The sequence below is a fragment of the Methylobacterium sp. FF17 genome, from assembly GCF_025813715.1.
Classification (GTDB): Bacteria; Pseudomonadota; Alphaproteobacteria; order Rhizobiales; family Beijerinckiaceae; genus Methylobacterium; species Methylobacterium flocculans.
Window position 1 is genome coordinate 3,497,087 of sequence record NZ_CP107532.1, and the last position, 56,302, is coordinate 3,553,388.

The 56,302-nt window shown below is 69.2% G+C and carries 55 protein-coding genes and 2 tRNA genes (2 of these 57 cut by a window edge); 29 read left to right on the plus strand and 28 right to left on the minus strand.

Annotated elements, in window-relative coordinates:
• On the plus strand, positions 1–1,288 hold the 3' portion of the coding sequence (locus OF380_RS16495; RefSeq protein WP_404810468.1) for a hypothetical protein. Its footprint begins 2,045 nt before the window's first position; 1,288 of the gene's 3,333 nt are visible here — the last part of the coding sequence; its start codon lies off the left edge, out of view; the stop codon is at positions 1,286–1,288.
• Positions 1,289–1,494: 206 nt separating this feature from the next.
• Positions 1,495–1,662, plus strand: coding sequence for a DUF3606 domain-containing protein (locus OF380_RS16500; protein ID WP_264045820.1), 168 nt, complete (start codon positions 1,495–1,497; stop codon positions 1,660–1,662).
• A gap of 101 nt (positions 1,663–1,763) precedes the next feature.
• Here the strand turns inward: OF380_RS16500 and fliP are convergent, their stop codons facing one another.
• Together fliP and OF380_RS16510 are read right to left on the minus strand one after the other, a co-directional pair.
• On the minus strand, positions 1,764–2,528 hold the full coding sequence (gene fliP / locus OF380_RS16505; protein ID WP_264045822.1) for a flagellar type III secretion system pore protein FliP: 765 nt from the start codon (positions 2,526–2,528) through the stop codon (positions 1,764–1,766).
• A gap of 110 nt (positions 2,529–2,638) precedes the next feature.
• On the minus strand, positions 2,639–4,132 hold the full coding sequence (locus OF380_RS16510) for a hypothetical protein (RefSeq protein ID WP_264045824.1): 1,494 nt from the start codon (positions 4,130–4,132) through the stop codon (positions 2,639–2,641).
• A gap of 230 nt (positions 4,133–4,362) precedes the next feature.
• On the opposite strand from OF380_RS16510, the gene OF380_RS16515 reads away from it, so the two are divergent.
• From OF380_RS16515 to recA, 10 genes are all read left to right on the plus strand, one after another.
• Positions 4,363–4,857 carry a nucleoside deaminase gene (locus OF380_RS16515; protein WP_264045826.1) on the plus strand — a complete coding sequence of 165 codons (495 nt, stop codon included), beginning with the start codon at positions 4,363–4,365 and terminating at the stop codon, positions 4,855–4,857.
• A complete protein-coding gene (locus OF380_RS16520) occupies positions 4,854–5,069 on the plus strand; it encodes a molecular chaperone-like protein (protein WP_264045828.1) in 216 nt (71 codons plus the stop codon). The genes OF380_RS16515 and OF380_RS16520 overlap by 4 nt, the downstream gene beginning before the upstream one ends.
• Positions 5,070–5,189: 120 nt before the next feature.
• Positions 5,190–5,612 (plus strand): flagellar basal body rod protein FlgB, encoded by a 423-nt coding sequence (gene flgB / locus OF380_RS16525; protein WP_264045830.1) that lies wholly within the window; start codon positions 5,190–5,192, stop codon positions 5,610–5,612.
• Positions 5,613–5,647: 35 nt separating this feature from the next.
• Complete coding sequence (flgC, locus tag OF380_RS16530; RefSeq protein ID WP_264045832.1) at positions 5,648–6,058, plus strand: flagellar basal body rod protein FlgC; 411 nt, start codon at positions 5,648–5,650, stop codon at positions 6,056–6,058.
• Between the two features lie 34 nt (positions 6,059–6,092).
• The gene (fliE, locus tag OF380_RS16535) at positions 6,093–6,407 is read left to right on the plus strand and encodes a flagellar hook-basal body complex protein FliE (protein WP_264045834.1); all 315 of its coding nucleotides are present in this window, start codon (positions 6,093–6,095) and stop codon (positions 6,405–6,407) included.
• Positions 6,408–6,498: 91 nt separating this feature from the next.
• Complete coding sequence (gene fliQ, locus OF380_RS16540) at positions 6,499–6,765, plus strand: flagellar biosynthesis protein FliQ (RefSeq protein WP_264045836.1); 267 nt, start codon at positions 6,499–6,501, stop codon at positions 6,763–6,765.
• A 19-nt stretch (positions 6,766–6,784) separates the two neighbouring features.
• The gene (gene fliR / locus OF380_RS16545) at positions 6,785–7,549 is read left to right on the plus strand and encodes a flagellar biosynthetic protein FliR (RefSeq protein ID WP_264045838.1); all 765 of its coding nucleotides are present in this window, start codon (positions 6,785–6,787) and stop codon (positions 7,547–7,549) included.
• Positions 7,550–7,572: 23 nt separating this feature from the next.
• Positions 7,573–8,640, plus strand: a complete 1,068-nt coding sequence (flhB, locus tag OF380_RS16550) for a flagellar biosynthesis protein FlhB (protein ID WP_264045840.1) — start codon at positions 7,573–7,575, stop codon at positions 8,638–8,640.
• 112 nt (positions 8,641–8,752) lie between these two features.
• The gene (gene cckA, locus OF380_RS16555) at positions 8,753–11,437 is read left to right on the plus strand and encodes a cell cycle histidine kinase CckA (RefSeq protein WP_264045842.1); all 2,685 of its coding nucleotides are present in this window, start codon (positions 8,753–8,755) and stop codon (positions 11,435–11,437) included.
• A gap of 142 nt (positions 11,438–11,579) precedes the next feature.
• A complete protein-coding gene (recA, locus tag OF380_RS16560; protein WP_264045844.1) occupies positions 11,580–12,671 on the plus strand; it encodes a recombinase RecA in 1,092 nt (363 codons plus the stop codon).
• 106 nt (positions 12,672–12,777) lie between these two features.
• Here recA and OF380_RS16565 read toward each other — a convergent pair whose 3' ends face one another.
• Together OF380_RS16565 and OF380_RS16570 are read right to left on the minus strand one after the other, a co-directional pair.
• On the minus strand, positions 12,778–13,095 hold the full coding sequence (locus OF380_RS16565; RefSeq protein WP_264045845.1) for a c-type cytochrome: 318 nt from the start codon (positions 13,093–13,095) through the stop codon (positions 12,778–12,780).
• A 46-nt stretch (positions 13,096–13,141) separates the two neighbouring features.
• Complete coding sequence (locus tag OF380_RS16570) at positions 13,142–14,431, minus strand: PQQ-dependent sugar dehydrogenase (protein WP_264045847.1); 1,290 nt, start codon at positions 14,429–14,431, stop codon at positions 13,142–13,144.
• A gap of 361 nt (positions 14,432–14,792) precedes the next feature.
• Between OF380_RS16570 and alaS the strand changes: the two genes are divergently transcribed.
• Entirely contained in the window at positions 14,793–17,456 is a 2,664-nt protein-coding gene (gene alaS / locus OF380_RS16575; RefSeq protein WP_264045849.1) for an alanine--tRNA ligase, read from the plus strand.
• Positions 17,457–17,523: 67 nt separating this feature from the next.
• Here alaS and OF380_RS16580 read toward each other — a convergent pair whose 3' ends face one another.
• From OF380_RS16580 to OF380_RS16600, 5 genes are all read right to left on the minus strand, one after another.
• Positions 17,524–17,928 carry a DUF2147 domain-containing protein gene (locus tag OF380_RS16580; protein WP_264051354.1) on the minus strand — a complete coding sequence of 135 codons (405 nt, stop codon included), beginning with the start codon at positions 17,926–17,928 and terminating at the stop codon, positions 17,524–17,526.
• A 117-nt stretch (positions 17,929–18,045) separates the two neighbouring features.
• Complete coding sequence (locus tag OF380_RS16585; protein ID WP_264045850.1) at positions 18,046–18,615, minus strand: hypothetical protein; 570 nt, start codon at positions 18,613–18,615, stop codon at positions 18,046–18,048.
• Between the two features lie 142 nt (positions 18,616–18,757).
• A tRNA-Ala gene (locus OF380_RS16590) sits at positions 18,758–18,833 on the minus strand.
• Between the two features lie 269 nt (positions 18,834–19,102).
• Positions 19,103–19,178, minus strand: a tRNA-Ala gene (locus tag OF380_RS16595).
• A 166-nt stretch (positions 19,179–19,344) separates the two neighbouring features.
• The gene (locus tag OF380_RS16600) at positions 19,345–19,701 is read right to left on the minus strand and encodes an FYDLN acid domain-containing protein (protein WP_264051355.1); all 357 of its coding nucleotides are present in this window, start codon (positions 19,699–19,701) and stop codon (positions 19,345–19,347) included.
• 284 nt (positions 19,702–19,985) lie between these two features.
• On the opposite strand from OF380_RS16600, the gene aroA reads away from it, so the two are divergent.
• Together aroA and cmk are read left to right on the plus strand one after the other, a co-directional pair.
• The gene (aroA, locus tag OF380_RS16605) at positions 19,986–21,335 is read left to right on the plus strand and encodes a 3-phosphoshikimate 1-carboxyvinyltransferase (RefSeq protein ID WP_264045852.1); all 1,350 of its coding nucleotides are present in this window, start codon (positions 19,986–19,988) and stop codon (positions 21,333–21,335) included.
• Positions 21,336–21,340: 5 nt separating this feature from the next.
• Positions 21,341–21,973, plus strand: a complete 633-nt coding sequence (gene cmk / locus OF380_RS16610; RefSeq protein WP_264051356.1) for a (d)CMP kinase — start codon at positions 21,341–21,343, stop codon at positions 21,971–21,973.
• A gap of 67 nt (positions 21,974–22,040) precedes the next feature.
• Here cmk and gltA read toward each other — a convergent pair whose 3' ends face one another.
• Both gltA and gltX read right to left on the minus strand, forming a co-directional pair.
• Positions 22,041–23,330, minus strand: a complete 1,290-nt coding sequence (gene gltA, locus OF380_RS16615) for a citrate synthase (protein ID WP_264045854.1) — start codon at positions 23,328–23,330, stop codon at positions 22,041–22,043.
• A 243-nt stretch (positions 23,331–23,573) separates the two neighbouring features.
• Positions 23,574–24,998 (minus strand): glutamate--tRNA ligase, encoded by a 1,425-nt coding sequence (gene gltX / locus OF380_RS16620; RefSeq protein WP_264045856.1) that lies wholly within the window; start codon positions 24,996–24,998, stop codon positions 23,574–23,576.
• Between the two features lie 144 nt (positions 24,999–25,142).
• On the opposite strand from gltX, the gene OF380_RS16625 reads away from it, so the two are divergent.
• Positions 25,143–27,401, plus strand: coding sequence for a ComEC/Rec2 family competence protein (locus OF380_RS16625; protein WP_264045858.1), 2,259 nt, complete (start codon positions 25,143–25,145; stop codon positions 27,399–27,401).
• Here the strand turns inward: OF380_RS16625 and lexA are convergent.
• The 13 genes from lexA to OF380_RS16690 form a co-directional block, all read right to left on the minus strand.
• Complete coding sequence (lexA, locus tag OF380_RS16630) at positions 27,395–28,147, minus strand: transcriptional repressor LexA (protein WP_264045859.1); 753 nt, start codon at positions 28,145–28,147, stop codon at positions 27,395–27,397. The two genes, OF380_RS16625 and lexA, sit on opposite strands and share 7 nt — an antisense overlap.
• A 653-nt stretch (positions 28,148–28,800) precedes the next feature.
• Entirely contained in the window at positions 28,801–29,370 is a 570-nt protein-coding gene (locus tag OF380_RS16635) for a hypothetical protein (RefSeq protein ID WP_264045861.1), read from the minus strand.
• Between the two features lie 69 nt (positions 29,371–29,439).
• Positions 29,440–29,679 carry a hypothetical protein gene (locus OF380_RS16640; RefSeq protein WP_264045863.1) on the minus strand — a complete coding sequence of 80 codons (240 nt, stop codon included), beginning with the start codon at positions 29,677–29,679 and terminating at the stop codon, positions 29,440–29,442.
• 38 nt (positions 29,680–29,717) lie between these two features.
• Positions 29,718–30,761: a formate dehydrogenase subunit gamma gene (locus OF380_RS16645; RefSeq protein WP_264045865.1), complete on the minus strand. Its 1,044-nt coding sequence runs from the start codon at positions 30,759–30,761 to the stop codon at positions 29,718–29,720.
• Positions 30,762–30,835: 74 nt separating this feature from the next.
• Positions 30,836–31,432 carry a formate dehydrogenase FDH3 subunit beta gene (gene fdh3B, locus OF380_RS16650; protein WP_056092144.1) on the minus strand — a complete coding sequence of 199 codons (597 nt, stop codon included), beginning with the start codon at positions 31,430–31,432 and terminating at the stop codon, positions 30,836–30,838.
• Between the two features lie 16 nt (positions 31,433–31,448).
• Positions 31,449–34,391: a formate dehydrogenase subunit alpha gene (locus OF380_RS16655; RefSeq protein ID WP_264045870.1), complete on the minus strand. Its 2,943-nt coding sequence runs from the start codon at positions 34,389–34,391 to the stop codon at positions 31,449–31,451.
• Between the two features lie 7 nt (positions 34,392–34,398).
• Positions 34,399–34,644: a formate dehydrogenase gene (locus OF380_RS16660; RefSeq protein WP_264045872.1), complete on the minus strand. Its 246-nt coding sequence runs from the start codon at positions 34,642–34,644 to the stop codon at positions 34,399–34,401.
• Between the two features lie 70 nt (positions 34,645–34,714).
• Positions 34,715–35,299 carry a TorD/DmsD family molecular chaperone gene (locus tag OF380_RS16665; protein WP_264051357.1) on the minus strand — a complete coding sequence of 195 codons (585 nt, stop codon included), beginning with the start codon at positions 35,297–35,299 and terminating at the stop codon, positions 34,715–34,717.
• Between the two features lie 187 nt (positions 35,300–35,486).
• Positions 35,487–36,149 carry a DUF3306 domain-containing protein gene (locus tag OF380_RS16670; RefSeq protein ID WP_264045874.1) on the minus strand — a complete coding sequence of 221 codons (663 nt, stop codon included), beginning with the start codon at positions 36,147–36,149 and terminating at the stop codon, positions 35,487–35,489.
• A complete protein-coding gene (locus OF380_RS16675; protein WP_264045876.1) occupies positions 36,146–36,646 on the minus strand; it encodes a DUF3305 domain-containing protein in 501 nt (166 codons plus the stop codon). Before OF380_RS16675 ends, OF380_RS16670 begins: the two co-directional genes overlap by 4 nt.
• 50 nt (positions 36,647–36,696) lie before the next feature.
• Complete coding sequence (locus tag OF380_RS16680) at positions 36,697–37,707, minus strand: DUF6352 family protein (RefSeq protein WP_264045877.1); 1,011 nt, start codon at positions 37,705–37,707, stop codon at positions 36,697–36,699.
• Between the two features lie 36 nt (positions 37,708–37,743).
• Positions 37,744–38,313, minus strand: coding sequence for a DUF6505 family protein (locus OF380_RS16685; protein WP_264045879.1), 570 nt, complete (start codon positions 38,311–38,313; stop codon positions 37,744–37,746).
• Positions 38,310–39,065 carry a biotin/lipoate--protein ligase family protein gene (locus tag OF380_RS16690; protein ID WP_264045881.1) on the minus strand — a complete coding sequence of 252 codons (756 nt, stop codon included), beginning with the start codon at positions 39,063–39,065 and terminating at the stop codon, positions 38,310–38,312. Before OF380_RS16690 ends, OF380_RS16685 begins: the two co-directional genes overlap by 4 nt.
• A gap of 292 nt (positions 39,066–39,357) precedes the next feature.
• On the opposite strand from OF380_RS16690, the gene OF380_RS16695 reads away from it, so the two are divergent.
• Together OF380_RS16695 and OF380_RS16700 are read left to right on the plus strand one after the other, a co-directional pair.
• Positions 39,358–41,355 carry a 4Fe-4S binding protein gene (locus OF380_RS16695; protein ID WP_264045882.1) on the plus strand — a complete coding sequence of 666 codons (1,998 nt, stop codon included), beginning with the start codon at positions 39,358–39,360 and terminating at the stop codon, positions 41,353–41,355.
• Positions 41,356–41,388: 33 nt separating this feature from the next.
• Positions 41,389–41,868, plus strand: coding sequence for a GNAT family N-acetyltransferase (locus OF380_RS16700; RefSeq protein ID WP_264045884.1), 480 nt, complete (start codon positions 41,389–41,391; stop codon positions 41,866–41,868).
• An 8-nt stretch (positions 41,869–41,876) separates the two neighbouring features.
• Here OF380_RS16700 and OF380_RS16705 read toward each other — a convergent pair whose 3' ends face one another.
• Positions 41,877–43,175 (minus strand): c-type cytochrome, encoded by a 1,299-nt coding sequence (locus OF380_RS16705; protein WP_264045886.1) that lies wholly within the window; start codon positions 43,173–43,175, stop codon positions 41,877–41,879.
• Between the two features lie 221 nt (positions 43,176–43,396).
• On the opposite strand from OF380_RS16705, the gene OF380_RS16710 reads away from it, so the two are divergent.
• From OF380_RS16710 to OF380_RS16725, 4 genes are read left to right on the plus strand one after another with little or no spacing between them, the layout of a single operon-like run.
• A complete protein-coding gene (locus OF380_RS16710; protein WP_264045888.1) occupies positions 43,397–44,485 on the plus strand; it encodes a molybdopterin-binding protein in 1,089 nt (362 codons plus the stop codon).
• Complete coding sequence (locus tag OF380_RS16715; protein WP_264045890.1) at positions 44,482–46,449, plus strand: molybdopterin biosynthesis protein; 1,968 nt, start codon at positions 44,482–44,484, stop codon at positions 46,447–46,449. The genes OF380_RS16710 and OF380_RS16715 overlap by 4 nt, the downstream gene beginning before the upstream one ends.
• On the plus strand, positions 46,446–46,991 hold the full coding sequence (gene mobB, locus OF380_RS16720; RefSeq protein WP_264045892.1) for a molybdopterin-guanine dinucleotide biosynthesis protein B: 546 nt from the start codon (positions 46,446–46,448) through the stop codon (positions 46,989–46,991). Before OF380_RS16715 ends, mobB begins: the two co-directional genes overlap by 4 nt.
• Complete coding sequence (locus OF380_RS16725; RefSeq protein WP_264045895.1) at positions 46,979–48,232, plus strand: molybdopterin molybdotransferase MoeA; 1,254 nt, start codon at positions 46,979–46,981, stop codon at positions 48,230–48,232. Before mobB ends, OF380_RS16725 begins: the two co-directional genes overlap by 13 nt.
• Here the strand turns inward: OF380_RS16725 and OF380_RS16730 are convergent.
• A complete protein-coding gene (locus OF380_RS16730) occupies positions 48,208–49,230 on the minus strand; it encodes a substrate-binding domain-containing protein (RefSeq protein ID WP_264045896.1) in 1,023 nt (340 codons plus the stop codon). The genes OF380_RS16725 and OF380_RS16730 overlap by 25 nt on opposite strands.
• 73 nt (positions 49,231–49,303) lie before the next feature.
• Between OF380_RS16730 and OF380_RS16735 the strand changes: the two genes are divergently transcribed.
• From OF380_RS16735 to OF380_RS16745, 3 genes are read left to right on the plus strand one after another with little or no spacing between them, the layout of a single operon-like run.
• Complete coding sequence (locus tag OF380_RS16735; RefSeq protein WP_264051359.1) at positions 49,304–49,999, plus strand: ABC transporter permease; 696 nt, start codon at positions 49,304–49,306, stop codon at positions 49,997–49,999.
• The gene (locus OF380_RS16740; RefSeq protein ID WP_264051360.1) at positions 49,996–50,721 is read left to right on the plus strand and encodes an ATP-binding cassette domain-containing protein; all 726 of its coding nucleotides are present in this window, start codon (positions 49,996–49,998) and stop codon (positions 50,719–50,721) included. The genes OF380_RS16735 and OF380_RS16740 overlap by 4 nt, the downstream gene beginning before the upstream one ends.
• Positions 50,694–51,533 (plus strand): extracellular solute-binding protein, encoded by an 840-nt coding sequence (locus OF380_RS16745; protein ID WP_264045898.1) that lies wholly within the window; start codon positions 50,694–50,696, stop codon positions 51,531–51,533. The genes OF380_RS16740 and OF380_RS16745 overlap by 28 nt, the downstream gene beginning before the upstream one ends.
• Before the next feature lie 10 nt (positions 51,534–51,543).
• Here OF380_RS16745 and OF380_RS16750 read toward each other — a convergent pair whose 3' ends face one another.
• Positions 51,544–51,795, minus strand: a complete 252-nt coding sequence (locus OF380_RS16750; protein WP_264045900.1) for a hypothetical protein — start codon at positions 51,793–51,795, stop codon at positions 51,544–51,546.
• A gap of 67 nt (positions 51,796–51,862) precedes the next feature.
• Positions 51,863–52,507 (minus strand): PRC-barrel domain-containing protein, encoded by a 645-nt coding sequence (locus OF380_RS16755; protein WP_264045902.1) that lies wholly within the window; start codon positions 52,505–52,507, stop codon positions 51,863–51,865.
• A gap of 150 nt (positions 52,508–52,657) precedes the next feature.
• Here OF380_RS16755 and OF380_RS16760 point away from each other — a divergent pair, with 150 nt between their 5' ends.
• From OF380_RS16760 to OF380_RS16775, 4 genes are all read left to right on the plus strand, one after another.
• Positions 52,658–54,046 carry a Wadjet anti-phage system protein JetA family protein gene (locus OF380_RS16760; RefSeq protein WP_264045904.1) on the plus strand — a complete coding sequence of 463 codons (1,389 nt, stop codon included), beginning with the start codon at positions 52,658–52,660 and terminating at the stop codon, positions 54,044–54,046.
• Between the two features lie 181 nt (positions 54,047–54,227).
• On the plus strand, positions 54,228–54,512 hold the full coding sequence (locus tag OF380_RS16765) for a hypothetical protein (protein ID WP_264045907.1): 285 nt from the start codon (positions 54,228–54,230) through the stop codon (positions 54,510–54,512).
• Positions 54,513–54,604: 92 nt separating this feature from the next.
• Positions 54,605–55,240 (plus strand): DUF4194 domain-containing protein, encoded by a 636-nt coding sequence (locus tag OF380_RS16770; RefSeq protein ID WP_264045909.1) that lies wholly within the window; start codon positions 54,605–54,607, stop codon positions 55,238–55,240.
• A gap of 117 nt (positions 55,241–55,357) precedes the next feature.
• Positions 55,358–56,302, plus strand: partial view of an SbcC/MukB-like Walker B domain-containing protein gene (locus OF380_RS16775; protein WP_264045911.1) — the 5' end (the start) only. Its footprint extends 2,514 nt past the window's final position; 945 of the gene's 3,459 nt are visible here — the first part of the coding sequence; its start codon is at positions 55,358–55,360; its stop codon lies beyond the right edge, outside the window.

The following is a 56,302-nucleotide window of genomic DNA, read 5'->3' on the forward strand; positions in this document are numbered from 1 at the left end:
CGGCGACTGGGATGCCGCCAACCGGCAGATCACCGCCGCCGCGCGGGTGGCCGACGGGCCGACCCAGGAGCGCCTTGCCCTGCTGCGTGCCCGGATCGACGAGGTCACGGGACAGACCGTCGCCGCGCTCGATGCCTATGAGCGCCTGAGCGAGGCACGCGAGGCCGCCGTCGCCGCATCGGCCCGGTTGCGGGCCACGATGCTCGGGCATGCCGCGGGCAAGATCCCCGTGGCGGAGGCCATCGAGCGGCTGGAGGTTCTGGCCCTGTCCTGGCACGGCGGGGACATCGAGCCGCGCACCATCGCGAATATCGCCAAGCTCTACGTGGAGGCCGGGCGCTGGCGTCAAGCCTTCCTCACCGCCCGGCGCACGGACGCCCTGGGGACCGATACCCCCCTCGTGCGCGAGGTCCACGACATGGCCCAGGCGCTGTTCGACGACCTCTACCTCGGCGAACGCGGCATCAAGCTCCCGGGGGTCGAGGCCCTGGCCCTGTACTTCGATTTCAAGGATTTCTCTCCGATCGGCCGGCGCGGCGACGAGATCGTGCGGCGCCTCGCCGACCGCCTCGTGGAACTCGACCTCCTCGACGCCGCCGGCGAGCTCCTGCAGCATCAGGTCGACCATCGGCTCCAGGGCCCGAGCCGCGCCAGCGTCGCGGCCCGCCTCGCCGCGATCCGGCTCATGGACGAGAAGCCGCTGCTGGCTTTGCAGAGCCTCGACGCCACCTACCTGCCGGAACTGCCCGAAGACCTGCGGCGCGCCCGTGCCCTCCTGCGAGCGCGTGCGCTCTCCGACCTGTCGCGCACCGACCTCGCCCTCGAAACCATCGAAGGCGAGGCCGGCGCCGATGCCGCGCGCCTGAGGGCGGACATCCTCTGGACCGGGCGGCGCTGGCGCGAGGCGGGCGAGGCTCACGAAGCCCTGGTCGGCGATGCCTGGCGCCGCCGGGTCCCCCTGGACGACGCCGCCCGCACCGACATCCTGCGCACGGCCATCGCCTACGGTCTGGCGGGCGAGGTCCTGGGCCTCGAACGCCTGCGGGCGAAGTTTGCCGGCCCGATGGCCGAGAGCGTGGATGCACGGACCTTTGCGCTCCTCACCCAAGCCAATGCCGTGCGCTCCCCGGGCTTTCGCGAGATCGCCCAGAGGGCCACCAGCGCCGAGACCCTGCAGGCCTTCCTGGCCGAATACCGCCGACGCTACCCCGAGACCGCGGTCCCGGCGCCGTCCAAGCGCGACGCGGAGACCCGGGCCGACGCCCAGGGCACGACGCCGCCCGGCTGATTCCACCCAGGTCGGACGGCAGGTCGGGAGGGGTGGTGAACCGCCTCCCGAGAGGCGCGCGACAGGCGGCGTAAAAGCCTGCCCGGTTTCATGAAATTCCGGCCCTCCGACCGCAACAAATCCCGAAGGGCGGCGTTCTGAATCCAATCGCACATCACAGCGCGGCGACCCTTCCCGCCCGTCGCAACAGAGGCTTCGCAACGACCATGGACTCGCTCGATCCGAAGGCCGGCAAGACCCACCTCGACATCTACGACAGCCAGCAGCGCAGCACGATGGCCTCGCGCCTCGGAGTCTCCGAAGACCGCCTCAAGCGCGCCGTGCGCCTCGTCGGCTCCCGCATCTCGACCCTCCGGAGCTACCTGGAGCGCTGACGCCGCGAAACATGGCGGGATGACAGTACAAGGGCGCCCCTCGGGGCGCCCTTCGTCGTTCACGGGCCACTCGGAGGCCGACCGGACGGGTGGCGCCCGGCTCAGGTTCCGTAGCTCTGGACGAGGGAGCCGGCCACCAGGGTCCAGCCGTCGACCAGGACGAAGAAGATCAGCTTGAACGGCAAGGCGACCGTGGCGGGTGGCACCATCATCATGCCCACCGCCATCAGGATCGAGGCGACCACGAGATCGATGATCAGGAAGGGGATGAAGAGCAGGAAGCCGATCTCGAAGGCCCGGCGCAGTTCCGAGATCATGAAGGCGGGCGTCAGGACTTCGAGGCCGACGGCCTCGGGTCCGGCCGGCAGGGGCGCCTTCGCCATGTCGAGGAAGAGCTTGAGGTCCTTCTCGCGCACGTTCCTCAGCATGAAGGTCTTGAATGGCGCAGAGGCCCGCTCGAAGGCGACGCTCTGCGTGATCTGGCCGGCGACCAGCGGCTCGATACCGGCGCGATAGGCCTCCCGTCCCACCGGCGCCATCACGAAAGCGGTGAGGAAGAGCGCAAGGCTGGTGATGACCGCGTTCGGTGGCGCGCTCTGGGTGCCGAGCGCCGAACGCAGGATCGACAGGACGACGATGATCCGCGTGAAGGAGGTCGCCATCACCAGCACCGAGGGCGCCAGCGCCAGGACGGTCAGCAGGGCGACGAGTTGCAGCGCCCGCTCGGTCACCCCGCCGGTTCCGAGGTCGACCGAGAGGCTCTGGGCCTGCGCCGCGCCGGACAGGGTCCAGCCGGCACCGGCCAGGATCGCCAGGCGGACGGAGCTGCGCAGGCGACAAGCTGCGATGAATCGGGTGTCGGTCATTCCGGTTCCGGGAGCTGCGACGCGGCTCGGCCGCGCGGCCCTCTTATCATCCAGGCTCCGGCCTGCATCCCCGCTCGACGCTCCAGCGCCTGCTTTCGCCCGGAAGGGCGCTACGGCTTGCGATCGAGCGGACGCCCGAGCAGGCGCGCGAACTCCGCTTCGATCTCCTCCACGGAGAAGGGATTGGGGCTGACCGCCGGCTTCGAGGCCGGCGGCTCCGGGGCCCGAGCCGGCGCGACGAAGGGCGGCGGATCGACCTCGACCGGCGCAGGAGCTGCCTCGATCGGCGAAGGAGCTTTCTCGACCTGCGGAGCATCGGCGACGACCACGTGGACGACGGGCGCCTCGACGGTGGACACGTCCAACGCCGGCTGGGCTGCGGCCGCGTCGAGAAGGACGGGCTTGGAAGGAGCAGGATGCTCGTCGACGGTAGCAACCTCCGGCGGCGCGGCGGCCTCGTCATCGAACAGTGCCTCATCGGCGTCGGCGGGCGCCTCGGGTGAGGTCGGCTCCGGATGCCGCGCCGCCTCGGCCATCGCCGCCGCGACCGGGTCGATGGCTTGCGCGACCTCGGCGCTCGGAACGGTCGGGCTCTCGCTGGGCGCGGCCGTGCTTTCAGCCTCTAGCGCTGGCGGATGTTGCTCAGGAGCGGCATCGATCGGGCCGGTCGGCGGCACGGGTTGCGGGACCTGGACGGGGAGGGCGGGGCGAACGGCGGCCGAAGGCCGGCGCAAGGCTTCCTCCAGCTGGCGAGCCATGTCCGACAGGATCGCCGCGTCGATGCCGCGCGCTGCAGCCGGGGCGGCGACGGGCGCGAGCGGCAGCGCCTCGGGCACGGGCGGCGGCAGATCGTCGACCGTGCGCTCCGGTGCGCGGACGCGATCTGCGAAGGCCGCCGGGACCAGATTCACCAGGGAGGGCGGGGCGCGCCGGATCACCCGCGCGAGGGTCGAGTCCTTCGTCCGCGGTGCGGTGGGTTTTTGCGGAGCCGGAATCTCGTCCGCGCCCATTTCATTCGAGGTCAGGTCGAGGGCGGGTCCGGCAGGGTGCGGCCGCGCGTCCGACCCGGGAACGGGGGCGGTCAGCACCACCGGCATCTCGAAGCTCGGTTCGAGGTAGGGTGCCGGAGCCGGCGGGGCCGGGCGCTGCGGGAACGGCTCGGCATCGCGCTCCCCGTAAGACTCGTTCAGCGACAATCCCTGAGCCGACGGCTCCGGGACCGGCGCCGATGGCGTCGGGGCGGCTGCGTGGACCGGCTCGGACGGTTCGCCGTAGGCTGCCTCCTCGTTCGACAGACGCGCGCTGATGCCCCGCGTGATGTTGCGTTCCACAACCACGTCGTTGGGGCCGCCGACGAGGAGCAGGTGCTCGACATTGTCCCGACGTAGCAGGATCAGTTGCCGCTGGCGATCGAGCTCGTAGATGTCGACGATGCCGAGGCGTGGCTGGCGCCCGCGCGGTTGCGTCTGATCGGATGCGGCCGCACCCCGGCTGGTCAGTCGACGGAGGAGGAACACCCCCCCGGCGAGCACGAGGAAGATGACGACGAAGATGATGGCGAACTGGAGGGAGAACGAACCATCCGAGCTGAAGAACGATGACAAGACCGGGGTCTCTCGCTTTTAGGGGCTCGCAGCCCAACGCAACACTTGAGTTCGCAGTATCATGTCCCGGGCGAGCCGGGGCAATAACGTTAAGATTTCGTTAACAGGTGGTTTCCAGCAGGTCGCAGCACCGAGCGGACCCCGAAATCCGGACGGGCGGACCGTTCCGGAACGGAACCCGCACGGGGTCCGGGCGCGTTGGCTGACCATCGTGAGCGGAGACCCAACGCGTGCCCCCTCTGGACGAACGACACGACGGTTACCTGCGCGACGCCGTGGCCCTCGCCAGCGAGAATGCCCGGACCGGCGGCAAACCCTACGGCGCCGTCATCGTGCGTGACGGGACGGTCCTGGCCCGGTCCGTCAACACCATCGCGATCACCCACGATCCGACCGACCATGCCGAGATGGTGGCGCTCCGCGCGGTCAGTCGCAGTCTGGGCAGCCCGAAGCTCGCGGGCTGCATCGTCTACGCGAGCGGGCGGCCCTGCCCGATGTGCCACGCGGCCATGCGCCTGGCCGGCATTCGCGAGGCCTACTTCGCCTACAGCGCGGAGGAGGGGGAGCGCTACGGGCTCCTCGGCGCGGGCATCTACGCGGAACTGTGCCAGCCGCTGGCCGCTCAGCCGATGCGGGTCGAGCACCGCCCCATCACGGTAACGGACCACCCCTATGCGGTCTGGCAGGAGCGTCAGGCGAATTCCGACGCGGAGTCGACGCCATGACCATCCCGCGCGCCGTACCCGTCATCGCCATCGTCCTGTTCCTCATCGTGGCGGCCACCGTCGCCCTGTTGTGGAGCCAAGGGGGCCTGCGGCACCCAAGCGAGGATGTGCGGTCCGGCGGCGCCCCCGCGGCCTGCGCCCCGCTCAACCAGAATGGCCCTCCCCCGGCCGAATGCCCACAGGCTCAGCCGTCGACCCAGCGAGCCCCCTGACGCTCTCAGGTGAAACGTCGCACCGGCGTCCGACTTTAACGCGGTGTTAACCATGAGGCCGGCAGATTTTGCCGGTCCCACCGGGCAGATTCTTCCGGGTCGAGGGGAGGGTCCTGCACCGTGTCCATCACCGACCTCCCCATTCTCGGCATGCTGCGCACGCGCATGCAGTGGCACCAGACCCGTCAGAAGCTGCTGGCGGAGAATGTCGCCAACGCCGACCTGCCCGGCTTCAAGCCGCGCGACCTCGCGAGCCCCGATCTCGGAAGGCCCGGCAGCGGCCTCGCGCAGCCCTCGGGTGCGACGACGGGGGGCGGACTCGCCGTCACCAACGCCTTCCATATCGGGCCGGTCGGTGCGGGCGAGGGGCCCGGTGCCGACCCGCGCCGGGTGAAGGGGTTCGAGATCCGGCCGAGCGGCAACGGCGTCAATCTCGAGGAAGAGATGATGAAGGCCGGCGACAACCAGGCAGATTACCAGATGGCCGCGTCGCTCTATCAGAAGAGCCTCGAGACCCTGAAGATCGCCATCGGAAAGCGCTGAGTGCAGATGCCGATTGACCCAATGGAGCCTGCACCATGGACTTCCTGAAATCGCTCACTACCGCCGCCTCGGGCCTCAAGGCCCAGTCGAGTCGTATGCGGATCATCGCCGAGAACATCGCCAATGCGGATTCCGCGCCCGCGACGCCGGGGGCCGAACCCTATCGGCGCAAGATCCCGACCTTCCGGCAGCAGGTCGACCGCGAGACCGGCGCCGCTCTGATCGAAACGGGTCGCGTCCGCCGCGACACGACGCCGTTCCGAACGAAGTACGATCCCGGCAATCCCACCGCGAATGCGCGGGGCGAGGTCGCGATGCCCAACGTCAACGGGCTGATCGAGAACATGGACATGCGCGAGGCCCAGCGCTCCTACGAGGCCAACCTCAACATGGTCACGGCGACCCGCCGGATGGTCGCCAAGACCCTCGAGATCCTCAAGGCCTGATCCCGCACCCGTCCGCACCTGAAAGCCCGCCCGCATGACCACCAACGCCTTCGCCGCCGGCGCCTACGCGGCGATCCAGAACATCGGCGCCAAGGGTGCGCCCAAGATCGCGCCGGCGACCGGCGCCACGGGGACGAACTTCAGCGCGCTCCTGTCCTCCACCCTCGAAACCGTCGGCGAGGCCGGGCGCCGGGCGGATAGCCAGGCTCTGGCGGTGGCGGGCGGCAAGGCCAACGTGGTGGACGTCGTCACGGCGGTGGCCGAGAGCGAGACGGCGCTGCAGACCCTGGTGGCCGTGCGCGACCGGGTGATCTCGGCCTACGAGGAAATCATGCGGATGCAGATCTAAGGCGCGTTTCGCCGCAACGCCATCGGGAACGGCACCAGCGCCGCCGCACCCGCCGACCCTGTATCTTCACCCTGCGAGATGACATTTCACCATGACCGGTCTCGCCATCATCGACGTCGCTCGCGACGGCATCTTCGTCTTCCTCAAGGTCGCCGGACCGATCATGATCGTGGCGCTGGTGGTCGGCCTCGTCGTCTCCCTGGTCCAGGCCCTGACGCAGATCCAGGAACAGACCCTGATCTACGTGCCCAAGATCGTCGCGGTCTTCGCGACGCTGCTGCTGATGCTCCCGTTCATGGGCGACGCCCTGGGCAGCTACATGACCCGCATCGCCGCGCGCATCGTCTCCGGGGGCTGAAAGCCTGCTATGAGAGGCCATGAACCTCCTCCTGCCGGGCATCGCGGCGGCCTTCCTCCTCACCTTCGCGCGGATCGGCACCTTGGTGATGCTGATGCCGGGGGTGGGCGAGCAGTTGGTCTCCCCGCGACTGCGCCTCGCCTTCGCGCTGCTGCTCTCGCTCATCCTGTTCCCCATGGTGCGCCCGCTGCTGCCGATGCAGGGCGGCGCCATCGCCGGGCCGGGACTGATCGCCCTGCTGATCGGCGAATTGCTGGTGGGGCTGATGCTGGGCTTGACGGTCCGCATGGTGCTGGCCGCCCTGCAGACCGCGGGCATGATCGTATCGCAGCAGCTCGGCCTGTCCTACGCCATGACGGTGGATCCGACGCAGGGCGGACAGCAGACGGCGCTCGGCAACTTCCTGACGCTCCTCGGCGTCACCCTCGTGGTGGCGACCGACCTGCATCACGTCGCCCTCGACGCGATCGGACGCAGCTACGTCCTGCTGCCGCCGGACGGGGTTCCGGGCATGGGAGAGGCGGCGGGCCTCGCTCTGAAGGCGATCGCGCGGGGCTTCGCCCTCGGCGTGCAGATCTCGGCCCCCTTCATCGCCTTCGGCATCCTGTTCAACGTCGGCCTCGGCGTGCTCGCGCGGCTGATGCCGCAGATGCAGGTGTTCTTCGTGGCCGTGCCGGCTTCGGTCCTCATCGGCATGCTGCTACTGCTCGGCAGCCTCGGCATCATGATGGGCGTCTTCCTGGACGATCTCGGGCGCTACCTCGCGGATCTCACCGGGCGCTGAACCCCGTGTCGGGAGCCTGAGCCGTGTCGGACGAGGCTGATCCGGAGGACAAGACCGAAGACCCGACCCCACGGCGGATCGAGAAGGCGATCGAGCAGGGCAACGTCCCGAACAGCCCGGAAATCAACACCTTCTTCATCCTAGCCGCCTTCACCATGGCGCTGCTGCTCGCGTCGGGCAGCATCGCCAGCGGCCTCGTGGCGAGCCTGCGCGGTTTCCTGATGAACGCGCACCAGGTCCCCTCCGACCCCTCGGCCTATACCGAGATGGGCATCCGCATGCTGATCATCTGCGCCCAGGCGCTGATGGTCCCGGTGGGCCTCGTGGTGGTGGCCGGGCTCGCGGCCGGGCTCTCACAGCATCCGCTGGTGTTCAGCACCGATGCGATCGGCCCGAAATGGGACCGGGTCTCGCCCATGGCCGGCGTCAAGCGCATCTTCGGCATGGAGGCCCTGGTCCAGTTCCTCAAAGGTCTGGCGAAGCTCGGCATGGTGGGGGTGGTGGGCGGTACCATCCTGTGGGGCGAGCGCGACCGGATGGAGGTGTTCGCCCGCCTCGACCCCGCCGCCACCCTGGCGGCGATCCTCGGCCTCACGCTGAAGCTGATGGCCGGCATGCTCTGCATCTTCGTGGCGATCGCGCTCGGGGACGCGCTTTACCAGCGTCACCGCTGGCGCAGCCGTTTGCGCATGTCCAAGGAGGAGATGAAGCAGGAGCACAAGGAGAGCGAGGGCAGCCCCGAAGTGAAGGGCCGCATGAAGCAGCTCCGCGCCCAGCGCGTGAAGAAGCGCATGATGGCCGCGGTGCCCGATGCAACCGTCATCGTCACCAACCCGACCCACTACGCGGTCGCCCTGCGCTACGAAGCCGGCATGGCCGCGCCCATCTGCGTCGCCAAGGGCGTCGACAGCCTCGCCCTGAAGATCCGCGCGGTGGCCAAGGAGCACGACGTGCCGATCCTCGAGAACCCGCCGCTGGCCCGCGCCCTGCACGCAACGGTGGAGATCGACGCCGAAATCCCGGCGGAGCATTACCGCGCGGTGGCCGAGGTCATCGGCTACGTCATGCGCCTCCGGCGGCGGGCCGCGTGAGGGCACAAAGATCGCAGCGGCCTGATATCTCGGCGGGTTACGCCGGTTTGGGCTTGCCGCCGGCCCGAACGGGGGGCTAACCCGAATGGCTTCTGGAGTGGATCGACGGCGGATGGTTGAGTTCAGCGGACCGGGAAAACCCGCGTCGAACGCGATCGATCGATCCGAACGCCCGGGGCGCGTGGGTCTTCTCCTCGTTCTGGCGGGCCTGCTGGTCGGCGCGGCGGTCGGCCTGACCTTCGTCGCCAACGAGCAGGCGCAGCCGCTCATCCTGGGCCTGCTGGCGCTTCTCGCCATGGCGGGGGTGTTCTGTCTCTTCGCGCTCGCCATCGGCGCCATCCAGTTCGGAGGGCAGACCACGCGCGACGACATCACGAAGGCCATCGTGGACGCCTCGCCGGACGGGGCGATCGTGGTCGAGGAGGGCGGACGCCTCATCTACGCCAACGAATCCTACCTGCGCATCGCGGGCGGCGAGACCTTCGCCAGCCTGCGCCCGGTGGAGCGGGTCTTCGTCGGCTCGCCCGAGGTCTCCGAAGCGGTCTACCGGCTGGCCCAGGCAGCCCGCGACGGCTTGGGGCACACGGAGGAGATCCGGATGGCGCCGCCGCCGGCGGGCGGGGGCGAGCGGGCCTTCGCCTGGTTCCGCATCGCCGTGCGGCCGACCGAGCGGCCAAGGCGCCCCGCCACCCTGTGGACGGTGAGCGACATCACCCACGAGCGCGAGCGCCAGGAGAACGTCTTCCAGGAACTCCAGCACGCCATCGACTACCTCGATCACGCGCCCGCAGGCTTCCTGTCCATCGATCCCGCCGGCTCGATCGTCTACATGAACGCCACGCTGGCGGCCTGGCTCGGCTACGACCTCGCGACGGTGGGCTCCGGCGGCCTCCGGCTCGCCGACATCGCCCCCGGCGCTGACATGCTCACCGCCTCGGAAGGCCTGCCGGGCGAAGTCCGCACGGATCGCTTCGACCTCGACCTGCGCCGCCGCAACGGCCACCCGCTGCCGACGCGGCTCTACCATCGCGTCGCCTTCGGTCAGGACGGACGGCCCGGGCCGTCGCGCACCTTCGTGCTCAACCGCTCCGCCGGGGCGGAGACCGACGAGCCGCAGCGGGTCGCGGAGGTGCGTCTCGCACGCTTCCTGAATAACAGCCCCATCGCCATCGCGACCCTCGACCAGGCCGGGCACATCGCCCGCGCCAATGCGTCCTTCGCCCGCCTGTTCGGGGGCCTGCCCCGGCAGGCGCTGCCCGGGGGCCAGAACGATCTGCAGAGCGAGCCCACCATGTGGGATGCGATCGCCGAGCGGGACCGCGCCGTCCTCGAAACCGCCCTGTCCAAGGCCGCCGCCGGCTTCGTCGAGGTGGCGCCCATCGAGATCATGCTCGCCGGCCCCGGCAACCGTTCGGCCCGCGTCTGGCTCAGCCCGGCCGGCGGCGAGGCCGCCCGCGCCCCCCGCGACGGGGAGGAGGGCGATCAGAACGACCGCGAGCGCGTCATCCTCTATGCCCTCGACACCACCGCCCAGCGCCAGCTGGAGCAGCAGGTGGCGCAGGCCCAGAAGATGGACACGGTAGGCCAACTCGCCGGCGGCATCGCGCACGACTTCAACAACGTCCTGCAGGCGATCATCGGCTATTCGGACCTGCTGCTGGCGAGCCATCGGCCGACCGACCCGGCCTTCCAGGACATCATGCAGATCAAGCAGAACGCCAACCGGGCCGCGAGCCTGGTGCGTCAGCTGCTGGCCTTCTCGCGGCGCCAGACCCTGCGCCCGGAGGTGATGAATGTCGGCGAGGCCCTCTCCGACCTGACCCTGCTGCTCAAGCGCCTGCTCGGCGAGCGCGTCGACCTCGACCTGAAGCACGGCCGGGACATCTGGCCGATCAAGGCCGACGTGAACCAGTTCGAGCAGGTCATCGTGAACCTCGCGGTCAATGCCCGCGACGCCATGCCGGAGGGTGGCCGGCTCCTCATCCGCACCGCCAACGTCACGCACGAGGCGGTGCCGAGCGAGAACCGCCTCGGCATGCCGGCCGGCGACCACGTCCTGATCGAGGTGCTCGACACCGGCCAGGGCATCCCACCGGACGTGATGGAGAAGATCTTCGAGCCGTTCTTCACCACCAAGGAGATCGGCAAGGGCACGGGGCTCGGCCTCTCCACCGTGTTCGGCATCGTCAAGCAGAGCGGCGGCACCATCGACGTGCGCTCGACGGTGGGCGAGGGCACCGCCTTCCGGATCTACTTCCCGCGTCACGAGCCCAGCGCCGAACCGGCGCCCGAGCCCGAGATCGCGCTTCCGTCCCCCTCATCGCAGAACTCCGCCGCCATCGCGGCGAGCCGCCTTAAGGGCGGCGGCGACCGGGCGAAGACCGACGCCGACAAGCCGGCGCCACGCAAGCCGGCGCCGGATCACACCGGCCAGGGGGTCATCCTGCTGGTGGAGGACGAGGACCCTGTCCGCGCCGTCAACAGCCGCGCCCTCTCGGCGCGCGGCTATACGGTGCTCGAGGCCGCCTCGGGAATCGACGCCCTGCGCATCATTGCGGAGACCTCCGAGACCATCGACCTCGTTGTGTCCGACGTGGTGATGCCGGAGATGGATGGGCCGACCCTGCTGCGCGAACTGCGCAAGGATTCCCCGAACCTGAAGGTGATCTTCGTGTCCGGCTACGCGGAGGACGCCTTCCGCAAGAACCTGCCCGACGGCGAGGATTTCAACTTCCTGCCCAAGCCCTTTAGCTTGAAACAGCTTGTCGAGACGGTGAAGGAGACGATCGCGCGATAGGGCGCGGGCGGATGGGGATTCTTCGGGCGTATCCCGGGAATCTCCGTCGCCGCTCTTGCCGCACGAGAACAAAACAGGTACATAATCGGCATCCGAGGCGCATTGAGCCTTGCTCTTCCCCCATGCATAAGGATGCCGACGAATGGCCCAGCCCGCGCTGAAAGTTGTGGAATCCCCGATGGTGGACAAGGACAAGGCCAAGGCGATCGACGCCGCACTGTCACAGATCGAGCGTGCCTTCGGCAAAGGCTCGATCATGCGGCTCGGCAAGAACGACAAGGTCGCTGAAGTCGAGGTCGTCTCCACCGGCTCCCTCGGTCTCGACATCGCGCTCGGCGTCGGCGGCCTGCCGCGCGGCCGCGTCATCGAGATCTACGGCCCGGAATCCTCGGGCAAGACCACGCTCGCCCTGCACACCATCGCGGAAGCTCAGAAGAAGGGCGGCGTCTGCGCCTTCGTGGATGCCGAGCACGCCCTCGACCCGGTCTATGCGCGTAAGCTCGGCGTGCAGCTCGACGATCTCCTGATTTCCCAGCCCGACACCGGTGAGCAGGCCCTGGAGATCACCGACACGCTGGTGCGCTCGGGCGCCATCGACGTGCTGGTGGTGGATTCGGTGGCGGCCCTGACGCCGCGCGCCGAGATCGAGGGTGAGATGGGCGACAGCCAGCCCGGCCTGCAGGCACGCCTGATGAGCCAGGCCCTGCGCAAGCTCACGGGCTCGATCTCGCGCTCGAAGTGCATGGTCATCTTCATCAACCAGATCCGCATGAAGATCGGCGTGATGTATGGGTCTCCGGAGACCACGACGGGCGGCAACGCCCTGAAGTTCTACGCGTCCGTGCGCCTCGACATCCGTCGCGTCTCTACCCTGAAGGATCGCGACGAGGCCATCGGCAACCAGGTCCGCGTCAAGGTCGTGAAGAACAAGGTCGCGCCGCCCTTCAAGCAGGTCGAGTTCGACATCATGTTCGGCGAAGGCGTCTCGAAGGTCGGCGAGCTGATCGACCTCGGCGTGAAGGCCGGGATCGTCGAGAAGTCGGGTGCCTGGTTCTCCTATGCGAGCCAGCGCCTGGGGCAGGGCCGCGAGAACTCGAAGGGGTTCCTGCGCGACAACCCGGAGATCGCCGGCAAGATCGAGGCATCGATCCGTCAGAATTCCGGGCTCGTCGCCGAGAAGATCCTCGAAAACGCCAAGCCCACCGAGGACGAGTTGGACGAAGGCGAGGCCTGAGGCGGTAGCGCTCCGCCACCATCCGGCGGAGCAACCGATCGACCCACGAGAGAAAGGCCGCCGGGTGGATGCCCGGCGGCTTTTCTCCGTTTCTCGACCCGTTGGGCTACCCGGGAGGGAGCACGTCGATCTGGATCGCGGCGTAATAAGCGGCGAGGTCCGCAATCTCGGCGTCGCTGAGGGATTTCGCGACCACGTTCATAATCTCGTTCCGGCGCGTGCCGTCCCGGTATTCGGTGAGTGCCTTGACGAGGTAGGGTTCGACCTGACCCGCGAGGTTGGGAGCCTCCGGCAGCTTGGAGAGCCCGTCGAGGCCATGGCAGGTCTGGCAGGCGATCGCCGCCTTGCGCCCGGCCTTCGCGTCTCCCGCCTGCGCCGCTCCCGACAGCAGAAGGACGGCCAGGAGCGGGACGAGGCGGATCACCGCCCGCACTCTCCCTCGCATCCACCGGTCCTCAACTGCCCGCACCTCATTTGCCCTCATAGGAGATCCGGTAGATCGCGCCGGCGGTGTCGTCGGCGACCAGCAGGGATCCATCGAGCAGTACCGCCACGTCGGCCGGGCGACCGAGATATTCCCCGTCGGCCGTCAGCCAGCCCTCGGCGAAGGGCTTCGGCGCGCCGGCTTTACCGTCCTTGTCGACGGGCACGTACACGATCCGGGCGCCGATCGGCTGGGTGCGGTTCCAGGAGCCATGCTCAGCGGTGAAGATGCCGCCGCGATATGATTCTGGGAACATGCGGCCGGTATAGAAGACCATGCCGAGATCGGCCGCGTGGGGCGGCAGTTCGGCCTGCGGGAAGACGGCATCCTTCGGCGGCGTCTCGTCCTTGTACTCCACCGTCCGGACCTGTCCGCCGCCGAACCAGGGGAAACCGAAATTCTCGCCGCCCTTGGCGATGCGGTTCAATTCTCCGGGGGGCGTGTCGTCGCCCATCCCGTCCACCTGGTTGTCGGTGAACCACAGGGCCTTGTCGGCGGGGTTGAAGTCCATGCCGACCGAATTGCGGATGCCGGTGGCGTAGACCTCCCGGTTCTTGCCGTCCGCATCCATGCGGATGATCCCGCCGATGCCGGTCTGGGCATAGAGCTCGCGCTTCGTCGCGGGTGGCACGTTGTAGGGCTGGCCCAGCGAAATGTATGTCTTGCCGTCCGGCCCGACCCGACACATCCGGGCGGTGTGATTGTAGCTCTCCTCGGCCGCCGGGATGAGGTCGCCCTGCTTGACCAGGATGCCGGCCGCCACATCCGGGCTCTCGTAGAAGAACTCGGCGGCCGGGAAGGACAGGACGCGATTCTGCTCGACGATCGTGAGCACCCCGTCCTTCGAGAAACAGACCCCGTTGGGGATCTTGAAGGCGATGCCGGGCGCGAAGGCCCGGACCTCGTCGGCGACGCGGTCCTTGTCGCGGTCGGTGACGGTGTAGACCTTGCTCTTGCGCGTTCCCACGAACAGGACACCGGCGTTGGGACCGACCGCGATGGAACGGGCGTCCGGCACCACCGCATAGAGGTCGATCTTGAAGCCCTCGGGCAGCTTGATCTTGCCGAGCGTCTTGCGGAGTGCATCCGCGCGCCGGCCGGTCTGCGGGATCTCTGGGGCCTCGGCGGTGCCGGTGCTCTGCATGCCCGTCAGCTTCTCCAGGGCATCCGCCTTCGCCTTCGTGTCGGCGGGGGACGCGCCCTGCGCGAGGGCGGCCGTAGAGAGCGCCAGCGCGGCGCAGCCGGCCAGCAGCGTCGCGGTGAGGACCGATCGCATGGGTGTCTCCCTGGATCCGCCCGCGTGCCGGGGCGGTTGAGCCCCGACGATATGATCCTCCCGGCGACGCCGGCAAGGGGTTCCGGAGGCGCGGTACCGGTCCGGCTTCGAAGGCCGGATCGGCCATGCGGACGTGTTTCACGCGGCGTGCTCCCGGACCGGCGGTGCGCAAAGTCGAAACCGACCGTGACTTGCGCCGGAACGCTCCTTATGAGTGCCCCAGCGCGGTGAAGCCCTTGATCCCAGGACCGTCATCTCATGACCGTCTCGGATCGCGGCCTCCGCCGTGCGGCGCGCGGATGCGACGGACGATGTCCGTGCCTCGCGCTCCGGCGGCCCCCTACGACAGAGTTGTGATGCGATGAGCGGCGTCAACGAGATCCGGTCGACCTTCCTCGACTACTTCGCCAAGGAAGGCCACGAAGTGTTGCCGTCCTCCTCGCTGGTGCCGCGCAACGACCCCACGCTGATGTTCACCAATGCCGGCATGGTGCAGTTCAAGAACGTCTTCACCGGCGTCGAGAAGCGTCCCTACGATCGTGCCACGACGGCGCAGAAATGCGTCCGGGCGGGGGGCAAGCACAACGACCTCGACAATGTGGGCTACACCGCGCGCCACCACACCTTCTTCGAGATGCTCGGCAACTTCTCCTTCGGCGACTACTTCAAGCCGCGGGCGATCGAGCTGGCCTGGAACCTGATCACCAAGGAGTTCGGTCTGTCGAAGGACCGGCTGCTGGTGACGGTCTATGCCGACGACGACGAGGCCGCCGAACTCTGGCGCAAGATCGCGGGCTTCTCCGACGATCGCATCATCCGCATCGGCACCTCCGACAATTTCTGGCAAATGGGCGATACCGGGCCCTGCGGCCCCTGCTCGGAGATCTTCATCGACCAGGGCCCGACGCTCCAGGGCGGACCGCCCGGTTCGCCGGACGAGGACGGCGACCGCTTCCTCGAGTTCTGGAACCTCGTCTTCATGCAGTACGAGCAGATCGAGCCGGGCAACCGCCTCGCCCTGCCGCGCCCGTCCATCGATACCGGGATGGGCCTGGAGCGCATGGCGGCGATCCTCCAGGGCGTGAAGAGCAACTACGACACGGACCTGTTCCGCGCCCTCATCGACGCCGTGAGCCACGCGGTCGGCCGTCCGCCCGAGGCGGGCAACGTCGCCTCCTACCGGGTCATCGCCGACCACCTGCGGGCCGCCTCCTTCCTGGTGGCGGACGGCGTGCTGCCCGGCAATGAGGGCCGGGGCTACGTCCTGCGCCGCATCATGCGCCGCGCCATGCGCCACGCCGAGCTTCTGGGCTCGCGCGAGCCCATGATGTTCCGCCTCGTGCCGACCCTGCTGCGCGAGATGGGACAGGCCTACCCGGAACTGACCCGGGCCGAGGGCCTCATCGCCGAGACCCTGCGCCTGGAGGAGACCCGGTTTCGCCGCACCCTGGAGCGCGGCCTCGCGATCCTGGATGCCGAGACCCGCGACCTCACGTCCGGCCAGAACCTCTCGGGCGAGACCGCCTTCACCCTCTACGACACCTACGGTTTCCCCCTGGACCTGACGCAGGACGCCCTGAAAGCGCGCGGCATCGGCGTCGACACGGATGCCTTCGGCCAGGCGATGGAGCGCCAGCGCAAGGCGGCCCGGGCCGCCTGGACCGGCTCCGGCGAGGCCGCCACCGAAACCGTCTGGTACGGCCTGAAGGAGCGCGTCGGCGCCACCGAGTTCCTCGGCTACGAAACCGAGAGCGCGGAGGGCATCGTCACCGCGCTCCTGCGCGACGGCGCCGAGACCGAGAGCCTGAAGGCCGGCGAAACCGGTCTCGTCCTTGTCAACCAGACGCCGTTCTATGCCGAGTCCGGCGGTCAGGTCGGTGATACCGGCACCCTGTCCGCCGGCGGCCTGACGGCGCGGGTGACGGCCACCGAGAAGAAGCTCGGCGACCTGTTCGTCCACCACGTCACGGTCGATCAGGGCACCTTGTCTCTCAACCAAGCCGTGGAACTCGCGGTCGACAACGGCCGTCGCTCAGCCATCCGCGCGAATCACTCGGCGACCCACCTGCTGCACGAGGCCCTGCGCCAGGTCCTCGGCGACCACGTGGCCCAGAAGGGCTCGCTCGTCTCCGCCGACCGGCTGCGCTTCGATTTCAGCCACCCGAAGCCCATGGACGAGGCCGAGATCCGGGCCGTGGAGGACATCGCCAACGCGGTACTCCTGCAGAACACCCCCGTGGTGACGAAGCTGATGGCGCAGGAGGAGGCCATCGAATCCGGCGCCCGCGCCCTGTTCGGCGAGAAGTACGGCGACGAGGTTCGGGTGGTGTCCATGGGCGCGCCCGTCACGGGTGAGGCCGGGCGTACCAAGGCGTTCTCGGTGGAGCTCTGCGGCGGCACCCATGCGCGCCGCACCGGCGAGATCGGTCAAGTCTCGGTGATCGGCGAGAGCGCGGTCGGCGCCGGCGTGCGTCGCATCGAGGCCCTGACGGCGGAAGCGGCCCGGCGCCACCGCGCCGAGGAGAGCCGCACGCTGACGCAGATCGCCGGCCTCCTGAAGGCCTCAGCGACGGACGTTCCGGACCGCCTCGCGGCCCTGATCGAGGACCGCCGCCGCCTGGAGCGCGAGCTGACCGAGGCGCGCAAGAAGATCGCCATGGGCGGCGCCGGCTCGGGCACGGATGACGGCATCGCCGAGATCGGCGGCGTGAAGGTGATGGCTCGGGTGGTCGAGGGCGTCGAGATGCGCGACCTCAAGAGCTTGGCCGACGAGGGCAAGACCCGCCTCGGCTCCGGCATCGTCGCCATCGTGGGCGTCGCCCCCGACGGCAAGGCCGGGCTCGTGGTCGGCGTGACCCCGGATCTGACGGAGCGCTACGATGCGGTGGCCCTGGTCCGCGCCGGCGCTGGACATCTCGGAGGCAAGGGTGGCGGCGGACGCCGCGACATGGCCCAGGCCGGCGGCCCGGAGGGCGCAGGCGCCCAGGCCGCCATCGAGGCGATTCGAGCAGCCCTGGCGGCCTGAAGCCGAACCACGGCAGAGGCCTTTCGCGCATCGCGGCGCGAGGGCTTCGGCCGTGGGGCTCAGTCCGTCAGTTCGCGCGCTTCCAGGTCTGACTCTTGCAGAACACGCTCATCACGCAGCCTGATACCTCGACCAGGTTCGGACCCTTGATGGTGAGGCTGCCCGAGTAGGTCTTGCCGTCGTTCGGATTGTAGAGCGAGCCCTCGAAGCTGTCGCCGCTGGCGTTGCGCGCGTTCATGATCTCAACGCCCACGAGGCTGCGCGTGCGCAGGGACGGGTCAGGATTCTTCGCGTCGAGACCGGGCCCGGAGACACTCGCGAGGACGCCGCAATAGCCATTGCCGCATCGGCTGATGCGCACCTTCGAGCCGCCGGTCTCCGTCAGCCAGAGGCCGCTGGCGTCGGACGCCTTCTGCGCGGATGCGGTGCCGATCCCGGAGAGAATGGCGCCTCCGACGACGAGACCGATCATTCCTGTGCGGCCGAAGCCTCGCCTCACCGTTCCGATGCCTGCCATGCTGGGGTCCTTGCCTGTTCGGGTACTCGCGGGCGAGGGGCATAGCCCGCACCCCGAGAGGTTGCCAGCCCCCTACGCGGGATGCCCTTCATCGCGCGCCAGGACGGCGCCGATATAGGTCTCTGCGACCTCGCAGAGCGGGAGCCCGTCTTGGCGCAGCAGCAGTGCCTCGATGGCGAAGAGCGGCGCGTGCGGAGCCGCGCTGGCAGGGTGCTCGGCCGCCGGAAGCAGGCGCAGGCCGAGATTACGGCGCGACGGCGCGAGGGCATGCACGACGCGCCCGAACGGCACCTCGCTGGTGTCCAGCAGGGCGTTCATCGCGGTGGTCAGGCGCTCCGGAACGTACCAGTTCTCCGCCTCGGACAGTACGCGGCTTCCGCAGCTGAGGCGCACCCGGCGATAGCGCACCAGGCCGTCGCGGGGCATTTCCAGGCGTTCGCGCTGCGCCGGGGAGGGGGGCCGTTCCGCCCCCGGAACCGCATGGGCGACGAGGCCCGGCGACGATGCGGCGCCGCGCTCGCGGCACCAGTGCTCCAGCACCGCCGTAGCGCTCGGTCCGGCAACGAGGCGAGCGCAGAGTTCCCGCAAGCTGCGCGCCGCGTCATCGGCCGGGATCGCATCGCCGGGAAGGGCTGTCGCCATGAACACCGAACCACGTCCCAACCATCGGCACCGCTCGCCACCATGAAAGCGGCGCGCCGTCAGCACGACGGCATGGCGCACTGCAATACGGAGCGGCGGCGGAAAGGTCTACGACGATGTACGGGGCAGCCGGGAAGGAATTTGGTGGAGCCTAACGGGATCGAACCGATGACCTCTTCCATGCCATGGAAGCGCTCTCCCAGCTGAGCTAAGGCCCCACTTATCGCATCCCGGCATCTGGTATGACCGGGATGGTCGATCGCGGCGGAGAGGTCTGAACCCGTCCGGCGATGGCGGTGATATACGGGGGCTTTCCCCCAGCCTCAAGCCCCTTTTTCACAGGGCACGCCCGCTTTCACGAGAATCCTCGTCCGTGAGCGCGACGCGGGCTCGGCTGATCTCATGCACCAACGCGAAAAAACCGAACGACGAGCGATCGTCGAACGGTTGCCTCTGAAGCGACCCGGGAGTCCTGGTGAAGCGAGATTGGTGGAGCCTAACGGGATCGAACCGATGACCTCTTCCATGCCATGGAAGCGCTCTCCCAGCTGAGCTAAGGCCCCACTCTCAAAGCACCGATCTCTGGATCATCCGGTGCGGTCGTCGGCGGCGGGCTCGTTGCCCGCCGTCGATGGCGGTGATGTACTGGGGCTTTCCCGCCGCCTCAACCCCCTTTCTGGTCCGCCGGCAAACTTTTTTGCCGAGCGGGTGTTTGGGGGCTGATGCGACTTAGCCTTCCTCGTCGCTCTCGATATCGCTGTCGATCAGGTCGGCCACATCGTCGTCGCCGGTGTCTTCCTCCTCGAGGAAGGTGTCGTCGGCATCGTCGTTGCTGTCGCCATCCACGTCCTCGGTGGTGGTGTCCGCGTCGTCCTCGGCCGCCTCGACCTCGTCCAGGGACACGATCTCCGGACCGCCCTTCTCGGCGTCCGTATCTTCGTCGTCATCCGCCGGCACGGCGGCCGCGCGTGCGGCGAGGGCGGGAGCAGCCCGGCCGGAAGCCGCGGCGACCTGGTAGATCGTGCCGCATTTCGGGCAGGTCGGCGGGTCGTTGTCGAGGTCGTAGAACTTGGCGCCGCAGCTCATGCATTGACGCTTCAAGCCGAGTTCCGGTCTGGCCACGGGCGAACCTCTAGTACGTGCGATCTTTTGGGAGAGGCGCCCCGTTAGTCGTGTGGGACGCTCCTGTCAAATTCCGCTGATGGCGGAGGGCGTTCAGCCACGCGTGGCTGCGATTGGGTGCAGATCCGGGCGGGATGGATCTGACGGTCGGATGACGGCAGCGGCTCTGCTGTGGTAACCGGCCCCATCATTGCCGTGGCGGCCTCCGCACATCTGTGCGCCCGCGCCCCTTCATGAAGTCATCGCCCGTGTCCCATGATTCCGAGCCGCAACCCCTGACCGCCCATGCCGGCCTTCCCTTACGTGGAAGCCTGCGCCCGCCGGGCGACAAGTCGATCTCGCACCGGGCGATGATCTTCGGCCTGCTCAGCATCGGCGAGACCAACATTCAGGGCCTGCTGGAAGGTGACGACGTGCTCCGGACCGCCGCCGCGGCCAAGGCCCTCGGCGCCGATGTCGAGCGGGTCGGGGACGGACGCTGGCGCGTGCGCGGCGTGGGGCTCGGTGGCCTCACGGATCCGGAAGACGTGCTCGATTTCGGCAATGCGGGCACCGGGTCGCGCCTCATGATGGGCGTGGTCGGCGGCCAGCCAGTGACGGCGACCTTCGATGGCGACGCCTCCCTGCGCAAGCGCCCGATGCGCCGGATCCTCGATCCCCTGGTCCGCATGGGTGCCGAGGTGGCGAGCGAGGAGGAGGGTGGGCGCGTTCCGCTGACGCTGCGCGGTCCCCGCGAGGCGATTCCGATCACCTACGAGACCCCGGTCGCCTCGGCCCAGATCAAGTCGGCGGTGCTCCTGGCGGGGCTCAATGCGCCGGGCACCACGACGGTGATCGAGGCCGCCGCGACCCGCGACCACACCGAGCGGATGCTGCGCCTGTTCGGCGCTGAGGTGCACGTGGCGCCCCACGGTCCCGATGGTCACGGACGGACCATCACGCTCACCGGCCAGCCGACCTTGCGCGGCGCGAAGGTCATCGTGCCCGCCGACCCGTCCTCAGCGGCCTTTCCCCTCGTCGCGGCCCTGATCGTCCCGGGCTCGGAGGTGGTCCTGGAGGGGGTGATGATGAACCCCCTGCGGATCGGGCTGATCACCACCCTCGTCGAGATGGGCGCCGACATCGAAGCGCTTCGGGAGCGGGAGGAGGGCGGCGAGACCGTGGCGGACCTGCGGGTGCGAGCGAGCCGCCTGAAGGGTGTCGACGTGCCGCCGGAGCGGGCGCCGTCCATGATCGACGAATACCCCGTCCTGGCCGTCGCTGCGGCCTTCGCCGAGGGTACCACGCGGATGCGAGGCCTTCACGAATTGCGGGTGAAGGAATCCGATCGCCTGGCGGCGGTGGCCGATGGCCTCAGCGCCAACGGCGTCGCCTATCTCGTGGACGGCGACGACCTCGTCGTTCACGGCACCGGGGAGCCGGCACGCGGCGGCGGCACCGTGGCCACCCATCTCGACCACCGTATCGCCATGGCCTTCCTCGTCATGGGGCTGGCGACGCCGGAACCGGTCACGGTGGATGACGGCGCGATGATCGCCACGAGCTTCCCGAGCTTCCTGCCGACGATGCAGGCCCTCGGCGGCCGGATCGAGGGTTGAGCGCCATGCCGATGGTGATCGCAATCGACGGGCCGGCCGCCTCCGGCAAGGGCACACTGGCCAAGCGTCTGGCGGCGCATTACGGCCTGCCCCACCTGGACACCGGCCTGCTCTACCGGGCCGTGGCCCTGACCGTGATCGACGCGGGCCACAACCTCGACGACCATCAGGCGGCCGCGCGCGCCGCCGCGACCCTGATCGCCGACCGACTCGCAGATCCCCGCCTGCGCGAGCGCGCCATGGGGGAGGCGGCCTCGCGCATCTCGGCCGTGCCGGCCGTCCGCTCGGCACTTCTCGCTTGGCAGCAGCGCTTCGCCGGGGATTCCAGCGGAGCGGTGCTGGACGGGCGCGACATCGGCACGGTGGTCTGCCCCAACGCGCAGGTGAAGCTGTTCATCACCGCGGCGCCCGAGGAGCGGGCCCGGCGCCGGCATCTCGAATTGCTGCGGCGCGGGGAGTCGGCGACGCTGGGCGCCATCCTCGACGACATCGTCGCCCGAGACGCCCGCGACGCGCAGCGCTCGACCGCGCCCCTGAAGGCAGCGGCCGACGCCGTCATCCTAGATACGACCGACCTTGATGCCGAAGAAGCCTTCGCGGCCGCCCGCGCCGTCGTGGACCGCGCCCGTCCGCATTGACGAGTGCAGGACAGGGTCGGCCACCGCGAGCCCCGCCGGAAATCATCCGGCGGGCGCCCCGGTCCGATCAGCCGCGCTGATCGATCGCGACGTATTCGCGTTTGTCGGGACCGATATAGAGCTGACGCGGACGACCGATCTTCTGCGACGGATCCTCGATCATCTCGGCCCACTGGGCGATCCAGCCCGTTGTGCGGGCCAGCGCGAACAGCACCGTGAACATCGAGGTCGGGAAGCCCATCGCCTTGAGGGTGATGCCCGAGTAGAAATCGATGTTCGGGTAGAGCTTCTTCTCGATGAAATAATCGTCCTTGAGGGCGATCTGCTCCAGCTGCACGGCGACTTCCAGCAGCGGGTCGTCCTTGATGCCGAGCTGGCCCAGGACCTCATGGGTGGTCTTCTGCATGATCCGGGCGCGCGGATCGTAGTTCTTGTAGACCCGGTGGCCGAAGCCCATCAGGCGGAACGGGTCGTTCTTATCCTTGGCCTTGGCCACGTACTTGGCGACGTTCTCCGGGTGCCCGATCTCCTCGAGCATCTTCAGGGCGGCCTCGTTCGCGCCGCCATGGGCGGGGCCCCACAGGCAGGCGATGCCGGCGGCGATACACGCGAAGGGGTTCGCGCCCGAGGAGCCAGCGAGACGGACCGTGGAGGTCGAGGCGTTCTGCTCGTGGTCGGCGTGCAGGATGAAGATCCGATCCAGAGCGCGCGCGAAGATCGGGTTGATCTTGAACTCTTCGCACGGGACAGCGAAGCACATCCGCAGGAAGTTCGAAGTGTAGTCGAGGTCGTTTTTCGGATACACGAAAGGCTGGCCAATGTGATACTTGTAGGCCATCGCCGCAAGGGTCGGCATCTTGGCGATCATGCGCATGGACGCGACCATGCGCTGCTGGTCGTCCGAGATGTCGGTCGAGTCATGATAGAAGGCCGAGAGCGCACCGACGCAGGCGACCATGATCGCCATCGGGTGGGCGTCGCGGCGGAAGCCCTGGAAGAAGCGGTTCATCTGGTCATGCACCATGGTGTGGCGCGTGATCCGGTAGTCGAAATCGGCCTTCTGGGCCGGGGTCGGCAACTCGCCGAACAGCATCAGGTAGCAGGTCTCGAGGAAATCGCCCTGCTCGGCGATCTGCTCGATGGGATAGCCGCGATAGAGGAGAACACCCGCATCGCCGTCGATGTAGGTGATCTTCGACTCGCAGGAGGCGGTCGAGGTGAAGCCGGGATCGAAGGTGAACTTGCCGGTCTTGGCGTAGAGCTTGCCGATGTCGATGACGTCCGGACCGATCGTGCCGGTCTTGATCGGAAGCTCGACGTGGTCGTCGCCCACGGTGATCGTGCTGGAGGCGCTCATGGAGACCTGGATCCTTTCGTGGCAGCGGGGCGGCGCCGGCCCGCGTGGCGATGGACTCGACCACCCGGACCCGGGACGCAAATACAGCGCATGCTGCACTTGCTCACACGAGCATCGGGGTAGCGGATCGGCGGACCCTCATCAACCGAAGGGCCGCCAATCACCGGAGCGCAAGCGAAATCCAGACCGATTTGTCAGCCCTTCTTTGCGTGATGCTGGCGCCGACGACCCCGGATGCAACCGTCAGATGCCGGCTTGGTCCTGCAGGCGGGACAGGCATTCCTCGCGCCCCAGCACCGCCATCACGTCGAAGACGGGCGGGGAGGTCGCACGGCCGGTGAGCGCCGCTCTGAGCGGCTGCGCGATCTGTCCGAGTTTGAGTGCGTTCGCCTCCGCGAAGGAGCGGACGGCCCCTTCCGTGGTAGCCGCACTCCAGTCCGGCAGCGCCTCCAGGGCGGGGAGCAGAGCGGCGAGGCGAGCGCGGGCCTCGTCGCCGAGCAGCCCCTTTGCTTTCTCGTCCGGCACCAAGGGACGCGAGGCCGTGAGGTAGTAGGCGCTGTCGAGGAGTTCGACGAGGGTCTTGGCGCGCTCCTTGAGCCCGGGCATCGCCGCGGTGAGCTTGTCGCGAAGTTCCTCCGAGAGCGGCACCGCGATGCCTCGGGACGGGCCCAGTGCCGGCAGCACGTCCTCGATGGCCCGGACGAGGTCGGCATCCGCCGCCCCCCGGATGTAGAGGCCGTTCAGGTTCTCGAGTTTGGCGAAATCGAAGCGCGCGGGTGATCGGCCAATGGCCTTCAGGTCGAAGGCCGCGATCATCTCATCGGTGGAGAACACCTCCTGGTCGCCGTGGCTCCAGCCGAGGCGAACGAGGTAGTTGCGCAGGGCCGCCGGCAGGTAGCCGAGGTCGCGGTAGGCATCGACGCCCAGAGCCCCGTGGCGCTTCGAGAGTTTCGCGCCGTCGGCGCCATGGATGAGCGGGATATGCGCCATGGCAGGGGCCGCCCAGCCGAGGGCATCGAAGATCTGGCGCTGGCGTGCGGCGTTGGTCAGATGATCGTCACCGCGAATCACCTGGGTGACACCCATGTCGTGATCGTCCACGACGACGGCGAGCATGTAGGTCGGGTTGCCGTCCGAGCGCAGCAGGACGAGGTCGTCGAGGTCCTTGTTCTGCCAGACGACCCGGCCCTGTACCCCGTCCTCCACCACCGTTTCGCCCTCCGTCGGCGCCCGCAGGCGAATCACCGGCTTGACGCCGGCCGGCGCCTCGGAGGGATCGCGGTCGCGCCAGCGCCCGTCGTAACGCAGGGGGCGCCCCTCGGCGCGCGCCGTCTCGCGCATCGCCGTGAGTTCTTCCGGGGTGGCGTAGCAGCGGTAGGCATTGCCGGAGGCGAGCAGGCTCTCGGCCACCTCGCGGTGCCGGTCCGCACGGGCGTACTGGTAGATCACGTCCCCGTCCCAATCGAGGCCGAGCCAGCGCATCCCGTCGAGGATCGCATCGATCGCGCCCTGCGTGGAGCGCTCGCGATCGGTATCCTCGATGCGCAGCAGCATGCGGCCGCCGAAGCGACGGGCGTAGAGCCAGTTGAACAGGGCCGTGCGGGCCCCGCCGATGTGCAGGTAGCCCGTAGGCGAGGGGGCAAAGCGCGTGACGACGGCTGACGACATCAATCTTGACTTGAAGTGGCTGTTGGAACGGGCGGGAGGCGGATCGACCGGCCCGGGAACGCGCGTGTAGCATGCGCGACGCGGGGCGTTAAGAAAACGTATCGTCCCACGCCGCTCTCGGGGCGCGGCTCGGAGGTCGCGGCGATGGCGCAGGCGCGGAAGGCGGCGGTGGCGGAGCGGTTCGCCCGCTTGGCCGCCGTGCGCCGGCCGTGGGTTGAGCCTGTCCGTGCCTGGCTGGAAGCCGGCTGGACCCGCGAAATCGAGCAGCGCCGCCTGTTCCCCTGGCTCGCCGTCGCCTTCGCCCTCGGCATCCTGGTGTTCTTCACGGAGACGCAGGGCCAGCCCGCTCTGGCCGCGCCCCTCGTCGCCGCTGCCGGCCTCGCCGGTCTCACGCCCTTCCTGGCGACCCGGCCGATGGCCATGGCCCTGGTGCTTGCAGCCATCGCTGCGTTCCTTGGCTTCGCGGCAGCGACGCTCCGGGTGCAGCGCGTGGCCGGCCCGATCCTGTCGCGAACGACGATCGCGCCCCTGACTGGGACGATCGAAGGGCTGGACGAGCGCGACGAGGGTGCACGCCTGATCGTACGGGTAGAGGGCTTCGGCACGCTCGGGCCGGAGACGCGACCGACCCGGGTGCGGGTCTCCTACCGCAAGGCCATGATCCTCAAGCCGGGAGATCGGATCTCCGCCACCGCGCGGCTCCTCCCACCCCCGGAAGCCGCGCGGCCCGGCGGCTACGACTTCGCACGCGATGCGTTCTTTCGCGGAATCGGCGCGGTCGGGTCACTCGTCGGCAAGATCGAAGTCCTGCCACCGCACGATACGGTGCCATGGCAGGCCCGCCTCGCATCGACGATCGATGCGGCTCGCAACGCGCTTACGCGGCGCATCACCGATGCCAATGGCGGTCAGGCCGGGGCCGTGGCGGCCGCCCTGGTCACCGGAAAGCGCGGCCTCATCAGCGGCGCGACCAACGATGTCCTGCGGGCGGCGGGCATCTATCACGTGGTTTCGATCTCCGGGCTCCACATGGTGCTGGCGGCCGGCGTGGTCTTCTGGCTGGTCCGCGCCATCCTCGCCCTGGTGCCGTTCCTCGCATTGCACTGGCCGATCAAGAAGATCGCTGCCGCCTGCGCGATGCTCGGCGTGACGGCCTACTGCGTCTTCTCAGGGTGGGATATCGCCGCCGAACGTTCCCTCATCATGACGCTGGTGATGCTGGGCGCCATTTTGGTGGACCGCCCCGCCCTGAGCATGCGCAACCTCGCTCTGGCGGCGCTGATCGCCCTCACGCGGGAGCCGGAAGGTGTCCTGGGGCCGAGCTTCCAGATGTCGTTCGGAGCCGTCGCCGGCCTCATCGCCTGTGCGCCGCTGCTCGGCGGCCATGCGTTCCGGCGCGACGGCGCAGGTCGTTTCGCCCGCGCCGTCGGATGGCTGCTCGCCGCCATTGTCGGAACGCTGGCCACCACCCTGGTGGCACAGATCGCTACGGCGCCCTTCGCGACCTACCATTTTCAGACGGTGCAGCCCTTCGGCCTCGTGGGAAATGCCCTGACCCTGCCGCTGGTCTCCCTGGCGGTGATGCCCGCCGCCGTGCTCGGAATCCTGGCCTATCCCTTCGCCCTCGATCAGCCGGTCTGGTGGGCGATGGGGCTGGCAGTGCGGGGGATGCTCACGATCTCGACTTGGATTGCCGAGTTCGGACATGCGACCTACGTCGTACCCGCATACGGCACCGGCGCACTGGCTCTGCTCGCCTGCGCCGTCGTCATGCTCACCCTGCCAGCGTCGTCCCTGCGCTGGCTCGGTCTGATCCCGGCCATCGTCGGCATCGGCCTCGCAGTCCGGCCTGACCGGTACGACCTCTATATCGACCGTGATGGCGCCGGCGCGGCGATCCGCGACCGAACCGGGCGCCTCGCGATGCTCGGTCGCCCCCCGGCCTTCGTGCTCGAACAATGGCTCAAGGCGGATGGCGACGGCAGAAAAGCAGCGGACATCAAGGCATCTCCGGCCGCGCGTTGCGACCGTCTGGGCTGTACCCTGCAGATGAGCGACGGGCGCACAATCGCACTTGCGACCGACAAGCGAGCGCTGCCCGAGGATTGCGCCAGGGCCGACATCCTGATCACGCAACGGGAGGCTCCGCCCGGTTGCGCGGCCAAAGTGATCGTCGACCGTGCCTTCCTCAAGACCCACGGGGCGACAGCGATCAGACTGACCCGTGACGGGCCCATCGTGACGACGGCACGTCGTCCCGGCGAAACGGTGCCGTGGCGCACGTCAAGCACACCCCCGGTGGCCGTCTCAGAGCCCACCACGCCCAGCCTGCCCACGAAATCCGGATCGAACACGCCGAACGCGGAGGACGCCGACGCCGGACCCGACGACGAGGCTCAGTAGCGTCGAACGAGACTGACCAACCGTCCCTGGATCTGCACACGATCCGGCCCGAGCACACGGGTTTCATAGGCGGGATTGGCCGCCTCCAGCGCGATGGACGAACCCCGGCGGCGCAGGCGCTTCAGGGTCGCTTCCTCGTCGTCGATCAGCGCCACGATGATGTCGCCGGTATTCGCCGTGTCCTGCTTGCGGATGACCACGAGGTCACCGTCCAGGATGCCCGCATCGACCATCGAATCGCCCCGCACCTCGAGGGCGTAATGCTCGCCACCGGCGAGGAAATCCGGAGACATCGTCACCGAGTGACTCTGCTCCTGAATGGCGGCGATGGGCGTACCGGCCGCGATCCGACCCATGACGGGAATCGTGACCGCCCGGCCGCTCTCATCCATCGCCTGCGTGGTCGGCAGACGGGACACCGACGCGCCCGCCGGGGGAGCCTTGCCCTTGCCGCCCTCGACCACGCTCGGAGTAAACCGACGCGGCTCCGATGGAACGCTGCTGCGTCCGCCGACAGCGTCGCCGCTCAAGCTCTCCGGCATACGAATTACTTCGATGGCCCGGGCCCGGTTCGGCAGCCTGCGCAGGAAGCCGCGCTCCTCGAGCGCTGTGATCAGGCGATGGATGCCGGACTTCGACTTGAGATCCAGCGCATCCTTCATTTCGTCGAAGGAGGGAGGAACGCCGCTCTCGCGCATCCGGTGCTGGATGAACTGGAGCAAATCCAGTTGCTTACGCGTCAACATGCGGAACACTCTTCGTTGGAGCCGTGGGCTGCGGCGTGCGACCGCAGAAACAAACCACGAACACGTTAAACGTTCCGCAAGTGTTCTGCAAGAGTTCCCATATGACGCCGAAACTTGCGTCTATCGGAGCAGGGCGCGCCGGCCTTAGGCGGATCAATGGCGGCGGAGCTATCGTTCCGGCGAGGGTCCCCAAGGAACCGCCCGTGGCAGGGGACACACGGCGGCGCAACAGAATTGCGGGAAGACCATCGCGATCATCGCCCCTGGAACGGGGTGAAACGGAGCGAGATTCACACCAGGTTCAGCGTCGAGGCGAGAAGGCAGCGGAAGTGTGGTGCTTCACAAAGCTCGCGATCCGGCGGCCAAGCGGATCACGGTGTGAGAAACTCGACGTATTAAGTAGAGACGATCGAGGTCGGCTGCCCGTCAGCTGCCCCGTGGATCAGTGACATCATCGAAGCTGTAAAGCGGCGCGCGAAATCGCGAGTACCGCAGCCTAACCTTCAGCAGCTCCACGGGAAGAACCTTCGCGGCCTGCGAGGGGGATCCCGCCACAGGAAGCCCAATGGTCCGCACAGCCGACGCGCCTGATGCCTTGCGCAGCAGCGACGTCGCCGTCGGTTGCGCAGATCGGCTTGGACCGGACCAACGCCTCAGGGCTGCTCGGCACCGTAGAATTTCGGATCGAGGGCGGCCAGAGCCAGAAGGGCCGGGGTCATGACGACACCGGCGACGCGCATGGTGCGTGCGGCGGCGCGGCAGGCCACCTGATCGTTCGAGGCGGCAGCCGTTTCGATCCGGCTGATGACCGCTTCATCCGGCTTCGGGCTCGGGGCGGACGCGGCCGGGGCGGGCGGGCTCTTCGCGGCAGCATTGGCATGCGCCAACGTGGCCTTGCCATCGCTTGTCCCGGGACGCGCGTCGGCCGTCGGAGCCTGGGTCTCCGGCTTGGTCGGCCCGCTTAGCCCGGAACTCTGCTGCGTCGGCCCACCGGACGACGAAGGTTGACCGTCACTCTTGCCGGAGGCGTTCGAGACGGCGGTCGATTGCGATGCCGGCGTCGCGGCTTCCTGCTTCTTCTCCTCCGGCTTCTTCACGAAGGCCACGAGTTCCTGGCACAGGTTCGCCGGGCCGCGGGCGGGCGCCGCATCCTGCGCGGACGCCGTTTGCACGGAGAGGCTCGTCGACAAGAGGAGCGCGGCGATGGAGAGGCGGTGGATCATGCTCGGTCCCCTGGTTCCGGACTCGTTGCGCGGCCGTACCCGTGCGGTGCACGGGACGTCGTTCGGGTTTCAGGAGCGCTTCGGATGCGAGGGTTCACCGGTCGCCTTGCCGTGCGCCGATTCACCGGTGTCGTTGGTGTTCGGATCGCCGGTCCACTTCTCGCCGACGAGGTTGGTGCCAGGCTCCGACACCCGTGCCCCCGTGGTCGCGAAGGCCTGGTAGGCGAACGTCTGATTGCTGGTCAGGGCGTACATGGCCAGGACGCCGAGGCCGATGGCGGCAATCACGGCGACGATGAAGGCTTTCATGGTCGTAATCCTCGTCGCCGCCCGAGCGGCCTGGCAGATTATTCAGCGGGAGCGGGGTGGCGACCCCGACCCAATTGCGGGCCGCTCGCGGTCTTCGCCTGCTCCTGCTCGACCCAGAGGTCGTGGTGGGCGCGCGCCCAGGCAAGATCGACCTCGCCGCTGCCCATGGCATCGTAGGCGCCCTTCATGCCGAGCGTGCCGATGTAGATGTGCGCCAGGATGCCGGCGATGAACACGATGCCGATCAGCGAGTGAATGACCTGCATCACCTGCATGCCGTTGATGTCGAGGAGCGCGAACGGGAACAGCATCATCAGGCCGGTGACGCCCATGGCGGCACCGAAGCCCGCGACCATCCAGAACACGCCCTTCTGGCCGGCGTTGAAGCGGGCCGCGTGGGGGTGCTTCTTGCCGATGAAGCCGCCGCCCGCCTTGATCCAGGCCCAATCGATGCGGTTCGGGATGTTGTCCTTGATCCAGACCACGAACATCATCACCACACCGAACATGAACGGCCAGGCGAGATAGACGTGGCTGTACTTGGCCCATTGGGCGATGGCGCCGAACGCCTCGGGTCCGATCAGGGGCATCAGCAGGCGCTTGCCGAAGATGTAGTTCAGGCCGGACAGCGAGAGGATGATGAAGCAGACGGCCGTCATCCAGTGGGTGAAGCGCTCGAAGGCATTGAACCGCAGGATCTTCCGGCCGGATTCCTGGGTGTCGTCGGTGAGGATGCGTCCGCGCCAGAGGAAGAACCCGCCGAGCGCGGCGATCATTCCGAGGATGAAGGCCGCACCGATCCAGGGCAGGTAGCCCTCGCGGAACGACTGGTACTCGCGGCCCTGCGGCTGGATCAGGTTCGCCGCCTTGCCGTCCGGAATGCTGATGCGGCCCTGGATCTTGGAACCCTGCTTGAACAGGAATTCCTCGTTGACGGAGTCGGCCGTGGGCTTGGCACCCATCGGGTTCAGCCCGTCCTGCTGCTGCGGGTTCTGCGCCCGCGCGGGCTCGAACGCCGCCGGAGCGGCCAGGAGCGTCGTGGCGAGGACGAGGGTGCTGAGTAGCGTGACTGCCCGCCGCATCGGCGTTCCTTTCGAGTGGCGTGTCGTCTCGGGATCGCCGTGAGCCGGCGATCCCAGGATCGGTGTCGTGGCGATCAGATCGCCACGGTCTCGCGATAGGCCGTCTTCCAGCCCCAGGCTCCGGAGCCGTAGCCGCGCTTGACCACGCGCTGCTTGTAGATCTCAGCGATCATCTCGCCGTCACCGGCCAGCAGCGCCTTGGTCGAGCACATCTCCGCGCAGAGGGGGAGCTTGCCCTCGGCAAGGCGGTTCGAGCCGTACTTCTCGTACTCCGCCACCGAGAGGTCCGGCTCCGGGCCGCCGGAGCAGTAGGTGCACTTGTCCATCTTGCCGCGCGAACCGAAGTTCCCGACGCGCGGGTACTGGGGCGCACCGAACGGGCAGGCGTAGAAGCAGTAGCCGCAGCCGATGCAGATGTCCTTGGAGTGCAGCACCACCGCATCCGCCGTGGTGTAGAAGCAGTTCACCGGACACACGGCGGCGCAGGGCGCGTCGGTGCAATGCATGCACGCCATGGAGACCGAGCGCTCGCCCGGCTTTCCGTCGTTCAGCGTCACCACGCGACGGCGGTTGATGCCCCAGGGCACCTCGTGCTCGTTCTTGCACGCGGTGACGCAGGCGTTGCACTCGATGCAACGGTCAGCGTCACAGAGGAACTTCATACGGGCCATAGTGGATGCGCTCCTCTCACGCGGCCTTGATCTGGCACAGGGTACACTTCGTCTCCTGCATGCCCGTCACAGGGTCGAAGCCGTAGGTGGTCACCGAGTTCGAACTCTCACCGAGGACCACCGGGTCGGTGCCCTTCGGGTAGAAGTCGCGCATGTCCTTGCCCTCGTACCATCCCGAGAAGTGGAAGGGCATGAACGCGACGCCCTTGCCGACACGGTCGGTGACCAGCGCCTTCATCTTGGCCTTGGAGCTGTTCTCAGCGCCCGTGACCCAGACCCAGGACCCGTCCTTGATGCCGCGCTCGGCGGCATCGCCGGTGTTGATCTCGACGAACATGTCCTGCTGCAGCTCGGCGAGCCACGGGTTCGAGCGGGTCTCCTCGCCGCCGCCCTCGTATTCCACGAGACGGCCGGAGGTCAGGATGATGGGGAAGTCGCGCGCCACGTTGCGCTCGACGGCCGCCTTCTGAACCGAGAAGCCGATATTCGGCATGCGGAACTGACGCTCGTCGGGCCGGGTCGGGTACTTGGCCACGAGGTCGGGGCGGGGCGAGTAGATCGGCTCGCGGTGCACCGGCACGGGATCGGGCAGGTTCCATGCATTCGCCCGCGCCTTGCCGTTGCCGAACGGGATCACGCCGTGGTCGAGGCAGACCCGCTGGATGCCGCCCGACAGATCGGTGGCCCAGCTCACGGTGTCGGGCTTGTCGCCGCCGATCTTGAGGATCGTCGCGAGTTCGTCCGCCGTGAGGTCCTTATCCCAGCCGAGCTTCTTGAACACGCCGAAGGTGAATTCCGGATAGCCGTCCGTGAGATCGGAGTCCTTGGTGAAGCTGTCCTCGGCGAGCAGGGTCTGGCCGTTGCGCTCCGTGCCGAACCGCGCCCGGAAGGTGCTGCCGCCGTCCTTCACGTGCAGGGAGGTGTTGTAGAGGATCGCCGTGCCCGGATGGCGCAGTTCCGGCTTGCCCCAACACGGCCAGGGCAGGCCGTAATAGTCACCGCCGACCTCCGGATCGTCCTTCGGGGCGCGAAGCGTGATCAGGTCGAACTTCGCCTGGTTGCGCATATGCGCCTTCAGACGCTCCGGGCTCTGGCCGCAATAGCCCGTCGACCAGCCGCCGCGGTTGATCTCGCGCAGCAGATCCTCCGCCGAGGGGACGTTGTTCTCGACCTTGATGTTCTTGAACAGCGTCTCGGCAAAGCCGAGCTTCTTGGCCAGGAGGTAGAGCACCTCGTAGTCGTTCTTCGACTCGAAGGCCGGCTTCACGATCTGCTCGCCCCACTGGATCGAGCGGTTCGAGGCCGTGCGCGAGCCCTCCATCTCCAGGGAGGTGCAGATCGGCAGGAGGTAGGTGTTGTCCTGCCGGGCATCGAGCGCCGCGAAGGTGGTGGGATGCGGATCCGCAACCACTAGAAGCTCGAGCTTGTTCATGCCCTCGATGGCCTCGGGCAGGCGGGTCACGGTGTTTCCGCCGTGGCCGAACACCATGAAGGCCTTGATCGGGCTGCGCTGGTCGATCTGCTCCGGCGGCAGGTTCACGGCGTCGAACCAGCGCGTCGAGGTGATGCCGGGGGCCTCCATATTCTCCTTGCGCGAGCGGGCCTTGCGCCCCGCCGCTGCGGGAACCTCGTCGAAGCGCGACTGCAGCCACTCGTAGGGCACGTCCCAGACGCGTGCCCAGTGGCGCCAGCCACCCTCGACGAGGCCGTAATAGAGCGGCAGCGAAGTGACATCGAGGCCGAGATCGGTGGCGCCCTGAACGTTGGTGTGGCCACGGAAGATGTTGGCGCCCGTTCCCGGCTTCCCAACGTTACCGGTGGCGAGACACAGGATGCAGAGCGCGCGCACGTTGGCGGTGCCGACCGTGTGCTGGGTCGCGCCCATGCACCAGATCAGAGTCGCGGGCTTCTCCTTGGCGAACTTCTCGGCCACGCGGCGCAGCTGCTCGCCGGGTACGCCGGAGACGCGCTCGACCTCTTCCGGAGTCCACTTGGCGACTTCCTTGCGGACGTCGTCCATCGCGTAGACGCGCTGCGCGATGAACTCCTTGTCCTCCCAGCCGTTCTGGAAGACGTGCCAGAGGATGCCCCAGACCACCGGAATGTCGGTGCCGGAGCGGATGCGGACGTACTCGGTGGCATGCGCCGCCGTCCGGGTGAAGCGCGGATCGATGACGATCATGTTCGCGCGGTTGATCTCCTTGCCCGACAGCACGTGCTGCATGGAGATCGGATGCGCCTCGGCGGGGTTGCCGCCGAGGATGATCATCGTCTTGGCGTTGCGGATGTCGTTGTAGGAGTTGGTCTGGGCGCCGTAGCCCCAGGTGTTGGCAACGCCCGCCACCGTGGTCGAGTGGCAGATGCGCGCCTGGTGATCGACTGAGTTCGTGCCCCAGAAGGCGCCGAACTTGCGCATCAGGTAGGCGGCCTCGTTGGTGAATTTGGCCGAGCCGAGCCAGTAGACAGAATCGGCCCCGTTCTTCTCGCGGATGGCGCCGAGCTTGTCACCGATCTCCTCGATGGCCTGCTCCCAGGACACGCGCTGCCACTGTCCGCCGACGAGCTTCATCGGGTACTTGAGGCGGCGATCCGAGGAGACGAGCTCACGGATGGCGGCGCCCTTGGCGCAGTGCGTGCCCCGGTTGATCGGGCTGGCATAGGACGGCTCCTGGCCGACCCAGACGCCGTTCACCACTTCGGCGGTCACCGTGCAGCCGACCGAGCAGTGCGTGCAGACGTTGCGCTTGATCTGGACATCGGGTCCGACCGCCGAGGAGCCGGCGGCGCGCGCCTGACGAACCGCGCCGAGCTGGATCGTCCCGGCCGCCGCCAGGGCACCGGCGGTGAGGCCGGACTTCTTCAGGAAGCCGCGTCGGTCGAGCACTCCGGCGGCGAGGCCGGCGGCAACGGCCTGGTGCTTGGTGCGGCTCGCCTCGCCGCTCTTGCGCTTGGTCAGCATCGCAGACTCACTTCTTCCCGGCGGCGTTGGTGCTGTTCTGGAGAGTTTCGTAGCCGTTGGTCCGGTAGAACGCCTTCACCTCGTCGCTGAGGCGATAGCGCGACCGGGTCTCGTCGGCGCCGGGGTCGTAGGCCTGGGCCTCGGTGGCCGTCATCGGTGCGGTGGCGACGCCGACCGCGGCCGCCACCGTGCCGCCCCCGAGCGCGCGGAAGAACTGGCGACGGCCGAGCTGGTCTTTCTGATCCTGTCCCATCGTCGTTGTTCCTCCAAGAGCGCCGGCCTCGACGGCCCAGTGCCGCAAACCCGAATGTGCGGATGCCCGTTCAGGCATCCATGGCGAAGGCGACCGCCTCCACCTCGAGGAAGGCACGCCCGAGTGCCCCCACCGCGCGGTAGAACCGCGCCGCCCTGGCGCGCTCCAGATCCGCGAAGAATCGCTCTGCCCAGGGCGCGATGTGCCGAAGGAAGAAGGCACGCTCGCCCCCGCCCTCCACCGGGAAACGACCGGCCGCAAGCCCCGCCATCACATCTAGGAGAATCGCCAGGTGATCCTCCGGTTCGGTCATGGCCTCGTCCCGCTCGATGCCGAGGACTGCGAAGTCCTCGCGGACGCGAGCGAGGGGTCGTTCGTTCAAGAAACCGGTGAGGTAGTAGGAGGCGTAGGGCAGCAACTCGCCGCGTCCGACCCCCACAAAGAGCTCGAAATATTCGCGTTCCACCGCATCCGGCGACGTGGTCATGGCCGCCTTACCGAGGGCCGCGACTTCCCGCCCGAGCACACTGTCACCGCCCTTCAGCGCTGCTATAGCCGAAAGCAGATCGCCCCCGGGCGGGCGACCGAGCAGAACGGCCAGAAGATCGTATTGCTGTGCGCGAAGCTGATCGACGTCGTCCACGGCCAAGGTCATCGGGGGGTTCAGGTTGATGGATGCAGACAGGCCGGCGCCGCCACCCGCCGAAGGCTCTGAAAACGGCGCAACGGAACGCATTCCTCTCCCCGATCTGGATCGTTCGATGTCCGATCTCTTACGGACCCGCCTAGTTTGGATCCATGATAAAAAGGCTTTCCTTTGCGCGCAATCGCGTTTCCCGTGATTACCCGGGCATCGCTCCGCCATGGCGTCGCAGGCGCGAGACAATTGTGGGCGATTGATATGTCTGCTCCGGTTCGGGTGCAGGAATAAGCGGGGGCGTTTCCGCGTGCGCGATCGTCGGCTCGGGCTCGCCGGCCGGGTCATCTGTTCCGGCGAGGGCATCGGACCCGAGTTCCGGTTCGACCACATCCGTATCCGTCTCGGTCTGCTCCGGTATCGGCGCATGCCCGGTCATGATGCGCTGGACCATCGCCCCGATATCGTCCGTCGGAAGCATCGGCCCGAGGCCCGGAACACCGCCCGGGACGTTCCAGTCGTAGGCGTATTCCCGTGCCTCGCTCACGAAGTCCCGGACGGACGGGTCCACAGACCACATCCGCCGAAGCGCGGCGTTGCGCAGGACGGAGGGGATGCCAGCACGCAGGAAGGGCGTCAGGTCCATATCAGCCGTCAGATCCTCGAGGCGCGGCAATCGCGCGATCGCTTCGGCCAGGGCGTCGGCCTCCTCGGGCGAGACTGCCTCGCGAGAGCCTTCCTCGGAGTTCGGCGCGCCGAGGGGTGAGTCTTGATCGACGGGCGGCTGCGCTGGAACGCGGGCAGCGCGCTCAGCGGCGCGCACCGCCTGTTTGCGTCGGGCCCAGCGCGAGAGGATACCATCGCTCATTCCGCGCGTCCCTTGCGCTGTCCGCCGCGCGCCAGGGCTTCCGGATCGGCGCGGTCGCGCTTGCGCTTCTCGAACCGGCGCTCGACGTGGAAGGCTTCGAAGAAGGCCAGCAGCACGGCCTGCGACTCGGGTGGCATCGGCACGGCCTCGACGATTTCGCCGATACCCTCAGCCATGGATTCACCCTCGTAGGGATCGGCCGTCACCGCAGCGACCTCGTATTCATCCTCGCCGAGCTTGCGCAGCGCGATCCACAGCGAGGGCCGGCCTGAGACGAGGTTGTCGCGATAATGCGAAGTCTCGGCCGGATGCAGGGACACGTCGAAGGCGCCGGCGTAGAACACCGTCTCGTCCTCGTTTTCGGAAAGCTTGGTCCAGTCCGCCACCGGTGGCGCTGCCGGCAGCGCCGCGACCGGCATCCAGGCATGGCTCGCCCAGGGACCGCGCAGGCGCCGCCGTGCCACCAGGACGCCGACCTCGAAATGGTTCTCGGGCATCGCTTTTTCCTTCACGCGCGGGGTCAACGCGCCAGCGCGCCGTTCCGGTATCAGGAGCCGGACGGGACGCCCCTCAGGGGCAGGCCGGCGATCAGGTTCTGCGGTTTCATCGCCACGAGGTTGGCAGCGGTGGCGGCCAGCAGCAGGTAGACGTGCCTGTCGCCGACGGCCGGATCCACGAAGGCCGCATCCGCGAAGGTGAGGCTGAAGATCGCGATCACGCGTGCCTGGTCGGCGGCCTCGACGGTTTCGCCGCGCCAGAGGGCGTTGCCGATGCGGGTCGCCTCGGCATCGAGGCCGACGAACCAGCGCCAATCGGTATCCTCCAGCCGCTCCAGCGGTTCGACGCGGACGCGCAGGTTCAGCAGATGCCCGACGAAGGCCTCGATGACGCGCGCCAGTCCTTCGCGGCTGCGGGCGCTGGAACCGAGGTTCAGCGCCATGGAGAAGGCATCCGACCGGCTCCAATAGCTCCAGGCATTCTCCGGATTGAGGACGTCGAGTTCGTTCGCCGCCTCCTTGCCGAGCATCGCCACGAGGGGCGAGAGCGGTGCGCCGCCCTCGCGCGCCTCGATGACCTCGGAATCGGCGAGGAGGACGGCGCCGTCCTGTCGGCTCACGCGCTGGGGCCGGAAGAACAGTTCGGCCGCCCGCAATACGAAGGGGTCGTCGCACCCGTCGAGCGCGTTGCGCAGGATGAGGTGGACGAGCTGGTTCAGGAACAGCGACGGCGTACCCTGCAGCCCGCGCCGCACCAGATCGAGATAAGCCGCCTCGATGGAGCGAGAGGCCAGGAGCCGGTCCCGGAACGCGAGCAGGACCTCCCAGTTCTCGCGGGCATCCGCATCCGCGAGCGCCGCGACAGCCTCCGGCGGCACGATGCGGCGCGGCTGCGCCAGCAGGTCGGCATGGAGGGCCCGTTCGGCGGCACAGGCCTCGTCCGGAGGAACGAGCTCGGGCCGTGCCAGATAGGCAAGGATCAGCTCGTCGGTGACGCGCAGGCCGCCGCCCTCGGTGCGCTGCGTGAGATGGTGGCCGCTGGAAACCCAGAACTCGGTCATCGTGCCGGGTTCCGGGAGGTCGGGCTGCGCATGGGCTCAGGTTCCTGAAGGATTGCGGGCGAGGCCGATGAGGTCGGCCCGTTCCTCGGGCTCCGCCTCGTCGGTCTCCACGAAGTGAAAGGCGCGGGCATGGGCATGCAGACGGTCGGCCCCGGGAAGACCCGCCTCGCGCTGGTGCAGGGTCCGGAAGGCTTCCGCGATCTCGCCGTTCCGGGCGGTCCTGTGCATCGCGACCACGCTGCCCACGGCCAGATTGCAGAGCGAGGCGGCGAACTCGACCTCCTCGCGGGCTGCCGCCCGTGCCGCGTCGCGGTCCGGGGCGCCCAGTCGCTCGTGGAGATGCCGGGCGAGATCCTCCACGGCCGCGTCGCGCTCGGCCTCGGTCGCCTCGCTCACGACCACGAGGGTGGAGAAGCCGAGCGAGGTGACGCCGACGAAGCCGGACCGGAAGGCGGCGCGGGACTTGCCCTCCAGCGCATCGAGATCCTGGTCCCAGAACAGGAACGAACCCGTCACCGCCCATTCGCCGGGCTCGGCCGGATGCGCGAAGACGAAGGTGTCCGAGGGATCGAGGCGCAGGGTGCGCGGCAGCCGCAAGGCGCTCACAGCCGCACCGCTCCGGTCTCCGGACTGAGCCAAGCGGGCGCGCGCAGCAGGGCGGCGAGGGGCCAGCGCTCGCTCCCGCCGAGGATCACGTCACCGTCGCTGTCGATCCGCACGGGTACGCCCGGCGGCGTGGGCAGGTGGGCGAGGTAGCGACCCGCGACCGCCTCGAAGCCGTCCTCCGCCCAGACGTCGAAGGCCCGAATCAGATTGCGGGCGAAACTCTCGACGAGAAGCGGCCGGATACCGGACGGGAATCCCTCTTCGTCGAGGGCCGTCGAGTCCGGAGTCAGGCCGGGATCGCCCGCATCCGCCTTCGAAGCGATCAGCATGCAGGAGAAGACCAGCCAGTCCGGCGTATCGACCTCGACGCAATCCTCCGGCCAGATGAGGCGTCCGCCGCCGAGGCGGGCGCCGTCGAACATCAGCACGTCGGGCCAGATGAAGGTGAGAGGCATCTCGGGAGGGCCATGCGCGCCGACGGCATCGGCGAGGGCCGTCATCCCCGCGAGGAAGGCCCGCCGCGCGGAGACGAGGGGCTCGTCCGGCGCCAGCACCACCGCGCAGTCGATGACATCCGCCCGTTCCACCAGCACCAGAGTGCCCGCCGCCTCGGCCCCGTCGCGCCTTGCCAGCGCAACGGCCTCGGCGAAGGCATCGGCGGGCGGCGCGAGCACCAGGCTCGTGAAGGCGGGGGGCAAAGCCAGGGGCAATGGAAGGGCCTTGGCGGCCGGGTCGGCGGCGATCGCGGTCATGGAAGCGTTCATCATCGTGAGAAGGTCGTGGCCGGCCTGCCAGGGCGCAGATGCCCGTCGCGAGGCGCCGAGACAAGGACGGCCCGGCGCGGCAAGATCGGCATCGGACCAGGTCCGCGTCGGACGCGGTGCCGCTGCGCCCGTGTGTCGGATCGCAGTTTCGAACGTTTCGAGTATATAAGATACAAAGGATGCTGCGAAGGGCCCACGCGCCTCGCCCCATCCGTCCCCTCCCGCGCAAGGTCTTCTCGTGTCCGACCGTATCGTGTTCGCCTGTTCCTGCGAGAAAACGATGCCGCTCGACGCCGATACCATCGGGCGCGGGTGCGGCGGTGGCGTGAGGACCGCCGATCAGCTCTGTGGCCGGGAACTCGACCGCTTCCGCGAGGCGCTGGGCACGTCGGCCCCCATCACCGTGTCCTGCACCCTGCAAGCGCCCCTCTTCGACGAGGTGGCGGCGGAATTCGGTGCCGAGGACCGGGTGGCCTACGCGAAGATCCGCGAAACCGCCGGGTGGTCGTCGGAGGCGGTGAGCGCCGGTCCGAAGATCGCGGCCCTGCTTGCCGCGTGCGCCGAGCCGCTGCCGGATGCCGGCACGGTGGCGATCGAGAGCCAGGGCGTGGCCCTGATCTACGGGCGCGACGCCAGCGCCATCGAGGCGGGCCGGCGTCTCGCCGAGCATCTCGACGTCACGGTCCTGCTGTCCCGGCCCGAAGATGTCGAGCCGCCGCAGCGCGCCGATTTCCCCGTGGTGAAGGGGACCATCGCGGGGGCGAAGGGACGGCTCGGGGCGTTCGCCCTGCGCATCGACGATTACGCCCTGGCGGCCCCATCGTCCCGCTCGCGCCTCGAATTCGGGGCCGGACGGAACGGCGCGACCTCCACCTGCGACATCCTCGTGGACCTCACCGGCGGGACGGCGCTGTTTCCAGCTCACGACGTCCGCCTCGGCTACCTGCGCGCTGACCCGCGCGATCCGGCCGCCGTCGAGCGCGTGATCGGGGAGGCCTCCCACCTCGTCGGCACCTTCGACAAGACGCGCTTCGTGGATTTCCACGCCGATCTCTGCGCGCATTCCCGCTCGCGCATCACAGGCTGCACCCGCTGCCTCGAGGTCTGCCCCACCGGCGCGATCGCGCCCGCCGGCGATACGGTGGCGATCGATCCCTATATCTGCGCGGGCTGCGGCAACTGCGCCTCGGTCTGCCCCACCGGGGCCGCCGCCTACTCGCTGCCTCCGGCCGATGCGCTGATGCGGCGCCTGCGCACCCTGATGCTCGCCTACGGCGCGGCGGGCGGCCGCGCGGCCACGATCCTGTTCCATGACGGCGACCACGGCGAACCGCTGATCGACGCGCTGGCCCGCCACGGCGACGGCCTGCCCGCGAATGTCCTGCCGGTGCGGGTCAACGAGGTGACGCAACTCGGGCCCGAGACGTTCGCGGCCCTCTTCGCCTACGGCGCCGTGGGCGTGCGGATCCTCGCTCGCGCCCGGCCGAAGCACGATCTCGAGAGCCTGCGGCGCGTCGTCGAACTCGCCGAGACCCTGGCGCGCGGCCTCGGCTACGGCGCTCCAACGGGAGCCCCGGTGGTGTCGCTCATCGAGACCGACGATCCGGACGCCCTCGGCGCGGCGCTCGCCGGCTTCGTGCCCGGAACAGCGGCACCGATGCCGGCCCGCTTCATGCCGGTGGGCGGCAAACGCGAAGTGCTGCGCTTCGCCTTCAACGAGATGCACGAAGCCGCGCCGCAGCCGACGCCGCGCATCGAGCTCGGTGCCGGAGCCCCCTTCGGCGGCCTGACCTTCCGCACGGAGGATTGCACCCTCTGCCTGTCTTGCGTCGGCGCCTGCCCGACCAACGCCCTCTCGGACAGCGCGGAACGACCGCTCCTCGGCTTCGAGGAAAGCCTCTGCGTCCAGTGCGGCCTCTGCGCCAACACCTGTCCGGAGAACGTGATCGACCTGATGCCGGGCGTCGACTTCGAGGCCTGGAAGGCGCCGCGCCGGATCGTCAAGGAGGAGGAGCCCTTCGCCTGCCTCACCTGCGCCAAGCCCTTCGGGACCCGCAGCACCATCGAGCGCGTGGTCGAGAAACTGCGTGACCGGCACTGGATGTTCTCCGGTGAGGCCGGAGAGGCCCGGGTCCAGGCCCTGATGATGTGCGAGGATTGCCGGGTCGAGGTGGCGGTGAACCAGGGCTTTGATCCGCATGCGGGCGCCGAGCGCGACAAGCCGCGCACTACGGAGGATTACTTCCGCGAGCGCGCGGCACGCGGCGAGGCGAATTAGCGTTCGGTGGGCGGCGGCGCGATGTGGCGCAGCATGCGGATGGAGGACCTTGCGCACGTCGTGCCGCTGGCCGAACGGCTGTTCCCCGACCACCCGGAGGATGCCGAGCGCTTTGCCGAACGCCTCGGGCGCGGCGGCGACCTCTGCCTTACGCTGGCAAGCTCCGACGGTGCGGTGACCGGATACGCCGTCGCCTATCCTTGGCCGCTCGGCCGTGTTCCGCCCCTGAACCGCCCGCTCGACGCAACCGAGGCGCCCTGCGGTGCGGTCTACCTGCATGATCTCGGCGTGAGCCCGGAGATGGCCGGTGCCGGCCATGCCGGGGCAGGATTAAGCCTGCTGCGGGAGCGCGCAGGGAGAGCAGGGTACGCGGCCATCGCCCTCGTGGCGGTGAACGGCTCCGCCGGGTTCTGGCAGGCCCGTGGGTTTCAGGCGCAGCCGATGACCGGGAGCGCGAACGCCAAGCTCGCGAGCTACGGGGCGGATGCGCGATACATGGTGCTGATGCTCTGACGCAGCGGTCAGGGCGTCGCGGTGGCGCGCTCCAGGAAGCGCACCAGGGCCTCGCGGTCATCGGCGCTGGTGATGGTCTGCTCCGGCATCCGGGTTCCGGGCGTGTAGCGCGCGGGGCCGACCTCGAAGAGCCGCGCGATCGTGCGCGCGTCCCAGACGATGTCCATGCCTTTCAGGGCGTCCGAGTACCGGTAATCCGAAACCGTGGCGATGCGGCGCCCGATGACGCCGGCGAGTGACGGACCGGCGCGCGGACTGTCCTCCGGCCGCAGGGCATGACAGGCGACGCAGGCACGGAACACCTCCGCGCCCCGGTCGCCGTGCCAGGCCGCCAGCGGATCGACCGGCCGCACCATCGCCAGCGGGCCGATGGGTTCCCCGCTGCGCGCGTCCCAGCGCCGGATCAGCCGGTCGCTGCCGCCGGTGAGGAGTTCGCGTCCATCCGGCCGCCACGCCACCGACCAGACCGGCAGGCCGGGTCCGACCAGGCGATGGAGGATCCGCGCCTGCGCGCGATCGATCACCGCGACCGCGCCCCCGGCCGTGGCGGCGGCGATCCGCGTACCATCGGGGGATGGCGCAAGGGCGATGACCGGGTTCGGCCCGACATCGATCTCCGCACGAACGGGTCCGTCGGGGCGCATCAGGCGTACGATCGCGTCGCCGCCCGCCGCCGCGATCTCGCCGTCCGGCAGGACCGCGAGGGCGTTCAGGATCGTGGGCAGGGTCCGGACGACCGGCGCGCCGTCCCGGTCGTCGGGCAGGGGCCAGATACGAACCGTGGCGTCGTAACCGGCCGTCACGAAACGGCCGTCGGGCAGGAACGCCACGGCGTTGACGTTGCCCTGGTGACCCTCAAGGACCCGCGCCGGCCCGCCCGCGAGGGGGCGGATGCGCGCCGTGCCGTCCCAAGAGGCCGAGGCGAGCGACAGGCCGTCCGGCGAGACCGCGAGGCCGACCACCGGTCCGCCGTGCTCGGAGAACACCCGCTCGGGCTCGGCCTGGCCGGCCCGCCAAAGGGCGATGCGCCCATCCTCCGAGGCTGTGACGAAGCCGCCATCGGCCAGGGCGGCGACCGCATTGACCGCCCCATCGTGGTAGCGCAGGACGGTGAGGGCAGTGCCGGCCTCGATCGTCCACAGGATCGCCGCCTGATCGAACCCGCCGGAGACCGCCAGCCCGCCGCCCGGCGCCACGGCCAGGGCGCGTACCGGCCCGCCATGCCCGCGCATCTGCGCCGTGGCCCCTCCCTGGAAGCCGAGTTGGAGCAGTACGCCGATGATCGGAAGCCATCGCCTCACGGTCATCCGAAATCCCCCTGCCTTCGTTCCGCGCGGGACCATCCCGGGCGTGCGGGACGCTATCGAATGGAAGGGACGGATGTCTCCGGTCTCGGGGCGAGACCCGGTGACGCGGCAGGCTCGGCCGGTGCTTGATCATCGCCCGGCGATGGCGCATCGCTGACGGCATGATCGCTTCTGCCGGCCGAGCGGCCGAGACGCATGACCTGTCAGACGACCCGCGGCGCATGGCGTCGGCGGCCCTGATGCCCCTGGTGGAGGCCATAGCGCTGCTGACGGGACACATCGCGGTGGTCCCTGCGCGTGCCGTATCCCTCTCGGAAGCAGTTGGCCGGATCGCGGGACGCGACATCATCAGCGAACGCGATGAACCCGTTCGGGCGATCGCCCTGCGCGATGGCTGGGCAGTGCGCGCCGACGATGTCCTCGGCGCCTCCCCCGATGCGCCGATCCTGCTCGCGCACGCGCTGGCCTGGGTCGAGTCGGGCGCAGCCATACCCGAAGGCACGGACGCCGTGGTCCCGCCCGAGGCGCTGGTGGGCCGCACCATAATCGCTGATGCGTCGGCCCGAGAGGGCACCCGCAGCACCGGCGAGGAAATCGCTGCCGGCACCTGCCTCGTCCCGGCGGGCCGGCGGATCACCCCGCTGCATTGTCTCGCGCTGGAAGCCGCAGGGATCTTGGAGGTGCCGGTCCGCGTCCCGTGCGTGCGCCTCGTCGTGACGGGGAGCCACGAGCCGGACAGCGTCTCGACCCTCATCGCGAACCTTGCGATCTCGGAGGGCGCCGCCATCACGGACAGGGTCGCCGTCGCGGCGACGCCGGAGGCCATCGCGGTAGCCCTACGTACCCCTGGGGCGGATGCCACGCTCGTCCTCGGCGGAACCGGCTTCGGGCGCGGCGACCAGAGTGCGGACGGGCTTGCCCGCGCGGGTAGCGTCCATGCCCACGGGATCGCCCTGAGGCCGGGTGGCACGACCGCGTTCGGAGAGGTCGGCGGCCGGCCTGTCCTGCTGCTGCCGGGGCGGCCGGACGCGGCGCTCTCGGCCTTCCTGACGCTCGGGCGCCCGCTCCTCGCCGCGCTGGCGGGCGCAACGGCGAGCCTTCCGGCTCGGGCGGCGCTGTCGCGCAAGATCACCTCGACCATCGGGCTCAGCGAGATCGTCTTCGCCCGGCGCGAGCAGGACGCCATCCTGCCCCTCGGCGGCGCCGACCTTCCCCTGCATCGCCTGATCGAGGCCGACGCCGCGATCCTGGTGGCGCCACAGGCGGAGGGATATCCGGCGGGGACGCCTGTCGAGGTCCTGTCCCTGTGAGCGAGACCCGCACCTTCGCCGAGCGGCTGGCCCAGGCTGCCCGTCAGCAGCAGTTCCTCGATGTCGTCAGCCGCGAGGCGGCCATCGCGCGCTTCCGCACGGCGGTGCCGCACGCGACCCTCGGCCCCGAGACCATCCCGCTCGACGATGCGCTTGGCCGCGTCCTGGCACGGGACGTCGCCTCGCCGATCGACGTGCCGCCCTTCGACCGCGCCCTGGTCGACGGCTTCGCCCTGCGCGCCGCCGACGTCGCGGGCGCCAGCGAGGCGGACCCGCGCGCTCTCACGCTCAACCGGGAAATCCTCGCCTGTGGCGTCGCCCCGAACGTGAGCGTCGCGCCCGGCACCGCCACGCCGATCGCGACGGGCGGGATGATCCCACGCGGGGCAGACGCGGTGGTCATGGTCGAGCAGACCGAATTCGACGCCGAAGCGATGTCCGTCGATATCGTGCGGGCCGCGCGGCCGGGGCAGTTCATCGGCTATGCGGGCGCCGACATGGCCTTCGGCGAGACGGTTCTGCGCCGGGGCAGCCCCGTAACCGCCCGCGAGATCGGCATGCTCGCCGCCTGCGGCCTCGACAGCATCGACGTGGTGCGCCGGCCCCGGGTCGCGGTCCTCTCCACCGGCGACGAGCTCGTGGCGGCGGGCGCGGCGCTGCGGCCGGGAGCGATCTACGATTCCAACGGCCCGATCCTGTCCGCCGCGATCCGCGAAAACGGCGGCGCGGTCCTGCCGCTGGGCATCGTCCGCGACGACGAGGCCGCCCTGGAAGCGGTACTGCGCGAGGCCATGGCGACGAGCGACCTCGTCGTTCTATCGGGCGGCACCTCGAAGGGAGCGGGCGACGTTTCCCACCGCATCCTGCAGCGCCTCGGCGCTCCCGGCATCCTCGTTCATGGCGTGGCGCTGAAGCCCGGCAAGCCCCTCTGCCTCGCGGTCGCGGACGGCACGCCGATCGTGGTGCTGCCCGGTTTTCCCACCTCGGCGATGTTCACCTTCCACGACATCGTCGTCCCCCTGATCCGCGCGCTTGCGGGCCTGCCACCCCGGGAGGAGACGAGCGTGACCGCGACTCTGCCCCAGCGCGTGGCCTCGGAGCAGGGACGGACCGAGTTCGTCATGGCCTCGCTGGCCGAAGCGGAGAACGGCCTCGTCGCGCTCCCGCTCGCCAAGGGTTCGGGATCGGTCACCGCCTTCTCGCAGGCCGACGGCTTCTTTGCCGTTCCGGCCGAGCGTTCCGGGCTGGAGGCCGGCGAGGCGGTGTCCGTCACCCGTCTCGGGGCCGGCCTGCGCCCGCCCGATCTGACCATCATCGGGAGCCACTGCGTCGGCCTCGACCGCGTCGTCGGCCGCCTCGCCGAGCGCGGGTTTCGCGCCCGGACCCTCTGGGTCGGCTCCGCCGGCGGGTTGGCCGCCCTGGGACGGGGAGAATGCGATCTCGCCGCGATGCACCTCCTCGATCCCGAGACGAACACCTACAATCGGCCGTTCCTGGCGCCGGACATGCTCCTCGCACCGGGCTGGGGTCGCCTGCAGGGTCTCGTCTACCGGCCGCGCGATCCGCGCTTCGAGGGGCGGGATCTCGCCGAGGCGGTGGCCGAGGCACTGGCGGACCCGGATACCGTCATGGTCAACCGCAACGCCGGCTCGGGAACCCGGGCCCTGGTGGATGGCCTGCTGAAGGGCGATCGGCCGCCCGGTTTCTTCAACCAGCCGCGATCGCACAACGCCGTCGCGGCTGCCGTCGCACAGGGACGGGCGGATTGGGGAGTGGCCATCGCCACGGTCGCGCGAGCCTACGGGCTCGGCTTCCTGGCTCTCACGGACGAGCGCTACGACCTCGCCTATCAGGCGGCGCACCGCGACCGCCCGGCGCTCCGCGCCTTCCTCGGCCTCTTGGACGAGCCCGAAACCCGCCGCGACCTCGCGGAAGCCGGGTTCACGCCGGGAGAGGCCACATGAACCCGGCGCGCGTCATCGGCCTTGCCGGGTGGAGCGGGGCGGGCAAGACCACGCTGCTGGCGCGCCTGATCCCGGTGCTGGTGGCGCGCGGACTGCGCGTCGCCACGATCAAGCACGCCCATCACGCCTTCGACGTGGACCATCCGGGCAAGGACTCGCACGTCCACCGGACGGCCGGGGCGTCCGAGGTACTCGTCTCCTCCGCGCGGCGATGGGTTCAGATCCACGAGATCGGCGATGCCCCTGAGGCGACCCTGCCCGATCTCCTGCGCCGCCTGTCCCCCTGCGACCTCGTGGTGGTGGAGGGCTTCAAGCGGGACGCGCACGCCAAGCTCGAGGTGTACCGGGCCGCCAACGGCAAGCCGCCGCTGCACCCGGGCGATCCCCGCATCGTCGCGGTGGCGAGCGACGAAGCGCAGCCGCAGGCCGGCGTGCCCGTGGTCGATCTCGACGCGGTCGAAGCCATCGCCGACTTGGTGCTGACCCTGGCGGAGCCGATGGAGACGGCGCTGGCGCGCCTGGAGGAGCCATGGCCCAGCTGACCGACGATTGCTTCGCCTTCGGCGGCACCCTGATGCGCATCGAGGAGGCCGTGGCGCTGATCTCCGAGCGCCTGCCGGTGCTGGCCGGCATCGAGGAGGTGCCTCTGGCCGAGGCCGACGGGCGCATCGCTGCGGAACCCGTCACGGCCCTGCACGACGTCCCGCCCTTCGCCAATTCGGCGGTCGACGGCTACGCGGTCCGCCACGCCGTTCTGGCGATGGACATGGAAACGACGCTGCCCGTGATTGGCCGGCTCGCCGCCGGGGCCTCACCTGACGCAGTCACCACCGGCGATGGCGCCATCCGCATCTTCACGGGCGCGCCGATGCCGGCGGGCACCGACACCGTGTTCATGCAGGAGGATGTCCGCCGCGACGGCGACGCCGTGATCCTTCCGGCGGGCCTGAAGCGCGGCGCGAATGCGCGGGCGGCCGGCGAAGACATCACGCGCGGCGCCTGCGCGATCCCCGCCGGCCGGCGCCTGCGCCCGCAGGATCTGGCGCTCGCCGCCGCCACCGGGCATGACCGGATCACCGTGCGGACGCGCCTGCGCGTCGCCCTTTTCTCCACCGGGGACGAACTCACCGAGCCGGGCGAGCCCCTCGGCCCCGGCGCGATCCATGATTCCAACCGTGTGATGCTGGCCGGACTGCTCGCGCGCTTCGGGGTGACGGTGACCGATCTCGGCATCCTGCGGGACGAGCCGAAGGCCCTGGCGGCGCGGCTCGCGGAGGCCGCGCGCGACTACGACCTGATCCTGACCTCGGGGGGCGTCTCCACCGGCGAGGAGGACCACGTCAAGGCGGCCGTGGAAGCGACGGGCTCGCTGATGTTCTGGCGCATCGCGATCAAGCCGGGGCGTCCCGTGGCCATGGGCCTCGTCGCCGGGACGCCCTTCGTGGGTCTGCCGGGCAATCCGGGAGCGGTCTACGTCACCCTGCTCTTCGTGGTGCGCCCGCTCCTCGCGCGCCTGGGCGGCGCGACGGACGCAGCCCTCATCGGGCTGCCGGTGCGCGCGGCCTTCCCGTACAGGAAGAAGGCCGGGCGCCGGGAGTTCGTCCGCGTCTGCGTCGCCACCGCCGCCGATGCGGTGCTCGAAGCCTGGAAGTACCCGCGCGAGGGGGCCGGCGTCCTCACCTCGCTGACCGAGAGCGACGGTCTCGTCGAACTCGGCGACGCCGTCACGGCCGTGGCGCCGGGCGACATCCTCACCTTCTATCCGCATACCGCGCTCTGGTAGGCCAGGGTTGGCGCCGCGTAGCCCGGCGTAGCCCCGGCAGCCTCTGCGACGGCACCGAGCAACTGCCCCAGCGTTCCGAGCGGCGATGCATCGGCACCGGGGTCGCCCCTTCCGCGCACCGCGAGGAAGTAGGTCTCCCACCCGAGGGAGTGGAACGCCAACCCGAACCGCGCCGCCACGCCCGGCGTCCCCATCCCGACATCGGCCGAGCCCGTCGCAATGAGGGCCGCGACGGCCTGATGGGTGAACTCCTCGGTGCCGGAGCCCGGAATCGACTCCGGGGCGAGGCCAGCCTCCGCGCAGAGCCTTTCGAACCAGATCCGCGTGCCGGCCCCGCGCTGGCGATTGACGAACCGCAGTCGCTCCCGCGCGATGTCACTGACGGAGGCGACCCCGTGCGGATTGCCGGGGGGCACCATGAATCCTTGTTCCCGGTCGAAGAGCGGGTACACCGCGATCTCGCGATCGACGAACAGCGCGTCGAACGGGGCCGGGGCCGGCGTGCGCGCGCCGTAATGGAACCCCGCCGCATCCGCGCTGCCAGCCCGAAGGCGCGCTAAGGCATCGAGACTGCCCGCTACGTTGAGTTCGACATCCGGGAGCCCAGCGGCCGCATCGATCAGAAGCGGGTCATGGCTGGCCGCGAGCCGCAAGCGCCTCGAGGCTGGAGCCGCCAAGCTTCGCAATGCGTCGGTCAGGCGTGCTTCCTCTGACGCAAGCACCGGACCGAGCCTCTGCATCGTCTCCGCGAGGCTCGCATGCATCGCCCGACCGTAGGGCGTCAGGGTCGTACCGTGCCCCTTCGTCTTCACCACCACCCGATTCCCCAGCGCGCCTTCAATGGCGCCGAGTCGGCTCCAGGCCGAACGGTAGGAAATCTCCAGCACCCGGGCCGCGGCGAGGAGGGAGGGCGTCCGCGCGAGGGCATCGAGAAGCGCGAAGGTCGGTCCGAGGGACAAGCCCTGTACGTCGCCGTCAGCCTGCAGCGTTACGCGCATCGGCAAGTCCTTTCCTATTGATTTGGCTCGTTGGGACGTATCATCGAAGCAGGGCAAGCACAGCCCGGTGATGATGCTCCAGACGTTCCAAGAGTCGTTCGCGCGTCTCGCCACCCTCGACAGGGAGGTGGTCGCGATCGCTTGGCTGTCCTTGCGGGTCAGCCTGAGCGCCGTGGCGATGGGCCTTGTCCTCGGGATCCCTGCGGGGGCGCTCCTCGCGGTCGCAGCGTTCCCGGGACGCGGTGTCCTCGTTGGATTCCTCAACGCCTTCATGGGCCTGCCACCGGTGATCGTCGGGCTGGTGCTCTATCTCGTGCTGTCCCGCTCCGGCCCCTTCGGCGCCCTGGGGCTGCTCTTCACGCCGAACGCGATGGTGGCGGCGCAGGCGGTGCTGGCGACCCCCCTCGTGGCCGCCCTGACCCGTCAGGTGGTGGCAGATGCCGACGCGCATCTCGGAGAACAACTGCGCTCGTTGGGCCTGTCGGCGCCGCAGCGGGCGCTGGCGCTCATCTACGACACCCGGTTCTCACTGGTGACGGCCGCGCTCGCGGCGTTCGGACGGGCAATTTCCGAGATCGGGGCCGTGCTGGTGGTGGGCGGGAACATCGATGGCCACACCCGTACCATGACCACCGCGATCTCCTTGGAGACCCAGAAGGGCGATCTCAGCCTCGCCCTGGCCCTGGGGCTGGTGCTCATCGGGATCGTCATCGCGGTCAATGCCGTGGCGTCGCTGCTGCGCGGGCACGCCGCCCGCGCCTACGGCTGACCGCGATGCCGGGCCTCCTCCTCGACCAGCTCGTTCTGCGCATCAACGGCGCCACCATCCTCGACGGCCTCAGCGCCGTCATCCCGGGATCGGGCATCACCGCCCTGATCGGGCCGAACGGCGCCGGCAAGAGCGTGACCCTGCGGGTGATCGACGGCCTGCTTCCGCTGAACGGCGGCCGTGTCACGGTCACGAGTGCTGGACCCGTGCGCCGGGCCTTCGTGTTCCAGCGGCCGGCCCTGGTGCGCGCCAGCGCGCTCGCCAACGTCGCCCTGGGCCTCGTCCCCCTAAAGCTCGCGCGCGCCGAGCGTCGAGCCAGGGCCGAAGCCGCCCTGGCGCAGGTCGGCCTTTCCGACCGGGCAGGGGATCCGGCGACACGCCTGTCCGGCGGCGAGCAGCAGCGGCTCGCCCTCGCCCGAGCCTGGGCGGTGGAGCCGGACCTTCTCCTCGCGGACGAACCGACCGCGAATCTCGATCCCACCGCCACCGAACGGATCGAGGCGTTGATCCAGGACATGGCCGCGCGCGGCACCAAGGTCGTGCTCGTCTCGCACAATCTCGGACAGGTCATGCGCCTTGCCGGCGACGTCCTCGTCCTGGCTGGGGGCCGCGCCGTCGAGCACGGGCCCACGCACGGCGTCCTCACATCCCCCCAACGGCCCGAAACCCGGGCCTACCTCTCCGGAGAACTGCCTTGGACCTCCTTCGCCGAAGCTTCCTAGCCCGCGCCCTCCTCGCATTCGGGGTCCTCGGCGGCCTGGGGACCGCACCCGGGGCCCGGGCCGAGCCGGCCTCGATCGTCGTGGCCTCCACCACCTCCACGGAGCAATCGGGCCTGTTCAAGCACCTGCTGCCGGCCTTCGAGGCCAAGACCGGCATCGCCGTGAAGGTGGTGGCCCTCGGCACCGGCCAGGCCCTCGACGCCGCCCGGCGGGGCGATGCCGACGTGGTGTTGGTGCATGACCGCCCTGCCGAGGAGAAGTTCCTCGCCGAAGGCTTCGCGATGCAGCGCCAGGACGTGATGTACAACGACTTCGTCCTTGTCGGCCCTAAGGCCGATCCGGCCCGGGTCAGGGGCAATGACGTCGTCGCGGCATTCGGCAAGCTCGCGGCCGCCAAGGCACCCTTCGTCTCACGCGGTGACCGCTCCGGCACGCACAGCGCCGAATTGCGCACCTGGAAAGAGTCCGGAATCGACCTCAATGCCGTGAAGGGCGAATGGTACCGCGATGTCGGCCAGGGCATGGGCCCCGCGCTCAACGCCGCGTCGGCACTCGACGCCTATATCCTGGCGGATCGCGGGACGTGGCTGTCCTTCAAAAATCGCGGCGAACTCACGATCCTGGTGGAGGCCGATAAGCGCCTGTTCAACCCCTACGGCGTCATGCTGGTGAACCCGTCCAAGTATCCGTCCGTGAAGGCGAAGGAGGGGCAGGCCTTCGTCGACTGGCTGGTCTCGCCCGAGGGTCAGGCCGCGATCGCCAGCTACAAGATCGCCGGCGAACAGCTTTTCTTCCCGAGTGCGTCTCGGTAGCCAGCCGGGATCAGCGCCGGGGCGGCGGTCCCGCTTGCCGCTGCCGGGCCACGTACCAGAGTCCGAGGGCGAGCACCGCCACGACGAGGCTGAGCCAGACCCAGTTGAAGTCCGTCGCGGCGGCGTTCGAGGCCGAGGAGTTCGAACCGGCCGGGCCGGTCTCCTTGATCGCCGGGGCCGGGTTCGTGGCCTGCGCGAAGACCTGGGACGCCGTGCCGGTCCAGGCCAGAGCCGTCATCGTCAGCAGGGACATGCGTGTCATCGGAGCGACTTTCTCGAACATCCTGCCTCGAACGCTTGGGACTCGAACTCTTGAGAAACCTACGGACCTATTGTTTCGCCTGACGTCCGGCCTCGTACCGGAAGGCCGGCGCGGCATTGAGCTGTGCCTTCGTCATCCGGATCTCGGCGTGGAGCGGCTCGCCGCCGGCCAGCACCGTGGCCCGCTCCGGCGTCGGCTTGTCGGCCTTGACCGATCCGGTTTCGTCGGTGACCCGCCCCGTGTGCTTGCTCTCCACCGCACCGAGCACGTCGCGCGTGGTATTGGCGCCCGGCATGGTGTCGGGTCCGACCTGGGCCGCCGCCGCAGGACTCGGCGCGGTCTCTGGCGTCGTCACCGAAGTCGGGCCGGAGGTGAGGGGAACATCCTTCAGGTTCCAGGCGAGCTGGTCATAGGGCACGGCCACCAGCTTCTCGCCGAGGCCCAGGAATCCGCCGACGCCGATCACCACGGCCTCGATGCGCCCGTTGGCACCCACCAGCAGGTCCTCGATCGAGCCGACGCGGACATGGTCCATCCCGATGACGGGCAGGCCGATCACCTTCGAACCCCGCAGGGCGCCCGGTGCCGGGGAGGCGAGCGACTGGACTGCGCCTTCGCCGGCCTGCTGGGCCCAGGCGGGCACGGTACCCGGAAGTGGGCCGGCGGTGAGGCAGAGGGCGAGGAGGGCTGAGTTCAGCAGGCGGTTCGACATCAAGGTTTCCACACGACGGGCCGCGTCGCACATCGCGAAGGACCGATGAACAACGCCGCGACGCGCGCCGGAGTTCAGCGCGCAGCGAGCCGGGCAGGGCACCGGATTTGACTCTTCGGCGGCGACAGGGCTGATCTCCGCGCAGATCCGATGCTGTTCAATTGCCTCTCCGACGACCTGTTCAAGCCACTGGCGTCACCGAGCCGGGCCTTCAACGCGGCCCTGCTGCTGCACCTCCATGCACGGATCTTCGGGGATACCGCCGAGCCCCTGCGCAAGAGCGAAGTCCTGGCCGCGATCGGCGACTTCGCAGCGGACCACGTGGGCAGTCAGATCGCCGACGATGATGCGACCCCCACCGACCCGGTCGAGCGGCGCTCGGTGGTCTATCGCCGCCTGCTCGATGCCGGTTGGCTCGTGGAGCGGCGCGAGCGCTACGTACCCGTGGTGGAGTTCGATCCCGAGGCGCGCATCCTGGTGGAGGAACTCGCGCGCCTGAACCGGGGCGAGACGCGCTCCTACGGCGGAGCGGTGCTCGACGTCCTCGGCAGCCTCGAGAGCGCCATCGCCAATCCCTCCGAGCGGTCCGAGGCCCTGGTCAATGCCGCCAAATCCGCGCGGGCCTTCCTCAGCCACCTGCGGAGCCTGGCCGGCTCGATGCGCAAGAGCGAGGAGCGCATCCTGCGCGAGGCCGATCACGGCGCGGCCTTCCGGCTCTACTTCGAGGAGTTCGTGGCGCGCCACCTCGTGAGCGATTACCGGACGCTGCACACCCGCCTCAATCCATTCCGCTTCCGCTCCGGCATCGTGCGCGAGGCGGGAAGGGCGTTACGCGATGCCCTCACCCTGCGGGCTCTGGCCGAGGCTGGATTGCGGGAGGGCCGTGCCGCGACCATGGAGGCCGCAGAGCGCGCGGTGCGCACAGATCTTGCCGAGATCTTGTCGATCTTCGAGGGACTCGACCGGCACCTGGATGCGGTCGCGGACATCGTAGCGCGCCTCGAACGACGAATCGCGGCGGCGTTACGCACCCTCGACCACCGGGATTCCGACCGGATCGAGCGCACCGCCGCCGCCCTGCGGGCCGTCGCGCTGGCCGACGACGACCTGTCTGGGCTACCGGACACGCAGGTCTCGCTCCTGCGCCCACCTATCGGCGAGCCGCACTGCTATGCGCCGCGCTTGCGCCGACCCCCGATCGAGTCGGAGCCCCTGCCGGAATTCGAGCTCGACCCCGCCATCGAGGCTTTCATCGCCGCCAAGGATGCCTTTCGCCTGCGGGTCGCGGTGACGCCCGACCGGATGGTCGAATTCATCGAAGCGCGGCTCGGGCGGGGCAAGGCGATCCGGGGCTCGCAGATCACCATCGCGGACGTGGACGACTTCGTGGTGTTCCAGCGCCTGCGCGAGGTCGACGTGCTGTTCGACGGTTCCTTGCGCGGCCGCTATCGCCTCTCGCGCGTGGAGGGCCGCGTCGCCAACGGCTGGCTCGACTGCCCCGACTTCCTGCTGGAGCGGCTGACGGGAAGAACGCCCTGACCACGCTGATGCAGGGACATGCCGGTACAGGGCGCTGCACTGTCACCGCCGCGTTTCCGCGAAGTGTTGCCAGGGACGAGGATACCGAGGACTTGACATCACCCTTGGCAAAGCGCCGGACCGGGTTCATCCTGCCTGTCTGTCACGCACGCAGATGCGGACAACGCGGGAGCGTACGCCCATGAACAATGGAACCCTGAATTCCGGCAAGTGCCTCATCAAGTCGGCCTGGATCGCCGCCGAAGTCGGGCGCGAGCGCAGCGAACGCGTCCTCGTGGTCGAGACCTACATCGCCGTCAGCCCGCTGGAGCCGAATTACGACCCCGCCCGCTACGAGGCGATCGTCGCGGAGGTGCGGCGGGTTCTCGCCGCAAACCCGTCCCTCGACCGGGCCTCGATCCTTAGCATGCACCGCGACACCGCCTGCCTGTCTCTGTTCCGGGCTACATCGGCCGTAGCGGCCTGAACGCTGTCGGACCCGATTTGGCGCAGGCACGATCCGGCGGGTAAGGACCGGGACGCACGCGGGCGCCGGCCCGCCCCCTGGACGAGACCCGCATGCTCGAACCCTTTCGCGCCATCGTGGATGGCGAGGAACCGCCGCCGCCCGGCGCCCGCGCGCCCTCCGAAGAGGAGCTGACCCGCGCCCTTCAGGTGGTCCTGAAGAGCCAGTGCATCTATGCCGGTACCCCGGGGATCGGCCGCTCCTACGAACTGGCCCGACATTATACACCGTTCTTCCAGGCCTACTTCGCCTGCCTCGGCTACCGCTTCGAGGTGGCCCATCGCGACCAGATGGTGTGCCTGCGGGTTCCGCTCGACGGCGTCCGGCACGATGCCCAGGGCGAGCGCCTGCGCAAGGACGAGACCCTCGTGCTGCTCGCCCTGCGGCTGGCCTACGAGGAAGGATTGCGGGCGCACCAGGTCACCACCGAGGGCGTGGTGGAATGCACCACCGACGACCTCGCGGAATCGATCCGCACGGCCACCCGCAGCGACCCGCCTGAGGAGACGCGCCTCATCGAAATCCTCCGCCTGTTCGCGCGCAAGGGCGCCCTACGCCTCGGCGAGCGCGACAAGGTCGAGAAGATCACCCCCCTGATGGTGATGCCGGGCATCGCCGTCCTGTCGCCCGACACCTGGATGGATCAGGTCCGCGCCTGGGGCGCGGCGCGCGGCGAGGAGGACCTGTAAGCGCGCGTTCCGCGCAGCGTCCGGTCCCCAGCCTCGGACCGGACGCAGCTTGCATCCTCGGCCCAGGGCGTCCATGCGAAGGCCACATCGCCGAACCGGGATCAGATTCGAAACGCCGTGTATCGCCTCACCGACATCGTCCTGTCCAACTGGTACCTGATCCGCCGCGAGCAGATCCGGATCCGAGGCGCGGCTGCCCTGGTGGGACCGACCGGGGCTGGCAAGTCGACCATCTTCGACGCCGTCGGCACGGTGCTCGCCGGCAACAACGCGAGCCGGCTCGCCCTCAACGCCTCCGCCTCGGGACGCAGCGCCCGCACGGTGCGCGACTATTGCCTGGGTTGGATCAGCGATCCCGCCGAGGGCGGCCGCCCCACCCGCGAGGCCTGCGAGAGCCTGATCGTCCTCGTGTTCGAAAACGAGGCCACGGGCCGTGTCGTCTCGGCGGGACTGGCGCTGGCGGCCCGCGCCGAGGAGAGCCGCGAGACCACGCTGTCGCGCTTCGTCCATGTGGGGCACCGCTTCGAGATCGCGGATTACGTGCGCGAGGCGCCCGCCGGCAGCTTCGTGGCGCCCTGGGCCGAGATCGCCAAGGATCTTCGCACGCGGGGAACGACCTTCGACGAGTTCCGCGCCTCGGGCGAACGGTTCACGGCGGAACTCCTCGGGCTGCTGCGGGAGGGCTCGGCAGCGCCGGAGCCACGCCACTTCCTGCGCACCTTCTCGAATGCGGTGGCGTTCAAGCCGATCTTCGATTCCTCCGCCTTCGTCCGCTCCTTCGTCCTCGAACCGGAACCCCTGGACGTCGCGCGTATCCGTCAGTCGGTGGAGAACTGGCGGCGCCTGCGCGAGACCATCGAGGAACTCGAACGGCGCCTCGCCCATCTCACTCGCATCCTGTCGCGCTACGAGACCTGGGCCGAGGCACGCCTGTCGGCGGTGCTGAACGAGCTTCGCGCGGCCGACGCGGACCTGCGCCGCCGTATCCTCGACCATGTCGGCGCCCGCCAATCCCTGAAGGACGTGGCGGAACGCCTGCGCATCGCCCGTGAGAGCGTCGCC

Coding starts and splice junctions, on each gene's coding strand:
- OF380_RS16500 (WP_264045820.1), top strand. CDS start 1,495: ATGGACTCGCTCGATCCGAAGGCCGGCAAGACCCACCTCGACATCTAC.
- fliP (WP_264045822.1), bottom strand. CDS start 2,528: ATGACCGACACCCGATTCATCGCAGCTTGTCGCCTGCGCAGCTCCGTC.
- OF380_RS16520 (WP_264045828.1), top strand. CDS start 4,854: ATGACCATCCCGCGCGCCGTACCCGTCATCGCCATCGTCCTGTTCCTC.
- flgC (WP_264045832.1), top strand. CDS start 5,648: ATGGACTTCCTGAAATCGCTCACTACCGCCGCCTCGGGCCTCAAGGCC.
- fliE (WP_264045834.1), top strand. CDS start 6,093: ATGACCACCAACGCCTTCGCCGCCGGCGCCTACGCGGCGATCCAGAAC.
- fliQ (WP_264045836.1), top strand. CDS start 6,499: ATGACCGGTCTCGCCATCATCGACGTCGCTCGCGACGGCATCTTCGTC.
- fliR (WP_264045838.1), top strand. CDS start 6,785: ATGAACCTCCTCCTGCCGGGCATCGCGGCGGCCTTCCTCCTCACCTTC.
- cckA (WP_264045842.1), top strand. CDS start 8,753: ATGGTTGAGTTCAGCGGACCGGGAAAACCCGCGTCGAACGCGATCGAT.
- recA (WP_264045844.1), top strand. CDS start 11,580: ATGGCCCAGCCCGCGCTGAAAGTTGTGGAATCCCCGATGGTGGACAAG.
- OF380_RS16570 (WP_264045847.1), bottom strand. CDS start 14,431: ATGCGATCGGTCCTCACCGCGACGCTGCTGGCCGGCTGCGCCGCGCTG.
- alaS (WP_264045849.1), top strand. CDS start 14,793: ATGAGCGGCGTCAACGAGATCCGGTCGACCTTCCTCGACTACTTCGCC.
- OF380_RS16580 (WP_264051354.1), bottom strand. CDS start 17,928: ATGATCGGTCTCGTCGTCGGAGGCGCCATTCTCTCCGGGATCGGCACC.
- OF380_RS16585 (WP_264045850.1), bottom strand. CDS start 18,615: ATGGCGACAGCCCTTCCCGGCGATGCGATCCCGGCCGATGACGCGGCG.
- OF380_RS16600 (WP_264051355.1), bottom strand. CDS start 19,701: ATGAGCTGCGGCGCCAAGTTCTACGACCTCGACAACGACCCGCCGACC.
- cmk (WP_264051356.1), top strand. CDS start 21,341: ATGCCGATGGTGATCGCAATCGACGGGCCGGCCGCCTCCGGCAAGGGC.
- gltA (WP_264045854.1), bottom strand. CDS start 23,330: ATGAGCGCCTCCAGCACGATCACCGTGGGCGACGACCACGTCGAGCTT.
- gltX (WP_264045856.1), bottom strand. CDS start 24,998: ATGTCGTCAGCCGTCGTCACGCGCTTTGCCCCCTCGCCTACGGGCTAC.
- OF380_RS16625 (WP_264045858.1), top strand. CDS start 25,143: ATGGCGCAGGCGCGGAAGGCGGCGGTGGCGGAGCGGTTCGCCCGCTTG.
- lexA (WP_264045859.1), bottom strand. CDS start 28,147: ATGTTGACGCGTAAGCAACTGGATTTGCTCCAGTTCATCCAGCACCGG.
- OF380_RS16635 (WP_264045861.1), bottom strand. CDS start 29,370: ATGATCCACCGCCTCTCCATCGCCGCGCTCCTCTTGTCGACGAGCCTC.
- OF380_RS16640 (WP_264045863.1), bottom strand. CDS start 29,679: ATGAAAGCCTTCATCGTCGCCGTGATTGCCGCCATCGGCCTCGGCGTC.
- OF380_RS16645 (WP_264045865.1), bottom strand. CDS start 30,761: ATGCGGCGGGCAGTCACGCTACTCAGCACCCTCGTCCTCGCCACGACG.
- fdh3B (WP_056092144.1), bottom strand. CDS start 31,432: ATGGCCCGTATGAAGTTCCTCTGTGACGCTGACCGTTGCATCGAGTGC.
- OF380_RS16655 (WP_264045870.1), bottom strand. CDS start 34,391: ATGCTGACCAAGCGCAAGAGCGGCGAGGCGAGCCGCACCAAGCACCAG.
- OF380_RS16660 (WP_264045872.1), bottom strand. CDS start 34,644: ATGGGACAGGATCAGAAAGACCAGCTCGGCCGTCGCCAGTTCTTCCGC.
- OF380_RS16665 (WP_264051357.1), bottom strand. CDS start 35,299: ATGACCTTGGCCGTGGACGACGTCGATCAGCTTCGCGCACAGCAATAC.
- OF380_RS16670 (WP_264045874.1), bottom strand. CDS start 36,149: ATGAGCGATGGTATCCTCTCGCGCTGGGCCCGACGCAAACAGGCGGTG.
- OF380_RS16675 (WP_264045876.1), bottom strand. CDS start 36,646: ATGCCCGAGAACCATTTCGAGGTCGGCGTCCTGGTGGCACGGCGGCGC.
- OF380_RS16680 (WP_264045877.1), bottom strand. CDS start 37,707: ATGACCGAGTTCTGGGTTTCCAGCGGCCACCATCTCACGCAGCGCACC.
- OF380_RS16690 (WP_264045881.1), bottom strand. CDS start 39,065: ATGACCGCGATCGCCGCCGACCCGGCCGCCAAGGCCCTTCCATTGCCC.
- OF380_RS16695 (WP_264045882.1), top strand. CDS start 39,358: ATGCCGCTCGACGCCGATACCATCGGGCGCGGGTGCGGCGGTGGCGTG.
- OF380_RS16700 (WP_264045884.1), top strand. CDS start 41,389: ATGCGGATGGAGGACCTTGCGCACGTCGTGCCGCTGGCCGAACGGCTG.
- OF380_RS16705 (WP_264045886.1), bottom strand. CDS start 43,175: ATGACCGTGAGGCGATGGCTTCCGATCATCGGCGTACTGCTCCAACTC.
- OF380_RS16710 (WP_264045888.1), top strand. CDS start 43,397: ATGGCGTCGGCGGCCCTGATGCCCCTGGTGGAGGCCATAGCGCTGCTG.
- mobB (WP_264045892.1), top strand. CDS start 46,446: ATGAACCCGGCGCGCGTCATCGGCCTTGCCGGGTGGAGCGGGGCGGGC.
- OF380_RS16725 (WP_264045895.1), top strand. CDS start 46,979: ATGGCCCAGCTGACCGACGATTGCTTCGCCTTCGGCGGCACCCTGATG.
- OF380_RS16730 (WP_264045896.1), bottom strand. CDS start 49,230: ATGCGCGTAACGCTGCAGGCTGACGGCGACGTACAGGGCTTGTCCCTC.
- OF380_RS16735 (WP_264051359.1), top strand. CDS start 49,304: ATGCTCCAGACGTTCCAAGAGTCGTTCGCGCGTCTCGCCACCCTCGAC.
- OF380_RS16750 (WP_264045900.1), bottom strand. CDS start 51,795: ATGACACGCATGTCCCTGCTGACGATGACGGCTCTGGCCTGGACCGGC.
- OF380_RS16755 (WP_264045902.1), bottom strand. CDS start 52,507: ATGTCGAACCGCCTGCTGAACTCAGCCCTCCTCGCCCTCTGCCTCACC.
- OF380_RS16760 (WP_264045904.1), top strand. CDS start 52,658: ATGCTGTTCAATTGCCTCTCCGACGACCTGTTCAAGCCACTGGCGTCA.
- OF380_RS16765 (WP_264045907.1), top strand. CDS start 54,228: ATGAACAATGGAACCCTGAATTCCGGCAAGTGCCTCATCAAGTCGGCC.
- OF380_RS16770 (WP_264045909.1), top strand. CDS start 54,605: ATGCTCGAACCCTTTCGCGCCATCGTGGATGGCGAGGAACCGCCGCCG.